General features: G+C 72.1%; 53 protein-coding genes (2 of these 53 only partly in view). 30 read left to right on the plus strand and 23 right to left on the minus strand.

The genetic code is table 11. From position 1 onward, the window contains the following. On the plus strand, window positions 1–744 hold the 3' end of the coding sequence (locus ACZ3HQ_RS20725) for an ABC transporter ATP-binding protein (RefSeq protein WP_467513538.1). 1,035 nt of this gene lie to the left of the window's left edge; 744 of the gene's 1,779 nt are visible here — the last part of the coding sequence; its start codon lies off the left edge, out of view; it ends in the stop codon at window positions 742–744. A gap of 43 nt (window positions 745–787) precedes the next feature. After that, entirely contained in the window at window positions 788–1,666 is an 879-nt protein-coding gene (gene mltG / locus ACZ3HQ_RS20730; protein WP_467512905.1) for an endolytic transglycosylase MltG, read from the plus strand. A gap of 39 nt (window positions 1,667–1,705) precedes the next feature. Here the strand turns inward: mltG and ACZ3HQ_RS20735 are convergent, their stop codons facing one another. From ACZ3HQ_RS20735 to ACZ3HQ_RS20755, 5 genes are all read right to left on the minus strand, one after another. Next, a complete protein-coding gene (locus ACZ3HQ_RS20735) occupies window positions 1,706–2,863 on the minus strand; it encodes an LLM class flavin-dependent oxidoreductase (RefSeq protein ID WP_467512906.1) in 1,158 nt (385 codons plus the stop codon). Between the two features lie 17 nt (window positions 2,864–2,880). Beyond that, window positions 2,881–3,894, minus strand: a complete 1,014-nt coding sequence (locus tag ACZ3HQ_RS20740) for an ABC transporter substrate-binding protein (RefSeq protein ID WP_467512908.1) — start codon at window positions 3,892–3,894, stop codon at window positions 2,881–2,883. 64 nt (window positions 3,895–3,958) lie between these two features. Then, window positions 3,959–4,714, minus strand: coding sequence for an ABC transporter ATP-binding protein (locus ACZ3HQ_RS20745; protein WP_467512909.1), 756 nt, complete (start codon window positions 4,712–4,714; stop codon window positions 3,959–3,961). Beyond that, window positions 4,687–5,556 carry an ABC transporter permease gene (locus tag ACZ3HQ_RS20750; protein ID WP_467512910.1) on the minus strand — a complete coding sequence of 290 codons (870 nt, stop codon included), beginning with the start codon at window positions 5,554–5,556 and terminating at the stop codon, window positions 4,687–4,689. Before ACZ3HQ_RS20750 ends, ACZ3HQ_RS20745 begins: the two co-directional genes overlap by 28 nt. A 143-nt stretch (window positions 5,557–5,699) precedes the next feature. Continuing rightward, complete coding sequence (locus tag ACZ3HQ_RS20755) at window positions 5,700–5,783, minus strand: putative leader peptide (protein WP_343235472.1); 84 nt, start codon at window positions 5,781–5,783, stop codon at window positions 5,700–5,702. Between the two features lie 122 nt (window positions 5,784–5,905). On the opposite strand from ACZ3HQ_RS20755, the gene ACZ3HQ_RS20760 reads away from it, so the two are divergent. From ACZ3HQ_RS20760 to ACZ3HQ_RS20795, 8 genes are all read left to right on the plus strand, one after another. Continuing rightward, on the plus strand, window positions 5,906–6,328 hold the full coding sequence (locus ACZ3HQ_RS20760) for a YjbQ family protein (protein ID WP_467512912.1): 423 nt from the start codon (window positions 5,906–5,908) through the stop codon (window positions 6,326–6,328). A gap of 18 nt (window positions 6,329–6,346) precedes the next feature. After that, window positions 6,347–6,424 carry a hypothetical protein gene (locus tag ACZ3HQ_RS20765; protein ID WP_467513540.1) on the plus strand — a complete coding sequence of 26 codons (78 nt, stop codon included), beginning with the start codon at window positions 6,347–6,349 and terminating at the stop codon, window positions 6,422–6,424. Window positions 6,425–6,958: 534 nt separating this feature from the next. Continuing rightward, window positions 6,959–8,056: an NAD(P)-dependent alcohol dehydrogenase gene (locus tag ACZ3HQ_RS20770; protein WP_467512913.1), complete on the plus strand. Its 1,098-nt coding sequence runs from the start codon at window positions 6,959–6,961 to the stop codon at window positions 8,054–8,056. Between the two features lie 59 nt (window positions 8,057–8,115). Further along, complete coding sequence (locus ACZ3HQ_RS20775) at window positions 8,116–8,307, plus strand: ferredoxin (protein ID WP_467512915.1); 192 nt, start codon at window positions 8,116–8,118, stop codon at window positions 8,305–8,307. Continuing rightward, a complete protein-coding gene (locus ACZ3HQ_RS20780) occupies window positions 8,304–9,524 on the plus strand; it encodes an NAD(P)/FAD-dependent oxidoreductase (protein ID WP_467512916.1) in 1,221 nt (406 codons plus the stop codon). The genes ACZ3HQ_RS20775 and ACZ3HQ_RS20780 overlap by 4 nt, the downstream gene beginning before the upstream one ends. After that, window positions 9,521–10,963, plus strand: a complete 1,443-nt coding sequence (locus tag ACZ3HQ_RS20785; RefSeq protein ID WP_467512918.1) for an aldehyde dehydrogenase — start codon at window positions 9,521–9,523, stop codon at window positions 10,961–10,963. The genes ACZ3HQ_RS20780 and ACZ3HQ_RS20785 overlap by 4 nt, the downstream gene beginning before the upstream one ends. Window positions 10,964–10,970: 7 nt before the next feature. Next, window positions 10,971–12,239, plus strand: a complete 1,269-nt coding sequence (locus ACZ3HQ_RS20790; protein WP_467512919.1) for a cytochrome P450 — start codon at window positions 10,971–10,973, stop codon at window positions 12,237–12,239. A 34-nt stretch (window positions 12,240–12,273) separates the two neighbouring features. Next, complete coding sequence (locus ACZ3HQ_RS20795; RefSeq protein WP_467512921.1) at window positions 12,274–13,095, plus strand: alpha/beta hydrolase; 822 nt, start codon at window positions 12,274–12,276, stop codon at window positions 13,093–13,095. Between the two features lie 39 nt (window positions 13,096–13,134). Here ACZ3HQ_RS20795 and ACZ3HQ_RS20800 read toward each other — a convergent pair whose 3' ends face one another. After that, window positions 13,135–14,103: an esterase/lipase family protein gene (locus ACZ3HQ_RS20800; RefSeq protein ID WP_467512923.1), complete on the minus strand. Its 969-nt coding sequence runs from the start codon at window positions 14,101–14,103 to the stop codon at window positions 13,135–13,137. Between the two features lie 143 nt (window positions 14,104–14,246). Here ACZ3HQ_RS20800 and ACZ3HQ_RS20805 point away from each other — a divergent pair, with 143 nt between their 5' ends. Next, the gene (locus ACZ3HQ_RS20805) at window positions 14,247–15,260 is read left to right on the plus strand and encodes an AraC family transcriptional regulator (RefSeq protein ID WP_467512925.1); all 1,014 of its coding nucleotides are present in this window, start codon (window positions 14,247–14,249) and stop codon (window positions 15,258–15,260) included. Between the two features lie 74 nt (window positions 15,261–15,334). On the opposite strand, the gene ACZ3HQ_RS20810 is transcribed toward ACZ3HQ_RS20805, so the two are convergent. Next, window positions 15,335–15,961, minus strand: coding sequence for a TetR/AcrR family transcriptional regulator (locus ACZ3HQ_RS20810; protein ID WP_467512927.1), 627 nt, complete (start codon window positions 15,959–15,961; stop codon window positions 15,335–15,337). Window positions 15,962–16,139: 178 nt separating this feature from the next. Here ACZ3HQ_RS20810 and ACZ3HQ_RS20815 point away from each other — a divergent pair, with 178 nt between their 5' ends. Continuing rightward, window positions 16,140–17,804: a class I adenylate-forming enzyme family protein gene (locus tag ACZ3HQ_RS20815; RefSeq protein ID WP_467512929.1), complete on the plus strand. Its 1,665-nt coding sequence runs from the start codon at window positions 16,140–16,142 to the stop codon at window positions 17,802–17,804. Between the two features lie 15 nt (window positions 17,805–17,819). On the opposite strand, the gene ACZ3HQ_RS20820 is transcribed toward ACZ3HQ_RS20815, so the two are convergent. Further along, a complete protein-coding gene (locus tag ACZ3HQ_RS20820) occupies window positions 17,820–18,437 on the minus strand; it encodes a TetR/AcrR family transcriptional regulator (RefSeq protein WP_467512931.1) in 618 nt (205 codons plus the stop codon). Window positions 18,438–18,636: 199 nt separating this feature from the next. Here ACZ3HQ_RS20820 and ACZ3HQ_RS20825 point away from each other — a divergent pair, with 199 nt between their 5' ends. Then, window positions 18,637–19,785 carry a CaiB/BaiF CoA transferase family protein gene (locus tag ACZ3HQ_RS20825; protein ID WP_467512932.1) on the plus strand — a complete coding sequence of 383 codons (1,149 nt, stop codon included), beginning with the start codon at window positions 18,637–18,639 and terminating at the stop codon, window positions 19,783–19,785. Then, the gene (locus tag ACZ3HQ_RS20830; protein ID WP_467512934.1) at window positions 19,782–20,651 is read left to right on the plus strand and encodes an HpcH/HpaI aldolase/citrate lyase family protein; all 870 of its coding nucleotides are present in this window, start codon (window positions 19,782–19,784) and stop codon (window positions 20,649–20,651) included. The genes ACZ3HQ_RS20825 and ACZ3HQ_RS20830 overlap by 4 nt, the downstream gene beginning before the upstream one ends. A 57-nt stretch (window positions 20,652–20,708) precedes the next feature. Here the strand turns inward: ACZ3HQ_RS20830 and ACZ3HQ_RS20835 are convergent, their stop codons facing one another. Then, a complete protein-coding gene (locus ACZ3HQ_RS20835) occupies window positions 20,709–21,548 on the minus strand; it encodes an SDR family oxidoreductase (protein ID WP_467512935.1) in 840 nt (279 codons plus the stop codon). A gap of 198 nt (window positions 21,549–21,746) precedes the next feature. On the opposite strand from ACZ3HQ_RS20835, the gene ACZ3HQ_RS20840 reads away from it, so the two are divergent. From ACZ3HQ_RS20840 to ACZ3HQ_RS20885, 10 genes are all read left to right on the plus strand, one after another. Further along, entirely contained in the window at window positions 21,747–22,535 is a 789-nt protein-coding gene (locus tag ACZ3HQ_RS20840; protein ID WP_467512937.1) for an SDR family NAD(P)-dependent oxidoreductase, read from the plus strand. 50 nt (window positions 22,536–22,585) lie between these two features. Beyond that, window positions 22,586–23,746, plus strand: coding sequence for a thiolase family protein (locus tag ACZ3HQ_RS20845; protein WP_467512938.1), 1,161 nt, complete (start codon window positions 22,586–22,588; stop codon window positions 23,744–23,746). A 58-nt stretch (window positions 23,747–23,804) separates the two neighbouring features. Next, on the plus strand, window positions 23,805–24,950 hold the full coding sequence (locus ACZ3HQ_RS20850; RefSeq protein WP_467512940.1) for an acyl-CoA dehydrogenase family protein: 1,146 nt from the start codon (window positions 23,805–23,807) through the stop codon (window positions 24,948–24,950). Next, the gene (locus ACZ3HQ_RS20855; RefSeq protein ID WP_467512942.1) at window positions 24,947–26,131 is read left to right on the plus strand and encodes an acyl-CoA dehydrogenase family protein; all 1,185 of its coding nucleotides are present in this window, start codon (window positions 24,947–24,949) and stop codon (window positions 26,129–26,131) included. The genes ACZ3HQ_RS20850 and ACZ3HQ_RS20855 overlap by 4 nt, the downstream gene beginning before the upstream one ends. Then, complete coding sequence (locus ACZ3HQ_RS20860) at window positions 26,128–26,514, plus strand: Zn-ribbon domain-containing OB-fold protein (RefSeq protein ID WP_467512944.1); 387 nt, start codon at window positions 26,128–26,130, stop codon at window positions 26,512–26,514. The genes ACZ3HQ_RS20855 and ACZ3HQ_RS20860 overlap by 4 nt, the downstream gene beginning before the upstream one ends. Beyond that, window positions 26,511–27,677, plus strand: coding sequence for a thiolase (locus ACZ3HQ_RS20865; protein ID WP_467512946.1), 1,167 nt, complete (start codon window positions 26,511–26,513; stop codon window positions 27,675–27,677). Before ACZ3HQ_RS20860 ends, ACZ3HQ_RS20865 begins: the two co-directional genes overlap by 4 nt. Then, window positions 27,674–28,603 carry an HTD2 family dehydratase gene (locus tag ACZ3HQ_RS20870; protein WP_467512948.1) on the plus strand — a complete coding sequence of 310 codons (930 nt, stop codon included), beginning with the start codon at window positions 27,674–27,676 and terminating at the stop codon, window positions 28,601–28,603. Before ACZ3HQ_RS20865 ends, ACZ3HQ_RS20870 begins: the two co-directional genes overlap by 4 nt. Beyond that, a complete protein-coding gene (locus ACZ3HQ_RS20875; RefSeq protein ID WP_467512950.1) occupies window positions 28,600–29,052 on the plus strand; it encodes a MaoC family dehydratase in 453 nt (150 codons plus the stop codon). Before ACZ3HQ_RS20870 ends, ACZ3HQ_RS20875 begins: the two co-directional genes overlap by 4 nt. A 34-nt stretch (window positions 29,053–29,086) precedes the next feature. Beyond that, the gene (gene fabG / locus ACZ3HQ_RS20880; RefSeq protein WP_467512952.1) at window positions 29,087–29,854 is read left to right on the plus strand and encodes a 3-oxoacyl-ACP reductase FabG; all 768 of its coding nucleotides are present in this window, start codon (window positions 29,087–29,089) and stop codon (window positions 29,852–29,854) included. A 129-nt stretch (window positions 29,855–29,983) separates the two neighbouring features. Continuing rightward, complete coding sequence (locus tag ACZ3HQ_RS20885; protein ID WP_467512953.1) at window positions 29,984–31,537, plus strand: long-chain-fatty-acid--CoA ligase; 1,554 nt, start codon at window positions 29,984–29,986, stop codon at window positions 31,535–31,537. Between the two features lie 25 nt (window positions 31,538–31,562). Here ACZ3HQ_RS20885 and ACZ3HQ_RS20890 read toward each other — a convergent pair whose 3' ends face one another. The 4 genes from ACZ3HQ_RS20890 to ACZ3HQ_RS20905 form a co-directional block, all read right to left on the minus strand. Beyond that, window positions 31,563–32,441, minus strand: coding sequence for an enoyl-CoA hydratase-related protein (locus ACZ3HQ_RS20890; protein WP_467512954.1), 879 nt, complete (start codon window positions 32,439–32,441; stop codon window positions 31,563–31,565). A gap of 138 nt (window positions 32,442–32,579) precedes the next feature. Beyond that, window positions 32,580–33,737: an acyl-CoA dehydrogenase family protein gene (locus tag ACZ3HQ_RS20895; protein ID WP_467512956.1), complete on the minus strand. Its 1,158-nt coding sequence runs from the start codon at window positions 33,735–33,737 to the stop codon at window positions 32,580–32,582. Between the two features lie 41 nt (window positions 33,738–33,778). Next, a complete protein-coding gene (locus ACZ3HQ_RS20900; RefSeq protein ID WP_467512957.1) occupies window positions 33,779–34,927 on the minus strand; it encodes a CaiB/BaiF CoA transferase family protein in 1,149 nt (382 codons plus the stop codon). Beyond that, the gene (locus ACZ3HQ_RS20905) at window positions 34,924–35,688 is read right to left on the minus strand and encodes a crotonase/enoyl-CoA hydratase family protein (RefSeq protein ID WP_467512958.1); all 765 of its coding nucleotides are present in this window, start codon (window positions 35,686–35,688) and stop codon (window positions 34,924–34,926) included. Before ACZ3HQ_RS20905 ends, ACZ3HQ_RS20900 begins: the two co-directional genes overlap by 4 nt. A 74-nt stretch (window positions 35,689–35,762) precedes the next feature. On the opposite strand from ACZ3HQ_RS20905, the gene ACZ3HQ_RS20910 reads away from it, so the two are divergent. Beyond that, window positions 35,763–37,040 carry an MmgE/PrpD family protein gene (locus ACZ3HQ_RS20910; protein WP_467512960.1) on the plus strand — a complete coding sequence of 426 codons (1,278 nt, stop codon included), beginning with the start codon at window positions 35,763–35,765 and terminating at the stop codon, window positions 37,038–37,040. Window positions 37,041–38,021: 981 nt separating this feature from the next. Next, entirely contained in the window at window positions 38,022–40,211 is a 2,190-nt protein-coding gene (locus ACZ3HQ_RS20915) for a serine/threonine-protein kinase (protein ID WP_467513542.1), read from the plus strand. 8 nt (window positions 40,212–40,219) lie between these two features. Here the strand turns inward: ACZ3HQ_RS20915 and ACZ3HQ_RS20920 are convergent, their stop codons facing one another. The 4 genes from ACZ3HQ_RS20920 to ACZ3HQ_RS20935 form a co-directional block, all read right to left on the minus strand. Then, window positions 40,220–41,425, minus strand: coding sequence for a metallophosphoesterase (locus ACZ3HQ_RS20920; RefSeq protein ID WP_467512961.1), 1,206 nt, complete (start codon window positions 41,423–41,425; stop codon window positions 40,220–40,222). 100 nt (window positions 41,426–41,525) lie between these two features. Beyond that, on the minus strand, window positions 41,526–42,335 hold the full coding sequence (locus ACZ3HQ_RS20925) for a M15 family metallopeptidase (RefSeq protein ID WP_467512962.1): 810 nt from the start codon (window positions 42,333–42,335) through the stop codon (window positions 41,526–41,528). Between the two features lie 53 nt (window positions 42,336–42,388). After that, window positions 42,389–43,129, minus strand: coding sequence for a class I SAM-dependent DNA methyltransferase (locus ACZ3HQ_RS20930; RefSeq protein ID WP_467512964.1), 741 nt, complete (start codon window positions 43,127–43,129; stop codon window positions 42,389–42,391). Window positions 43,130–43,224: 95 nt separating this feature from the next. Next, the gene (locus ACZ3HQ_RS20935) at window positions 43,225–43,617 is read right to left on the minus strand and encodes a DUF5997 family protein (RefSeq protein WP_467512965.1); all 393 of its coding nucleotides are present in this window, start codon (window positions 43,615–43,617) and stop codon (window positions 43,225–43,227) included. Between the two features lie 58 nt (window positions 43,618–43,675). On the opposite strand from ACZ3HQ_RS20935, the gene ACZ3HQ_RS20940 reads away from it, so the two are divergent. Beyond that, window positions 43,676–44,419: a LysR family substrate-binding domain-containing protein gene (locus ACZ3HQ_RS20940; protein WP_467512967.1), complete on the plus strand. Its 744-nt coding sequence runs from the start codon at window positions 43,676–43,678 to the stop codon at window positions 44,417–44,419. A 15-nt stretch (window positions 44,420–44,434) separates the two neighbouring features. On the opposite strand, the gene ACZ3HQ_RS20945 is transcribed toward ACZ3HQ_RS20940, so the two are convergent. Further along, entirely contained in the window at window positions 44,435–45,925 is a 1,491-nt protein-coding gene (locus tag ACZ3HQ_RS20945; protein WP_467512969.1) for an MFS transporter, read from the minus strand. 61 nt (window positions 45,926–45,986) lie between these two features. Beyond that, the gene (locus ACZ3HQ_RS20950; RefSeq protein ID WP_350906218.1) at window positions 45,987–46,466 is read right to left on the minus strand and encodes an Lrp/AsnC family transcriptional regulator; all 480 of its coding nucleotides are present in this window, start codon (window positions 46,464–46,466) and stop codon (window positions 45,987–45,989) included. Window positions 46,467–46,729: 263 nt separating this feature from the next. On the opposite strand from ACZ3HQ_RS20950, the gene ACZ3HQ_RS20955 reads away from it, so the two are divergent. Further along, entirely contained in the window at window positions 46,730–48,223 is a 1,494-nt protein-coding gene (locus tag ACZ3HQ_RS20955) for an FUSC family protein (protein WP_467512972.1), read from the plus strand. A 211-nt stretch (window positions 48,224–48,434) separates the two neighbouring features. On the opposite strand, the gene ACZ3HQ_RS20960 is transcribed toward ACZ3HQ_RS20955, so the two are convergent. Further along, the gene (locus tag ACZ3HQ_RS20960) at window positions 48,435–49,355 is read right to left on the minus strand and encodes a sirohydrochlorin chelatase (RefSeq protein WP_130335512.1); all 921 of its coding nucleotides are present in this window, start codon (window positions 49,353–49,355) and stop codon (window positions 48,435–48,437) included. Window positions 49,356–49,508: 153 nt separating this feature from the next. Then, the gene (locus ACZ3HQ_RS20965) at window positions 49,509–50,516 is read right to left on the minus strand and encodes an N-acetylglucosamine kinase (protein WP_467512973.1); all 1,008 of its coding nucleotides are present in this window, start codon (window positions 50,514–50,516) and stop codon (window positions 49,509–49,511) included. Window positions 50,517–50,640: 124 nt separating this feature from the next. Between ACZ3HQ_RS20965 and ACZ3HQ_RS20970 the strand changes: the two genes are divergently transcribed. Further along, the gene (locus tag ACZ3HQ_RS20970; RefSeq protein WP_467512975.1) at window positions 50,641–51,318 is read left to right on the plus strand and encodes a uracil-DNA glycosylase; all 678 of its coding nucleotides are present in this window, start codon (window positions 50,641–50,643) and stop codon (window positions 51,316–51,318) included. Window positions 51,319–51,401: 83 nt separating this feature from the next. Here ACZ3HQ_RS20970 and ACZ3HQ_RS20975 read toward each other — a convergent pair whose 3' ends face one another. Then, window positions 51,402–52,487, minus strand: coding sequence for a WD40/YVTN/BNR-like repeat-containing protein (locus tag ACZ3HQ_RS20975; protein ID WP_467512977.1), 1,086 nt, complete (start codon window positions 52,485–52,487; stop codon window positions 51,402–51,404). A gap of 182 nt (window positions 52,488–52,669) precedes the next feature. On the opposite strand from ACZ3HQ_RS20975, the gene ACZ3HQ_RS20980 reads away from it, so the two are divergent. Continuing rightward, complete coding sequence (locus tag ACZ3HQ_RS20980; RefSeq protein WP_467512979.1) at window positions 52,670–53,251, plus strand: Rv1733c family protein; 582 nt, start codon at window positions 52,670–52,672, stop codon at window positions 53,249–53,251. Between the two features lie 367 nt (window positions 53,252–53,618). On the opposite strand, the gene ACZ3HQ_RS20985 is transcribed toward ACZ3HQ_RS20980, so the two are convergent. Further along, a protein-coding gene (locus tag ACZ3HQ_RS20985) for a DNA alkylation response protein (RefSeq protein WP_467512981.1) crosses the window boundary here: on the minus strand, window positions 53,619–55,265 show its 3' portion. The gene runs 6 nt beyond the window's last position; only the last 1,647 of its 1,653 coding nucleotides appear in the window; its start codon lies off the right edge, out of view — the gene reads right to left on this strand; the stop codon is at window positions 53,619–53,621.

A 55,265-nucleotide genomic window follows, 5' to 3' on the forward strand; every position in this document is an offset into this window, starting at 1 on the left:
GACGACAAGAGCGGACCGGTCCTCGACGGCATCGACCTCACCGTGCCCGCCGGCGGGAGCCTCGCCGTGGTGGGGCCGACCGGTGCCGGAAAGTCGACGTTCGGCTGTCTGGTGCCCCGGCTGTACGACGTCACCGGAGGCCGCGTCACCGTGGACGGCGTGGACGTCCGTGACCTCGACTTCGACACCCTGGCCCGCGCGGTCGGTGTCGTCGCGCAGGAGACCTACCTCTTCCACGCCTCCGTCGCCGACAACCTCCGCTTCGCCAAGCCCGACGCCACCGACGACGAGCTGTACGCGGCGGCCCGCGCCGCCCAGATCCACGACCACATCACCGCCCTGCCGGACGGGTACGACACCGTCGTCGGCGAACGCGGACACCGGTTCTCCGGTGGGGAGAAGCAGCGCCTGGCCATCGCCCGCACCATCCTGCGCGACCCGCCCGTACTCATCCTCGACGAGGCGACCAGTGCCCTCGACACCCGGACCGAGGCGGCCGTCCAGCAAGCGATCGACGCCCTGTCGGCCGACCGGACGACCATCACCATCGCCCACCGGCTCTCGACCGTCCGGGACGCAGACCAGATAGCCGTCCTCGACTCCGGCCGGGTCGCCGAACTGGGCACGCACGACGAACTGCTGGACAGCGACGGCCGCTACGCGGCCCTGGTGCGCCGGGACGCTCAGCTCGAACCGGCCGACCGAATTGCCGTCATGACGGGCGATCAGAAACCGACAAGCTGAATATATGTCGGGTTTGCGGTCATATGCGTATTACCGTGCCCGCATGCAGACGAAGACTCGGTCACGGAGCATGATGCGACTGACCCGCCGGGGCAGACTCGCCCTCGTCGGGGTCGGCGCCGTCCTGGCCGGCACCGCCGTGGTGGTGCCGCTGAGCCTGGGAGGATTCGGGGACGACGAGCCCAGGACCCTGCTCATCCCGGAAGGCTGGCGCGCGAGCCAGATCTACGACGCGATCGACAAGGCGCTCACACTGCCGCCTGGCAGCGCCCAGAAGACCGTTGCCAAGGCGGGGCTCAAGCTGGAGTCCGCAGCGGAGGGAAACCCGGAGGGTTACCTCTTCCCGGCGACCTACACCCTCACCGACGACACCACCGCCGAGTCGCTGCTCCGGCAGATGGTCGAGACGGCCAACCGGCGGTTCAACGGCGCACCGGTCGCGGCGGGAGCGCAGCGGAACGCGATGAACGTCTACGAGGCGGTCACCGTTGCGAGCATCGTGCAGGCCGAGGCGGCCACCAAGAGCGACATGGGGAAGGTGGCCCGCGTCGTCTTCAACCGGCTGGAGCGCGGGATGCCGCTCCAGATGGACTCGACCCTCAACTACGCCCTGAAACGCAACACCATCCACACCAGCATCAACGACACCCGGATCGAGAGCCCGTACAACTCCTACCAGCGCATGGGGCTGCCGCCGACGCCGATCGACAACCCCGGCGAGGACGCGATGCGGGCGGTGGCCAACCCGCCGAAGGGGGACTGGCTGTACTTCGTCACCGTCAAGCCCGGCGACACACGCTTCACCGCCGACTACACCCAGCATCTGCGGAACGTGGCCGACTTCAACGCCCAGCAGAAGGCGGAGACCCGGTCCGGCACGCCGACCGGGAGCCACAGTCCGGTCACCCGGCCGCCCCAGTGAGCGGCCGGGGCGGCCAGGCGCGAGTGCGGCCCGCAGGGCTCAGCGGCCGCGGGCGACGAGTAGCGGGGCCGGGCGCCCGGTGACCCGGGACGCGGTGTCGGGGGACAGCAGCCCGCGGGCGGCCAGCTCGGGGATCACGCCCTCGCCGAACCAGTACGCCTCCTCCAGGTGCGGATATCCGGAGAGCACGAAATGTTCGACGCCGAGGGCGTGGTACTCCTCGATCCGGTCGGCGACCTCCGCGTGGCTGCCGACCAGGGCGGTGCCCGCGCCGCCCCGGACCAGGCCGACGCCTGCCCAGAGGTTGGGGTAGATCTCCAACTGGTCGCGGGAACCGCCGTGCAGCTCCAGCATCCGCCGTTGGCCGACGGACTCGCTGCGGCCCAGGGCGGCCTGGGCGGCGGCGATGGTGTCGGAGTCCAGGTCGTCGAGGAGCCGGTTCGCCGTGGACCACGCGTCGGCGGAGGAGTCGCGGGAGATGGTGTGCAGCCGGATGCCGAACCGGACCGTGCGCCCCTCCCGCTCGGCCAGTGACCGAATCCAGTCGGTCTTCTCCTTCACCTGGGCCGGCGGCTCGCCCCAGGTCAGGTACACGTCCGCATGGCGGGCGGCCACTGGACCGGCAGCCTGGGAGGAACCGCCGAAGAAGATCTCCGGCACCGGGTCCGGCGGGAGCGAGGTGAGGCCGCCGTCCACGTCGTAGTGGGCGCCGTGGAAGTCGTAGGGCTCGCCCTGCCAGACGCCGCGTACGACGGACAGGAACTCGTCGGTGCGTTCGTAGCGCCGGTCGTGGTCGAGGTGGTCGCCGAAGCGGCGCTGTTCGGCCGAGTCGCCGCCGGTGACGACGTTGAGCAGGAGCCGGCCGCGGGTCAGGCGCTGGTAGGTCGCGGCCATCTGGGCGGCCAGAGTGGGCGAGAGGAGGCCGGGACGGAAGGCGACCAGGAACTTCAGGCGTTCGGTGTGCTGGGCGAGGGCCACCGTGGTCAGCCAGGCGTCCTCGCACCGGGTGCCGGTCGGGGTGAGCACCGCCTCGAAGCCCAGTTGCTCGGCCGCCTTGGCTATCTGCGCCAGATACTCGATGTCGGGGGTACGCAGACCGCGGGTCTCGCGGCCGATGTTGGAGCCGTAGGCGTGCCGGTCGACGAGGGTGCGGCCGTCGCCGCCGGTCGGCAGGAACCAGTGGAGTCGTACGGTCATGAGGGGGGCCTCCCGTGTCAGTGCTTGGCCGGAGTGGTGGAGGGCGGCAGGTCGCCGTTGAAGCGGGGGTCCACGAAGTCGCCGAAGTCGACCTTCTTCGGGATGAGGTTCAGCTCGGTGAAGGCGTCGGCGATCCGCTGCTCGGAGGCGATCAGGGGCTTGTCCACGGCGACGGCGACACGCGTGGCGTTGGTACGGCGTACGGAGGCGAGCGCCACGTCGTACGGCAGACCGGTGTCCTTCGCCCACACCTTGGCCCACGCCTCCTGGTGGCCGTGCACCCAGTCCTGTGCGCGCCGCAGCCGGGCCAGGTAGTCCTTGACGGCGGCGGCCTTCTTGGAGTTCCGCAGCGCGGCGGGCGCGGCGACCTGGAAGGAGAGGCCGTTGGTGACACCGTCGCCGGTGGTGAGCACCCGGCCCTGCTTGCCCTGGAGGACCTGCGAGGTGTACGGGTCCCAGACCGCCCAGGCGTCGACCTTGCCGGAGTTGAACGCGGCGAGCGCGTCGGCCGGCTGGAGGTACTTGACCTTGATGTCCTTCAGACGGAGCCCGGCGGCTTCGAGGGAGGCGACCAGTTGGTAATGGGCGGAGGAGCCCTGGGCGACGGCCACGGACTTGCCCTTGAGCTGTTTCGGACTGGTCAGCTCGGAGTCGTTGCGGACCAGGATGGTGTCGCCCCGTGACGTGCCGTGCCAGGCGGCCACCACCGTGATCTTGGAGCCGGCGCCCGCCGCGAAGACGGGCGGGGTGTTGCCTACGCCACCGACGTCCACGGCCCCGGCGTTGACCGCCTCCAGCAGGGGTGGGCCGGAGGTGAAGGTCGACCACTTGATCCGGTAGTCCAGGTTCTTCAGCTCGCCGGCGGCCCGCAGGATGGCCTCGGAGCCGCCCTTCTGGTCGCCCACGGAGAGGGTGACGGAGCCCGAGCCGTCGGTGCGCGCGCCCGTGTCGGCGGCGGATTCCCCTCCGCAGGAGGTGAGCAGGAGGGTCAGGGGGAGGAGCAGCGCTGCGGGGACCAGGAGTCGTCGCATGAGGATTCCGTTCATGGTGCGAGGTCATGGTGCGGGGGTCATGGCGCGAGGAAACGGGGAAGGATCAGGCCGCCTCGGCCGCCGGTGTGACACCGAGGCGGGCCAGCAGATCGGCGCGGATCGCGGCGAAGCGAGGATCGGTGAGTTCACGGGGCCGGTCGAGTTCGACGCGCTGCTCGTGCGCGATGCGGCCGCCGTCCATCACCAGGACGCGGTCGGCGAGCAGTACGGCCTCCTCCACGTCGTGCGTGACCAGCAGGACCGCGCAGCCCCGGCGCTGCCACAACTCGCCCACCAGACGCTGGGCGGTGATACGGGTCAGCGCGTCCAGCGCGCCGAACGGCTCATCCAGCAGCAGGAGATCGGGCTCGCGGACCAGGGCACGCGCGAGGGAGACGCGCTGGGCCTCGCCGCCGGAGAGGGTCTTCGGCCAGGCGTTCAGCCGGTGGCCGAGCCCGACCTCCACCAACGCCCGTTCGGCCAGAGCGCGTTCGGGCTTGCCGGGCAGGCCCAGCAGGACGTTGCGCCACACCGGCTTCCACGGCATGAGCCGGGGTGCCTGGAAGGCGACCGCGCGGCGGCGGGGGACCAGTACCGTGCCGTCGATGTCCCGGTCGAGCCCGGCGAGCACCCGGAGCAGCGTGGACTTGCCGCAGCCGCTGCGGCCGAGCAGGGCGACGAACTCACCCGGCACGAGGTCGAGATGGAGGTCGTCGATGACGGCGCGGCCGTCGAAGGCACGGGTCAGTCCTTCGACATGGACGGCCTGCGCGACCCTCGTGGTCGCGGGGCTCAACGGCCCGTGAACGTCGGTCGCCATCGCAGCAACAGCCTTTCGAGGGAGCGGACGATGAAATCGGCGAGGAGGCCGAGGAAGGCGTAGACGATGAGGCAGACCACGATGACGTCGGTCCGCAGGAAGTCGCGGGCCTGGACCATCAGGAAGCCGATGCCGGAGTCGGCGTTGACCTGTTCGGCGAAGACCAGGGCGAGCCAGGCGATGCCGAGGGAGTAGCGCAGACCGGTGAGCGCGCCCGGCAGGGCCCCCGGCAGCACGACATGACGGACGAGGCCCCAGCGGGAGAGCCCCAATGACTCGCCCGCTTCGATGAGTTGGCTGTCGACGCCGCGAATGCCCGCGTAGACGTTCAGGTAGAGCGGGAAGGTCACGCCCAGCGTGATGATGGCGATCTTGGGGGTCTCGCCGATGCCGAACCAGATGATGAACAGCGGGATCAGGCCCACGAACGGCACGGTGCGCAGCATCTGCACCGGCGCGTCGATCACGTCCTCGCCGATGCGGAACAGCCCCGACATCAGGGCGAGTCCGGTGCCGACGACCGTGCCGAGGACCAGTCCGGCGGCGACGCGTCGCAGGGAGATGCCCATCGCGGAGGGCAGCGAACCGTCGGCTATCAGGTCACCGGCGACCTGGGTTATCCGTCCCGGTGAGGCGAGTACATCGGGTGCCAACGCGCCTGTGGTGCTGAGCACTTGCCACAGCACGAGGAGGGCGAGCGGGCCAGTGGTGCGGCGCAGCCAGCGGGGGAGCCGGGTGCGCCGGGAGGAGGCGGGAATGAGGCGTTGCAGAGTGGGGGAGGCGGGCAGCTCGGCTGCGCCCGCCGTGTCGGATGGATGCGGTGGGGCATGGCTGATGCTCATGGGTGCTCCACACGGTGGAGAGCGGGAACGAGGGTGCGCCCGTCGCCGCCACGGCGCCCTCGGCTCAGCGGAGGGTCACGTGCGGCGGGCGGGGAACGCGAGGCAGCCCGGAAGAAGGGCGGAGGTGGAACGGGAGAAAGGCGTCAGCGGCCGGGGCGACACGCGGCGGAGGCCACCCGCAGCAGGTCGATGTGACCGCGCGTGGTGAGCAGGGCTGAACGCGACATGCCGGTGAACGTAGCCAGGTGGGCGTTCGCCGGTCAACGGTGTCTCGGTCAGTGGACTTCCCGTCTCGGGGGACAGTCGTGCCGAAAGGCGTGAAACGCGAACGGTGGGTGAGGATGGAGACATGTCAGATGCCTTCACCACGCGCGTGATCGATGTCGCCACCGGGTCCCGTGAGCGGGTCGTGGACCTCACTCAGGAGTGCGAACACTTCCTGGGCGAGGTCGCGGCAGGCCGCGACGGCCTGCTCAACATCTTCGTCCCCCACGCGACCTGCGGCGTCGCCGTCATCGAGACGGGCGCCGGCAGCGACGACGACCTGCTGACCGCCCTGCACACCCTGCTCCCGGCCGACGACCGCTGGCAGCACCGCCACGGCAGCCCCGGCCACGGCCGCGACCACGTCCTCCCGGCGATCGTCCCGCCCCACGCCACGATCCCCGTGATCGGCGGCAGCCTCGAGCTGGGCACGTGGCAGTCGGTGTGCCTGGTCGACACCAACAAGGACAATGTCAACCGTCGGGTCCGGTTGAGCTTCTTCGGCTAGCGATTCGCTCGCCCCGAGTTGGTCCACGCGGTCCTGGACCACACCGGTGTCCGCTCGCGGCGGGTGCGGCCGCTTCCGGCGCGCGTCGTGGTGTAAGTCGCTGCGTCACCTGCTCTCTGTCCCGGCTGGCTCCGTGGCCGAGCACAACTGACGCCTGCTACGACGCGTTCGACTCCCTTCAGGCCGTGCAGAACGCCGGGCCCCGCTTCGTACTGCGCGAGACCCGCAAGTGACGCCCGGCTGTGCGCCACCCGCTGCCCGACGGCGCCCACCTCGCCGCGGTCCTGCCGCGCCGCCACCTGACAGTGCGAGCGGGTAGCGGATGGTGGGGTCGGTCGGGACGCGCCGGCCGACCGTCTCACCGAACAGCATGAAGATCCGGACACAGCGTCTTGACGCCCTGTTGGGCGATCCCTATGGTCCTCACTTAATGAACGTTCGATACATGACCCCGGCTCCGCAGGACGACGGGTCAACGAGGGCGAGCTGCTTGTCCAGGCTGCGTGTCCGTGCCGCCTCGTGCTGATGGGCGACCTATCGCGACTCCCGCCGGGAAGCCCGTCACAGGCAGGTTCCCCGACCGCTGACCGCCCCCTGTGACGACGACAGGCTCAACGAGGAGGAGAGTCCATGCGGATCAAGGCTGCGGTGCTGCGCGCGCCGGACGCCCCGTACCGGATCGAGGAGGTCGAGCTCGCGGAGCCGGGGCCCGGCGAGGTCCGGGTGCGGATCGTGGGCGCCGGACTGTGCCACACCGACCTGTTGCCGCGAGCGCCGGAGTTCATGGCCGGGCCGCCGATCATCCCCGGGCACGAAGGCTCCGGTGTGGTCGACATGGTGGGTTCGGGCGTGGAGGGGTTCGAGCCCGGTGATCACGTCGTGCTGTCCTACGACTCCTGCCGGTCCTGTGCGAACTGCCTGTCGTCGCACACCGCGTACTGCGACACGTTCTTCCCACGCAATCTGAGCGGGACCGGACTCGACGGTTCGAGCCCGGTCCACGACGGCGACGGGCAGCCGGTCGCCGCGCGCTGGTTCGGGCAGTCGTCCTTCGCCACCCACTCGCTGGTCGCGGCCCGCAACTTGGTGAAGGTGGACAGGGAACTGCCGCTGGAGCTGCTCGGCCCCCTCGGCTGTGGCATCCAGACGGGCGCCGGGTCTGTGATCCTCGCGCTCGGGGTGACCGCCGGTGCGAGCGTCATCGTGTTCGGCGCCGGGGGAGTGGGGTTGAGTGCCGTCATGGCGGCGAGGGTCGTCGGCGCGGCCACGATCATCGCCGTCGATGTCAATCCCGGTCGCCTCGAACTGGCCCGCGAGCTCGGCGCGACGCACACGCTCGACGGTGCGCAGGAGGACTTGTTGGCGAGGCTGCAGCAACTGACCGGAGGTGGCGCGCAGTTCAGCCTGGACACCACCGGCCTGCCCGCAGTGATCACGACCGCGATCCACGCGCTGCGGCCCACCGGAACCTGCGGACTCGTCGGGGTCCAGCAGGGCGACCTCGTACTCGGCCCGCGAGACCTGGCGGTCGGCCGCAACGTCATGGGGATTCTCGAGGGTGACGCGGTGCCCCAGGTGTTCATCCCCCGGCTGATCGAGTTGTGGCGGCAGGGCCGCTTCCCGTTCGAGAAGTTGATCAAGACGTTCCCGCTGGATCGGATCAACGAAGCCGAGCAGGCCACCTTGAAGGGCGAGGTCGTCAAGCCCGTCCTCATGCCCGCCCTCTGATTACCCGCGTTCTGCATGCCCGCGTTCTGATTACCCGCGTTCTGAGTGGAGCGTTCGCAATGAAGATCACTGTTGACTACGGCAAGTGCACCGGGCTGGGCATCTGCGAGTCCTTCGCACCGGAAGTTTTCGAAGTGGACGACAACGGAGACCTGGTGCTCCACACCGAGACCGTGCCGGAAGGGATGCTCGATGCGGTGCGGCAGGCCGTGGACGGCTGCCCGACCGAGGCGTTGAGGCTCGAGCGATGACGCGTCGTCTGGTGGTCGTCGGGGCGTCCTTGGCGGGGTTGCGTGCGGTCGAGGGTGCCCGCAAAGCGGGATTCGACGGTTCGGTCACGCTGGTCGGCGCCGAGGAGCATCTGCCCTATGACCGACCCCCGTTGTCCAAGGGGTTCCTGGACGGTGTCGCGGAGCCGCCTTTCTACCGCGGCGAGGACGTGCTGGTCGGCGAGTTGAACGTCGATCTGATGCTGGGCACCTCGGCGACCGGCCTCGATCCGCGGCAGCGCCTCGTGTACGCGGGTGGGCGGGAGATCCCGTACGACGGCCTGGTCATCGCCACCGGCGCGAGCGCGCGGCGCCTTCCGGGGGCCGGGCATCTCGCCGGGGTGCACACGCTGCGCACGCTCGACGACGCGTTCGCGGTCCGCGAGGCACTGGACGCCGGAGCCCGCACGGTGGTGGTCGGTGCCGGGTTCATCGGCTCGGAGGTCGCCTCCGCCGCACGCAAGCGCGGCCTGCCGGTCACCGTCGTGGAAGCCCAGCCGACCCCGCTCGTGCGTGCCGTCGGTGCGGCGATGGGGGAGGTCTGCTCGGCCCTGCACCGGGCGGGCGGCACGGACCTGCGGTGCGGTGTCGGCGTCGAGGCCCTCGAAGGGAACGGGCGCGTCGAACGCGTACGGCTGGCTGACGGGTCGGTGCTCGACGCGGACCTCGTGGTGGTCGGCACCGGCGCCGAACCGGCGACCGGGTGGCTGGAGGGATCGGGCCTCACCCTCGACAACGGGGTGGTCTGCGACGAGACGCTGGCCACGGGGGCGCCCGGCGTCTATGCCGCCGGTGATGTCGCCCGGTGGTTCAACCCCCTGTTCGGCCGCCACATGCGGCTGGAGCACTGGAGCAGCGCGGCGGAACAGGGCGCCGCCGCGGGAAGGGCCGCGGCGATCCCGGGTTCCGCCCAGCCGTACGAGACCGTGCCGTACTTCTGGTCCGACTGGTACGACACCCGGATTCAGTTCGTGGGCGTACCGGACGCCGAAGAGATCGAGGTCGTGCTCGGCGATGACGCGTCCGGTCGGTTCGTCGCTCTCTACCGCTCAGCCGACCGCCTGGTCGGCGCACTGGCGGTGAACAGGCAGCGGGAGGTCATGAAGTTCCGGGCCTTGATCGCGCGCCGGGCCGGTTGGGCCGAGGCGCTGGAGTTCGCCGCAGAGCGGCGCGAGCTGATCCACGGAGGAGTGCGATGAGGCACACATACGATTCCCTCTACCTGGGCGGGGAATGGCGCAGGCCCGCGAGCGGCAGGACGATCACGGTCGTCTCGCCCACCGACGAGCAGCAGCTCGCCACCGTCCCCCTCGCCGAGCCGGCCGATGTGGACGTCGCGGTAGCGGCGGCGGGGAGCGCCCTGCGCTCGCCCGACTGGGCCGGCCTCGCGCCGCAGCGGCGAGCCGAACTGCTCGAACGGTTCGCCGACGAGCTGGAGAAGAACGCCGCCGAGCGCGCGGCGCTGACCAGCGTCCAGAACGGCATGCCGATCGCCGTCGCCACCGCGTCCGAAGGCGCGGCTCCCGTGGGCCTGCTGCGCTACTACGCCGCCGTCGCCCGCGCCACCCCGATCGAGGAGCGCCGGCCCCGGATCGACGGCAGGGGCGAGACCGTCGTGCGGCGCGAGCCGGTCGGCGTGGTCGCCGCCGTCGTGCCGTGGAACTTCCCGCAGGCGCTCACCATGTTCAAGCTGGCTCCGGCGCTGGCCGCAGGCTGTGCAGTGGTGCTCAAGCCGGCACCGGAGACGACCATGGACGCGCTCGAACTCGCCTCGGCGGCCGAGCGCGCGGGCCTGCCTGCCGGCGTGCTCAACGTCGTCACCGGCGGTGCGGACATCGGCGCGTACCTGGTCGCCCACCCCGGGGTGCACAAGGTCGCCTTCACCGGCTCCACGGAGGCCGGGCGCCGCATCGGCGAGGTGTGCGGCCGGCTGATGCGCCCGGTGACACTCGAACTCGGCGGCAAGTCGGCGGCGATCGTGCTCGACGACGCCGATCTGGCGCGGACGGTGCAGGGGTTGGCCACGAGCTCGCTGCTCAACAACGGCCAGACCTGCTATCTGTCCACCCGGATCCTGGCCCCGCGTGCGCGTCACGACGAGGTCCTCGACGCGGTCGCGGGGTTGGCATCGTCGCTCACCGTGGGCGACCCGCTCGACCCCGCCACGCACGTCGGCCCGCTGGTCAGCCGGCGGCAGCGTGACCGCGTCGAGTCGTACATCGCGCTGGGCAAGGAGGGCGGTGCCACGCTGGCCGCCGGTGGCGGGCGCCCGGACCGCGACAAGGGATGGTTCGTGCAGCCCACGGTGTTCGGCGGCGTCAGCAACGAATCCCCGATCGCCCGGGAGGAGATCTTCGGCCCGGTGCTCGCGGTGATCCCCTACGACGGCCTGGACGAGGCGGTGGCCATCGCCAACGACTCCGACTACGGGCTCGGCGGCACCATCTGGACCTCGGACGAGGACAAGGGACTGGATGTCGCCCGGCGCGTCGAGACGGGCAGCGTGGGCGTGAACTTCTACGCGCTGGACATCGGCGCGCCCTTCGGCGGAGTGAAGAGCAGCGGCCTCGGCCGCGAACTCGGCCCGGAAGGGCTCGCCGCCTATTTCAGCCTCAAGTCCATCTACCTTCCGCGATAGAACGGCCATGACCGTGACCACGACCCACCAGCGTCCCTACGACGCGATCGACCTGTCCTCCGCGGCCTTCTGGTCCACCGACGCGGCAGACCGGGAGCGCAGCTTCGCGGTCCTTCGTGCGCATCGGCCGGTGTCCTGGCACCCGCCGGCCGAGTCCGGGCTGCTCGCCGATCCTGACGACCCGGGGTACTGGGCCGTCGTCCGCCACGCCGACATCGTGGAGGTGAGCAAGCGCAGCGACGTGTTCGTCTCCGGCCAGGGCGTGGCGTTCAGGAACGTTCCGCCGGAGTTCCAGGAGACCGCGCAGTCGTTCCTGGCCATGGACGCGCCCCGCCACACCCTGCTCCGCAAACTGGTGAGCGCCGCGTTCACGCCCAAGCAGGTCCGGCGCATCGAGGACCAGATCAAGGCCAACGCCAAGGACGTCGTGCGCGAGCTGGCCGCGGTCGGCAGTGGGGCCGACTTCGTGCGGCACTGCGCCTCCCGGCTGCCGATACGCACCCTTTCCGAGATGGTCGGCATCCCGGAGGCCCAGCGTGACGACGTGGCGCAGGCTGCCGAGGCCATGGTCTCGTACGGCGACCCGGCCTACACGAAGGGGCGCGATCCGCTGCGGGTCCTCGCCGAGGCGCAGACGCGCCTTCACCACGTCGCGGCCGCGCTGGCCGCCGAGCGTCGCGAGGACCCGCGCGAGGACCTGATGACCGCTCTTGTGCAGGCCGAGGTCGACGGCGAGCGGCTCACCGACCTGGAGATCGCCGCGTTCTTCGTGCTGCTGTCGGTGGCCGGCAACGACACCACCCGCCAGACCACCAGCCACGCGCTCAAGGCCCTGACCGACCACCCGGACCAGCGGGCCTGGCTGCTGGAGGACTTCGACGGCCGGATCGGCCGGGCGGTCGAGGAGTTCGTGCGCTGGGCGACGCCCGTGATGACCTTCCGCCGGACGGCCGTCGCGGACTTCGAGCTCGGAGGGCGCCGAATTCGGGCCGGGGAGAAGGTGGTCATGTTCTACTCCTCGGGCAACCGCGACTCCGAGGTGTTCACCGCCCCGGGTGCTTTCGACCTGAGCCGCGATTCCAACCCGCACGTCGGCTTCGGCGGCGGTGGCGCCCACTTCTGCCTCGGCAACCAGGTGGCGAAGACACAGCTTCGAGCCGTCTTCCGTGAGCTGCTGCACCAGCTCCCCGACATCAAGGCCGGCGAACCGGAGTACCTGGCGGGCAACTTCATCCACGGCGTACGGGCCATGCCCTGCCACTTCACCGCGGCCTGAACGGCTCCGATCAGCGCGAGCAGGGAGTACCTCCATGGAAGAGAACATCAAGCTGGACGGAACCCAGGGGGCGATCGCCGCGCGCGTCACCCGGCACCCCGTCGCCGCGTACATCGCGGTCATCGCGCACGGATACGGCGAGCACGGCGGCCGCTACGGCCACGTGGTCCGGCGCCTGCACGCACAGGGGGCGACGACGGTCGTACCCGATCACCTCGGGCACGGTCTCTCGGACGGCGCGCGGGCGCTGATCGAGCGGATCGACGATCCGGTCGCCGATCTGCACACTGTGATCCGCTGGGCGGCCGACACCCAGCCCGGACTGCCCGTCGTCCTGGTGGGGCACTCCATGGGCGGTGTGATCGCCACCCGATACGCCCAGACACATCCGGGTGAGCTGGCGGCGCTGGCGCTGTCCGGCCCCGCCGTCGGCGGCAACCCGGTCTTCGAGGCGCTGCTGGAGTTGGACGATCCGCTGCCCGACGTGCCCATCGACCCGGCCACGCTGTCCCGGGACCCGTCGGTAGGACCGGCTTACGCCGACGACCCGCTGGTCTGGCACGGCCCCTTCAAGCGGCCCACGGTGGCCGCCCTGTTCGACGCCGTAGCGGCCATTGCCCAGGGTCCGCGCTTCGGCACCCTGCCCGTGCTGTGGATGCACGGCGAGGCGGACGCGCTCGCCCCCTTGGCCGTCACCCGCGAGGCGCTGGAGCGCATACGCGGCGATCGCTTCCAGGAGCGGGTCTATCCGGGCGCGGCGCACGAGATCTTCAATGAGACGAACAAGGAGGAGGTCCTGGACGACCTCCTCACCTTCCTCGGCGAAGCTCTCGGTGTCCCGCGTCGGAACGCCTGAGACGGGCGGGGCGCCACACGGGGGCCCCGCCCGTCGGACTCAACCGGTCACCGCATAACTGCGCAGGGCCGGCTCATGAGGCGTGTAGGGAACCGTGACGAACGCGCTCAGGCCGGCGATACCGGTGGCCAGCAAGGAGGTTCGGCCGATCGGGTCGATGCCCGGATAGTCGCCTCGCAGGCACACGCCCCTGCCGATGCGGTCCTTGTCGGCCGGGCCGGGGTGCGTGAGCGCGTCGGTGACCAGTTCGTAGGTGACAGCGTCGGAGAGGATGCCGATATGGCCGACGGGGCGCAGCGGACATACGTCCTGGACCATCACGTTGGTGGCGCCCGGGAGGATGGTCGAGGCCGGCGCCGGGTAGACGAGCTCGTCGGACCAGGTGCCGATCGAGGTGATGGAGACGGCGGGGTCGACGGGGTGGCGGCGCATCGCCGTCATCCAGTCCGATCCGCGCGCCAGTTGATGCGCGACATCCGGGCATGTCCCGAGTACGCACAGGCCGTTCGCGAATCCCGTGCCGTCCATCGGCCCGGCCAGGCCGATCATGTCGTCGACGCGGGTGGCCAGGTCGGGCCAGAAGCGCAGCGCCCAGACCGGCAGGACGGCCCCCTGGCTGTGCCCGATGACCGCGACCCTGCGCCCGCTCACCTCGTTGGCATGGCGGATCGCGTGGACGACGTATTCCACCGAGGTCTGCATATCGACCCCGGCGCGCTGCGGAAGCGCGATCGTACACACCGGATGACCCTGCGCGGCAAGCACCCGCTGATAGCCCCAACTCCAGCTCTCGACGGGGTTGGTGAACGTGCCGTGCACCAGCACGACGGGGGTCGTGGCGGCACTGGCGAGGTCGGCGGAGCAGCTCACCGCCTGCTCCAGGGTGGCGGTGGGCGTCTGCAGGGCTGGACCCGGCTCGGCTGCGGCGGCCGGGGACACCATGCCGGCGATCACGGCCGCCAGAAGGGCGGCCGTGGTGCTGATGAGTCGGGTGAACGGGAATCTCATGCGCGGCCCCTGACGGTCGAGGGATGAGCGAGAGCCATGAACGGCCGTGAGCGTACGAATGGTTTCCGGGAGGTTTCCATGACGTGTCGGGCCACGTCGGTGACAGTTGCGGCCACGGCCGCCGCAGTCGGGGTGAGTGGCCGATGAACGGGCCGGAGGGCGTCCGAGGCGCGGCCGGCGCGCGGATTCTGCTCGCGTTCGCCCGGTCACGCGGCATCGACATCAGTGCGTGCCTGCACGGCACCGGTCTCGACGCCGGGGTGCTGACGGGCGACGCGGAGGAGATCTCCTCCTGGCAGGAACTGCAACTGATACGCAACGCCGTCGCGGCCCTCCCGTCCGTCGAAGGGCTCGGGCTGCAGCTAGGCCGGCGCTACCATCTGGCCGCGTGCGGCACCGCCGGGCTCGCGCTGATCAGCGCAGCGGACGTCCACGCGGGCCTCGCGTTCATCGTGCGGTTCCGTCGGCTGTTCCACGGCCTGTGCCGTGCGCTGCCCGAGGAATCCGGCGTGCGTCTCGAGGTCAGCCGGATACCGGCCGACCTGCGGGAGTTCCTGATCGAGCGCGACCTGGCTCTGATGATGAACGCCGTCACCGACTCGGGGGCGCCCCCTGATCTCGTACAGCGGATCGAGCTGACGCGCGGCGAGCCGGCAGATCCCGAGGTTTTCCGCAGCGCGCTGGGATGCGAGGTGCACTTCGGTCGCCCGGCCGATCGTCTCGTCTTCGACCCCGCGGCGATGCGGGTCCCGCTGCGCCAGTCGGACCCGTCGACGTTCCGGTACTGCGTGCGAGAGTGCCAGGAACGTCTGGAGCGCCGCCGCGAGTGTGACGGGCCGGCCGGGCAGGTGCGCAACCTGCTCCTGGCCAGACCCGCCGCGATGCCCGGGCTCGCGCAGGTGGCCGCCGAGATGCTGACGACTCCCCGGACGCTGCGCCGCCGGCTTGCCGAGGCCGGGACCTCCTACCGCGAACTGCTCGGCGAGTCACGGGTCTTCCTGGCGAAGGAGATGCTGGAGTCGAGCCGGCTGACCGTCGAGGCGATCGGCGAGCGGCTCGGGTACTCCGAGTACGCCGCCTTCAACCGGGCCTTCAAAAGCCGGACCGGCGTCACGCCGCACGTCTACCGGCAGCGAGCGCTCCTGCCACGGCGCTGACCATCGTGGAATACGGGTTCCGCAGCCACGCGCGGTCGGCTGAACGGGCCTTCAAACCGGCCGGTACCGCCGCGTCACCGCCGGACGGGCCTGCGCGGACTGCGGGGCCGGTACTCCACGATGGTCAGCGCGAGGGAGACATAGCGCTCGACGAGGTCGTCCTCGGAGAGCTCACGCCCCGGCCGGTACCACTGGGCCACGGCGTTGCACATGGCGATGACCGCACGACGGGCATCATCAGGGTAGGGCGTGAGGAAGGTCCCCTCCGTCACCCCGCGCTCTATGACCTCACGGAACTGCTGGGTACCTCGTGCCTCGTTCTTCCGGTAACGCTGCAGGTGCTCCGGTTCGAGGCTTCGCTCCTCGGTCAGCAGGACGCTGCTCTTGACCGGGTGGGTGGCGCGGTATCGGATCGTGGCCGCGACGAGGGCTTCAAGCTGCGCCGCCGGGTCCTCTCCTGCCTGCTCCAGGGCTTCTTCGCAGGTGTTGAAGTAGGTGTCGTGCGCGTCGTCCAGGATGGCTACGAGCAGCTCTTGCTTGCTCTTGTAGTAGTAGTACAGCGCCGACAGGCTGACACCGGCACGCTGTGCGATGTCCCGGATCGAGGTCGCACCGTAGCCTCTCTCGGCGAACTCCTCGCGGGCCGCCTCGATGATGGCCGTATAACCTGCTGGTCGCGTGCGCAACAGTTCTCCGATCACTGGCGGCGGACCGGGATCGTCCCGAGGTGGCCGAACGTTCGAACAGTAGTCAAATGATAGCGCCGTGCCCGTCGCCCCCTGGCGCAGAGCGTCACTAACCTCGTAACCTTTCGATCATTCGATCAGTTTGCTGCCTTCGGGACGTTCACGCCCGCGGGCCCGGGCAAGGAGTGATCACATGGCGGCAGCGTGGCCCCAGGGCCTGCCGACCTCCCTGCGGTATCCGGACGTCGGCATCGGCGCGGTCCCGGCCGGAGCCGCCCGGCGCTTCGGCGACCGCGCGGCCTTCGTCGACGGCGAACAGGCGCTGACTTACCGGCAGTTGTACGAGCAGTCGCTCCGGTTCGCCGCCGGGCTGCGGGAACGCGGCGTGCGCGAGGGTGAGACCGTCGCGCTGCTGCTGACGAACAGCCTGGCCTTTCCCGTCGCCTACTACGGAGCGGTCCTGGCGGGAGCGGTGGTCTGCCCGCTCAACCCGGCGCAGCCGGCCGCGGTGCTGCGCGAGCAGCTTCAAGACGTACGGGCGATCGCAGTCGTCGCCGACTCCGCCTGCCCCGCCGCCCTGGAGGAGGCCGACGCTCCCACGGTCGCACTGACGGTGCTCGTGCCCGCGCACGGGCACCGGCCGGCACCCGCCTCGGGCCTGGCGTCCTTCGACGAACTGCTCGGCCGAGAACCTGCCGTGCCGTCGCGACGCCACGGAGAAGCCGTCGCCCACCTGACCTTCACCGGCGGCACCACTGGACGCTCCAAGGCGGTCCGAGTCCTGCACCGCAACCTCGTCGCGAACGTCCTGCAGGCAGCCTGCTGGCGCTCGGGCGCCGTCCCCGAGCTCGACGCCGAGGGCGGACTCGGACTCGGCGTCGTCGCGGAGGCGGCGAGCGTCCACAGCGTGGAGCCGGGACGGGGTCTGAGCGTCGCCGTGGCACCGTTCTTCCACGCCATGGGAATGATCTCGCTCAGCGTCTCGGTGCTGCAGGGTACGACGGTGGTGCTCGGCGGCCGCTTCGAGCCGGACCGGTTCCTCGACCTGGTCGCCCGTCACCGGGCCACCGCCGTCGTGGGCTCGCCGCCCATGTTCCGTGCGCTGCTCGCAGTCCCCGGGGCGGGGCATCGCGACCTCTCGACGGTGCGTCTGGTCAACTCCGGTGCCGCACCCATCGACCGGGTGACCCTGGAGGGCCTGCGTGTCCTGTTCCCGGCCGCCCAGGTGACCGAGGGCTACGGCCTGACCGAGGCCACCATGGGGCTGACTCTCGGGCCGGTCGGCCCGACCGAACCCGCGCCGCCGTTCGGCACGGTCGGGCTGCCCGTCTTCGACACCGAGGTCGAGATCCGGGACCTCGGCGACGGTGTCACGGTGCTCGGCCCCGACCAGGTGGGCGAGGTGTGGGCCCGTGGCCCGCAGATCACCGACGGCTACCACGGTCACCCGGACCTGACCCGGCAGCAGTTCCGCGACGGCTGGCTGCGCACCGGGGACCTCGGGCGTCTCGACGAAGCCGGCTACCTCTTCCTGGAGGGCCGGGCGAAGGACATGCTCATCTACAAGGGCTACAACGTCTATCCGCAGCACCTGGAGGAGATCCTGTGCGCGCACCCCGCGGTGGCGCAGGCATCCGTGGTCGGTGTGCCGGCCGAGGGGGTCGGCGAGATCCCCGTCGCCTACGTCGTCCCGCGTCCCGGTGTCGCGGTCGACGAGGACGCGCTGCGGGCCCACGTCTCCGAGCGGGTCGTGCCCTACGCCCGGCTGCGTGGTCTGCGGGTGGTGGGCGAACTGCCCGTCTCTCCCGCGGGCAAGATCCTCAAGAACCGGCTGCGGGACCAGTGGACCACCCGGTGACCTCACCTCGGGCGGTCAGCCGGAGGACTTCGGCCTCGCGGTGCGGCGCGCGGCGCGGGGCCGGTACTCGACCAGGGTGAGCGCCAGGGCGACGTAGCGCTCGGCGAGGTCGTCCAGGGTCAGCGGCCCGTCCGCTCGATACCACTGGCCGATCGCGTTGCACATCGCGATGATGGCGCGTCGCGCGTCCTCGGGATAAGGGGTGTTGAACAGACCCTGGGCGACGCCGTCCTCGACGATCGCCTGGAACAGCCGGGTGCTCTCCCCCAGCCGGCGCTGGTAGCGCTCCTGGTTCCCCGGCTCCAGGCTGCGCTCCTCGCTCAACGTGATCGCGCTCTTGACCGGGTGCTCCGCACGGAACCGCACCGTGGCGGTGACCAGCGCCTCCAGGCGCTCGGCAGGATCGTCGCCCGCCTCGGCGAGTGCCTCCTGGCAGGCCGTGAAGAACGCGTCCACTCCTTCGTCGAGGATCGCCATCAACAGAGCCTGCTTGCCGGGGTAGTAGTGGTACAGCGCCGACATGCTCATGCCCGCGCGCTGGGCGATGTCCCGGATCGACACGGCCGCGTAGCCGCGCTCGACGATCTCCGCGCGCGCGGCTTCGATGATGGTCTTGTGGCGAGAGGGGCGCATCGGTGGATCATCCTCGGTCGGCGTTGGCGCGATCGCTGCCTGCGACTCCGATCATAGGTAGGGCCGTGCCGCGCGGGTGGACACCGCGCCCCGGGCAGCATAACTTAACGAATGTTCGAAAATGATGAGGTTGTCTCTGCCGCGCCCGCGGAAGGTCGAAGGGGCCGCGGCCGTCATCCGCACTCACAGGAGCTGAACCGTGCTGCCACTCGACGGAGTCACCGTCGTCTCCCTGGAGCAGGCCGTGGCCGCTCCCTTCGCCACCCGCCAGCTCGCCGATCTCGGCGCCCGCGTCATCAAGGTCGAGCGCCCCGGCGGCGACTTCGCCCGAGACTACGACCGTGCGGCCAAGGGCCTGTCCGCCTACTTCGTGTGGTGCAACCGCGGCAAGGAGTCCGTCGTTCTGGACCTCAAGGCCGATGCCGACCGCGCACTGTTCGACCGGCTCCTGGACCAGGCCGACGTGTTCGTGCAGAACCTCGCTCCGGGCGCGGCCGAACGCCTCGGGCTCGGCGCGGAGGCGCTGCGCGCCCGTCGGCCGCGTCTGGTCGTGGCCGGCATCTCGGGATACGGGGACCGTGGGCCCTACCGCGACAAGAAGGCATTCGATCTGCTCGTCCAGTGCGAGACGGGCCTGGTCTCACTGACCGGCACACCGCAGCAGCCGGCTCGGGCGGGCGCCTCCATGGCCGACATCGCCGCCGGGATGTACGCGTTCAGCGGCGTTCTCGCCGCTCTGTACGAGCGTGAGCGCACCGGTCAGGGCAGCGCCTTCGACGTGGCGATGCTGGACGCCCTGGGGGAGTGGCTGGGGCAACCCTTCTACACCGCCCTCTACGGCGATGCTCCGCTCACCCGAAGCGGGGCACGCCATCCGTCGATCTCGCCCTACGGCCACTACACGGCCGGTGACGGAGGGCAGGTGTTCCTGTCCGTGCAGAGCGACCGCGACTGGGTCGCCCTGTGCGAGCAGGTCCTGGAGCGGCCCGACCTGATCCGCGACCCGCGCTTCGCCGACAACCCCACCAGGTTCGCCCACGACGCCGAGCTCACCGCCGTCCTGGAAGAGCACTTCTCCCGGCTGACCACCGAACAGGCGCTGGAGCGGCTGGAGGCCGCCGGTATCGCCAACGCGAGGCTGCGCACCATGGCCGAGTTCATCGACCACCCCCAGTTGGCCGCCCGGGACCGGTGGCGCAGTGTGGACACCCCCGTCGGCCCACTGCGCGGGCTGCTGCCTCCCGTCACCTTCCGCGACCGCGACGCGGCCATGGGGGCGGTGCCGGCGCTCGGCGAGCATACGGCGGCGATCCGCGCCGAGTTCGCAGCCGGGCAGGGGGAGGAGTGACGCCGACGACGCGCCTGCGCTCCATGCTGTCCGTCCCCGGGAACCGCGAGCGCTTCCTCGACAAGGCGGCCGACAGCCCGGCCGACGCGCTGCTGCTGGATCTGGAGGACTCCGTCCCCGACACGGAGAAGTCCGCCGCCCGCGTCCTGGTGGCGAGCCGCGTCCCCGAACTCGCGCGTACCGGCCGTCAGGTCTGGGTCCGGCCCAACGCCCTCGACAGCGGCTTGCTGGAGGACGACCTCGATGCCGTCGTCCGAGCCGGACTCGACGGCGTGCACCTTCCCAAGGCCGACAGCCCGGACGTCCTGCTCACCGTCGACCACTACCTGACCCTGCTGGAGCGCCAACGCGGCCTGCCCTCCGGCCGCGTCCGGCTCATGGCCTGGATCGAGTCTCCGGCCGCGCTCACCCGGGTCGAGGAGATCTGCGCCGCCACACCGCGCCTGGCGGGCGTCGCGCTCGGGGCGGAGGACTACACCGCCGCGCTCGGCGTCCAGCGCACGAGAAAGGCCGAGGAGTTGGCCCACCCGCGGGCCCGGATCGCCACCGCGGCCGCGGCGGCCGGGATCGGCGCCATGGACGGACCCGAGGCCGACTACCGCGACCTGGAGCTGTTCACGGCCCAGGCGCGGTGGGCGCGCACCCTCGGCTTCCACGGCAAGTTCTGCATCCACCCCGACCAGGTCCCGCTGGCGAACGAGGCATTCACCGCGGGCGCGGCCGAGCGGGAGTGGTCCCGGCGCGTCGTGGACGCCTTCGAGGAGGGGGAGCGCGGCGGACTCGGCTCCGTGGGCCTGGACGGCGTCATGGTCGACCGCCCGGTCTACCTGCGCGCCCTCGCCGCCCTCGGGCTGCCGGTGCGGTGACACGACGGGCGCGGCGCCCTGACGGTTCCCCGTCCGGGCGCCGCGCCCGCCGCGTGATCAGTCCAGGAAGATGTCCACGGCCAGCGGCTCGGAACCGGCGGGATCGGCCCGGTAGCGAGCGAAGTCGGTGACGCCGGCCTCGCGGAGCACCTCCTCGTCCACGAAGGTGTTCCCGGTGCAGTCGGCAGCCGGTCTGGTGAGCACCTCCCAGGCGGCGTCGGCCATGATCTGCGGCGTCCGGCTGACCCGGCGCACAGCCTCCTCCCCGCGCGTCAGCGCGCTCGCCGCGGTGGCGACGACCGTGCGCGGCCACAGGCAGTTGGCCGCCAGGGAGGTGCCACGGTGTTCCTCGGCGACACCGAGGGTGATCATCGTCATCGCGAACTTGCTGACGGTGTACGGGGCGTGTGCGCGCAGCCAGCGCCGGTCGGCGGAGAGCGGCGGCGACAGGGTGAGCACGTGCGCGTCGCCGGAGCGCAGCAGGTGCGGAAGCGCGTGCGAGGTCAGCGTGAACGTGCCTCGCGCGTTGACGTCCATCATCAGGTCGTAGCGCTTGAGCGGGAGTTCGCCCGGGTTCTGCAGGGTGATCGCGGACGCGTTGTTGACCAGCACGTCGATGCCGCCGAACCGCTCCACCGCGGCGGCGACGGCCGCGCGGACGTGATGCTCGTCGCGGACGTCGCCGACGTGGGCCAGCACCTGGCCGCCCGCGTCGCGGATCGCCTGCGCGGCGGTGTGGATCGTGCCGGGAAGGCGTGGGTCGGGGGTGTCGGTCTTGGCGAGCAGCACGATGTTCGCGCCGTCGGCGGCGGCGCGCAGGGCGATGGCGAGGCCGATGCCCCGGCTGCCGCCGGACATCAGCACGGTGCGCCCTTTCAGGGAGCGAGGGGTCGACATGACGAGAGCCTTCCGGGGAGGGGCACGGGGACCTTGAGGAGGGGGGCCGGGGTGAAACACCTCACGCCGCGGCGAAGCGCCGACGACCTGGACAGCCTTGTCAGCCGAGCGTAACTTATCGATCGTTCGAATAGATTGAGTCGGCGGCCACATCCCGGCCGTGTCGACCGTCTCGTTCTGGAACAGGGAGCCGACAGCATGCAGATCAGCGGAGCCTCAGCCATCGTCACCGGGGGAGCCTCCGGGCTGGGCCGGGCCACCGCCGCGCGACTGGTCGCGGACGGCGCCCACGTCGTCCTGCTCGACCTGCCGACCTCCGCGGGAGAGGAGACCGCGAAGGAACTCGCCGCCCAGGCTCCCGAGGGCACCGGCGTCCAGGTCCGCTTCGTGGCCGGCGACGTGCGCAGCGAGGAGGACGCCGCCCACGCGGTCGCCACCGCGGCCGCACTCGGGCCGCTGCGCGTGACGGTCAACTGTGCGGGGCTCGGCAAGGCCGGCCGTACCGTGGCCCGCGACGGCTCGGCCTATCCGCTGGAGGACTTCCGCCGCGTCGTCGAGATCAACCTGATCGGCAGCTTCAACGTGCTGCGCCTGGCCGCCGCCGAGATGGCCCGCAACGAGCCGGTCGACGGACAGCGCGGCGTCATCGTCAACACCGCCTCGGTCGCCGCCTTCGACGGCCAGATCGGCCAGTGCGCCTACTCCGCGTCCAAGGGCGGCCTCGTCGGCATGACCCTCCCCATCGCCCGCGACCTCGCCGGCATCGGCGTCCGCGTGCTGACCATCGCCCCGGGCCTCTTCGACACCCCCTTGCTCGGGCGCCTCCCGCAGGAGGCCCGCGACTCGCTCGGCAAGCAGGTCCCGCACCCGGCCCGGCTCGGCCGTCCGTCCGAGTACGCCGGGCTCGTCGCCGCGATCGTCGCCAACGACTACCTGAACGGCGAGGTCATCCGTCTGGACGGCGCGATCCGGATGGCGCCCAAGTAGCCCGTCGGCAGGACACCGGCACCGACCACTCTTCGAAGGAGCAGCCCCTCATGCGTGACGCAGTGATCGTCGACGCCGTGCGCACCCCGGTCGGGAAGGGCAAGCCCGGCGGCGCCCTCTCCTCGATCCATCCCACCGACCTGTCCGCCCACATCCTCAGGGCGCTGGCCAGCCGCAACGCGCTCGACCCGGCCACCGTCGACGACGTCGTGTGGGGCTGCGTCTCCCAGGTCGGCGAGCAGGCCGGCAGCATCGGCCGCTACTCCGTCCTCGCCGCCGGCTGGCCCGAGCACGTACCGGGTCTGACCGTCGACCGCCAGTGCGGCTCCTCGCAGCAGGCCGTCCACCAGGTCGCCGCCGCCGTCATCGCGGGCCAGTACGACATCGCCGTCGCCGGCGGCGTGGAGTCGATGAGCCGGGTCCCGATGGGCGCGACCCGCGCCGGCGGAGCGTTCGGCGAGCCCTACGGTCCGCTCGTCGCCGCCCGTTACGACAACTACCGCTTCAACCAGGGCATCGGCGCCGAGATGATCGCCGCCGAGTTCGGACTGAGCCGCACCGACCTGGACCAGCACGCCCTCGACTCCCATGCCCGCGCCGCCCACGCGATCGACGAGGGCCGCTTCAAGGGCCAGATCGCCCCGGTCACCCGCGACGACGGCACGATCGCCGACACGGACGAGGGCGTCCGCCGCGGCGGCACTCTGGAGCAACTCGGGGCGCTGAAGACGCCGTTCAAGGAGGACGGCGTCATCTCGGCGGGCAACGCCTCCCAGATCTCCGACGGCGCCGCCGCACTGCTCATCACGACCAGCGAGATCGCCGCCGCCAACGGCTGGGCCCCGATCGCCCGCTTCCACACCGGGGTGGTCACCGGCGTCGACCCGATCACCATGCTCAAGGGCCCGATCCCCGCCACCGAGAAGGCGCTCAAGCGCGCGGGGCTGACGATCGACCAGATCGGCGCTTTCGAGATCAACGAGGCCTTCGCCTCCGTCTCGCTCGGCTGGCAGCGCGCCACCGGCGCCGACTACGAGCGCCTCAACCCCAACGGCGGCGCGATGGCGCTCGGCCACCCCCTCGGAGGCTCGGGCGCCCGCCTCATGACCACCCTCGTCCACCACATGCGCGACCAGGGCATCCGCTACGGCCTGCAGGCCATGTGCGAGGGCGGTGGGATGGCCAACGCCACCGTTCTCGAACTGATCTGACGGACGCTTCCCCCCCACCCGCGACCGACCGCCACCCAGCCCACCCGGAGAAAGGCCCATGGAAGCAGCCGAGTTCAAGGACGTGCTCGACGCCGTCCGCCGCTTCGTGCGCGAGTACGTCGTCCCGCGCGAGGACGAGATACAGCAGACCGACGCGATCCCGCCTGACATCCGGCGCAAGGCCGTCGACATGGGCCTGTTCGGGTACACCCTCCCCGAGGAGTTCGGCGGCCTCGGGGCCACCCTCACCGAGGACGTGCGACTGGCCTTCGAGTTCGGCTGGACCACGCCCGCGTTCCGCTCCATGTTCGGCACCAACAACGGCATCGCCGGCAAGGTGCTGGTCAGCGCGGGCACCGAGGAGCAGCAGCAGGAGTGGCTGCCGCGCCTGGTCGCCGGCCAGGTGGCGTCCTTCGCGCTCACCGAGGCCGAGGCCGGCTCCGACCCCTCGGGCCTGACCACCCGGGCCGTCCGCGACGGCGACGGCTGGGTGATCGACGGCGCCAAGCGGTTCATCACCAATGCGCCGCTGGCGGACCTGTTCGTCGTCTTCGCCCGGACCGGCGCGGAGTCCCGAGGCGCGAAGGGGATCTCCGTCTTCCTGGTCGACGCGAAGCTGTCCGGCGTGACCGTCGGCCCCAAGGACCACAAGATGGGCCAGGCCGGCGCCTGGACCGCCGAGGTCTTCTTCGACCAGGTGAGGGTCGAGGCGAGCGCGCTCGTCGGCGGACGCGAAGGCGCCGGGTTCTCCGAGGCCATGAAGTCCCTGGTCCGCGGGCGGGTCCACATCGCCGCGCTGTGCGTGGGCATGGCCCAGCGCCTGCTGGCCGAATCCGTCGCCCACGCGCGGACCAACCGCCAGGGCGGCACCCCGATCGGCGAGTTCCAGCTCGTCCAGGCCATGCTCGCGGAGATGCAGACCGGCCTGTACGCCGGACGCGCCATGGTCCTGGAGGCCGCCCGCGCCTACGACAGCGGCGAGGACCGCAAGGTCGGGCCGTCCGCCGCCAAGCTCTTCTGCTCCGAGATGGTCGGCCGCGCCGCCGACCTGGCCGTGCAGATCCACGGCGGCATGGGCTACATGCGCGAGGTCCCCGTCGAGCGCATGTACCGCGACGCCCGCCTCTTCCGTATCTACGAGGGCACCAGCGAGATCCAGAAGCTGATCATCGGCCGGTCCCTGATCAAGGACGGTGTCCGATGAGCATGACCGAAATCCCCGTCAGCGCCCGCCTGTCCGACGACGAGCGAGAGATCGTCGAGGTCGTCGCCGACTTCGTCGATCGCGAGGTCCGGCCCGTGGCCCAGGAGTTGGAGCACGCCAACGCCTACCCCGAGCGACTGATCGAGCAGATGAAAAGGCTCGGTGTGTTCGGCCTGCTCGCCCCGGCCGAACACGGCGGCGTCGACGTCTCCACCGGCTGCTTCGCCCTGGTGGCCCAGGAACTGGCCCGCGGCTGGATGTCCCTGTCCGGTGCCATGGGCGGCCACTCGGTGGTCACCTACCTGATCCGCACCTTCGGCACCCCCGAGCAGCGGGCCGCCTACCTGCCCCGCCTCGCGACCGGGGAACTGCGCGCCACCATGGCCCTGACCGAGCCCGGCGGCGGCTCCGACCTCCAGGCCATGCGTACCAAGGCGGTCCTGGCCGACGGCGGTTGGACCATCGACGGCACCAAGACCTGGATCACCAACTCCCGCCGCGCCGGGCTCATCGCCCTGCTGTGCCGCACCGAGCCGAGACAGAACAAGGGCTACTCCATCCTGCTGGTCGAGCAGGACGCCGGCTACCAGGTCTCCAAGGACCTGCCCAAGCTCGGCTACAAGGGCGTCGAGAGCTGCGAGGTCGTCTTCGACCAGGTCCGCGTCCCCGAGACCGCCGTTCTCGGCGGCGCCTCCGGTCTGGGCTTCGCGCAGATGATGCGCGGCCTGGAGATCGGCCGCATCCAGGTCGCCTCCCGCGCCCTGGGCGTCGCCCAGGCCGCCCTGGACGACGCCACCCGCTACGCCCAGGAGCGTCACACCTTCGGGCAGCCGATCTGGCAGCACCAGGCCATCGGCGGCTACCTGGCCGACGGCGCCACCAAGCTCCGGGCCGCCCGCCTGCTCACCCTCGACGCCGCCGCGCGCGTCGACGCGGGGGAGCGCGCCGACATGGAGGCCGGGATGGCGAAGCTGTTCGCCTCCGAGGTCTGCATGGAGATCGCCCTCAACGCGGTGCGCATCCACGGCGGTTACGGCTACTCGACCGAGTTCGACGTCGAGCGCTACTTCCGCGACGCCCCCCTGATGATCGTCGGGGAGGGCACCAACGAGATCCAGCGCAACGTCATCGCCAAGCAGCACATCGCCCGCAACCCCGCCGACGGCAGGGGTCGCCGATGACCGCCCCCGCCCTTGGCTACGCCGACGGCCTCGCGGCGGGCGAACTGCGCTTCCAGCAGTGCGCCGACTGCGACCGCCCCGTCTTCCACCCCCGCGTGCTGTGCCCCGTCTGCGGCGGCGAGAAGCTCACCTGGCACACCAGCGCCGGGCGCGGCACCGTCTACGCCACCACCGTCCTGCACGCCCGCGGCCGCGAACCGTACAACGTCGCGCTCGTCGACCTCGACGAGGGCTTCCGGATGATGACCCGCGTCGAGGGCGTCGCGCCCGAGCGCGTCGCCATCGGGGCCCGGGTCCGCCTGACGGTCGTCCAGGAGGACGGAGCGCCGCTCGCCGTCTTCCACCCCGAGTACGCCGACAGCGATGAGGAGACCGGCCGATGACCGACCGCAGCCTGCGCGGCAGGTCGGCCGTCGTCGGCGTCGCCGAGTCCGACCTCGGGCAGGTCGCCCCGGGGCTCACCCACTTCGACCTGATCGGCCAGGCCGCCACCCGGGCCCTGAAGGACGCCGGCGTCGCCAAGTCCGAGATCGACGGCTTCTTCTGCGCCTCCTCCTACCTGCCCTTCGCGACCCTGGACGTCGCCGAGTACCTCGGCATCCGCCCCCGCTACAGCGACTCCTCCAACATGGGCGGCTCCTCGTTCGTCTCCCACCTGCTGCACGCCGCCGCCGCCATCGAGGCCGGCCTGTGCACGACCGCGCTCATCGCCTACGGCTCCACCCAGCGCTCCGACGGCGGACGCCTCGTCTCGCCGACCAAGCTCCTGCCATGGGAAGAGGCCTACAAACCGCGCTACCCCGTCTCCATGTACGCGCTCGCGGCCTCCCGTCACATGCACGAGTACGGCACCATCCGCGAGCAGCTCGCCGAGGTCGCCGTCGCCGCGCGTGCCTGGGCGCAGCTCAACCCCGCCGCGTTCACCTACGGCCGCGGCCCGCTGACGGTGGAGGAGGTCCTCTCCTCGCGGATGATCAGCCACCCGCTCACCTCGAAGGACTGCTGTCTGGTCACCGACGGTGGCGGATCGGTGATCCTCACCAGCGCCGAGCGGGCCCGCGAGCTGCGAGGCGACCCCGCGTACCTGCTGGGCGCGGGCGAGGCGCACTGGCACCGCTCGATGTCGCAGATGCCCGACCTCACCACCACCGCGGCGGTCGAATCCGGCGGCCGGGCGTTCGAGATGGCCGGGCTCAAGCCCGCCGACGTGGACGTGGTCCAGCTCTACGACGCGTTCACGGTCAACCCGATCCTGTTCCTGGAGGACCTCGGGTTCTGCGCCAAGGGCGACGGTGGCGCGTTCGTCTCCGGCGGGCGGATCGCCCCCGGCGGCGAACTTCCGGTCAACACCAACGGCGGCGGCCTGGCCTACTGCCACCCGGGCATGTACGGGATCTTCCTCGTCATCGAGGCGGTCCGGCAACTGCGCGGCGAGGCGGGCGCGCGCCAGCAGCGTGACGTCCAGGTCGCGCTCGTCAACGGAAACGGCGGCGTACTGTCCAGCCAGGCCACCGCACTGCTCGGCACCGCGCAGGCCCTCGGATGAGCGCCCTGGACCCGCGCGAGCAGCCCCCCGCCCTCTTCGCCGACCTCGCCGAGCACTGGCGACCGGAACCGGTCGAGGTGACCGGCCTCGTCACCAGCGCGCCTGTGCCGGCCCTCGCGGGCCTGTTCGACCAGGAGCCGCCCGCCGGCGCGGTCGGCGATCCGCTGCCGCCGCTGTGGCACTGGCTCTACCTGCTCGACCAGCCCGCCCAGGCCGAGCTCGGCGAGGACGGCCACCCCCGCGACGGTCTCTTCGTGCCGCCGCTTCCCGAGCGACGTCGCATGTTCGGCGGCGGACGCCTGGAGTTCCGCGCGCCGATCCGCGTCGGGGACCGGCTCACCCGCCGCTCGGAGGTGACCCGGGTCCGTGTCACCCGAGGCGGCAGCGGCTGGCTGCTGCTGGTGACGGTCCGCCACACCTACACGGTCGACGAACAGATCCGCACGGTCGAGGAGCAGGACCTCGTGTACAAGCAGGCCGACATCTACAAGCAGGCCGACGCACCCGCCCGTCCTGCCGTCGCGGCAGAGACCGAGGCACCCGCTCCCGAGCCGGCGGCCCAGCCGTGGAGCTTCACGCTCGCGCCCGAACCGACGCTGCTGTTCCGGTTCAGCGCGCTCACCTACAACGCCCACCGCATCCACTACGACCGCGACTACACCACCCGCGTCGAGGGCTACCCCGGCCTCGTGGTCCACGGCCCGCTGCTCGCGCTCTCCCTGCTGGAGGTGGTGCGCCGCTTCGCTTCCCACCGGTCCGTCGCCTCGTTCAGCTACCGGCTGCGCAGCCCCCAGTTCGCGCCCGCCCCCGTACTCGTCGCGGGCACCCCGCACGACGACACCGTCCAACTGCAGGCCGGTACGCCGGGACGTGCACCCGGCTGCAGCGGCTCGGTCGTCTTCGCATCCAGGGAAGGAAGACCGTGAGGACCTTCGGCTCGCCCGCCGAACTCGCCTCCGCCGTCGGCACCACGATCGGGACCGGCGAGTGGACCGAGATCGACCAGAAGCGGGTCGATCTGTTCGCCGACGCCACCGGCGACCACCAGTGGATCCACGTCGACGTCGAGCGTGCCGCGGACGGACCCTTCGGCGCGACCATCGCCCACGGCTACCTCACCCTGTCGCTGATCCCGGCGCTCACCCGCGACGTCTACCGCGTCGAGGGCGTCCGGATGGGCGTCAACTACGGCCTGAACAAGGTGCGTTTCCCCTCGCCCGTGCGGGTCGGCGCCCGGACCCGGCCGACCGTCGCCGTCACCGCGGCCGAGGAGGTCGCGGGCGGCTTCCAGATCACCACCACCGTGACCATCGAGATCGAGGGCTCGGCCAAACCCGCCTGCGTCGCCGAGACCGTCGTACGCCTCTACGCCTGAACACCTCCCCCTCGTAGCCCGTCTGGAGTCTCCCGTGTCCGACAGCAGCACTTCCCCGCGCGTCGCCATCGTCACCGGAGCCGCGCGCGGCATCGGCGCCGCCACCGCGCGGCGTCTGGCCGGCGACGGCTTCGCGGTCGCCGTACTCGACCTGGACGCCGACGCCTGCGCCGAAACCGTCGCCGCGATCGAGAAGGACGGTGGCCGCGCCGTCGCCCTCTCCGTGGACGTCGCCGACGCGGGCAAGGTCGCCGCCGCCGTCGACGGCGTGGTAGCCGAGCTCGGCGCCCCGACCGTGCTGGTCAACAACGCCGGGATCACCCGCGACAACCTCCTTTTCAAGATGACCGAGCAGGACTGGGACGCCGTCCTCGGAGTCCATCTGCGCGGCGCCTTCCTGATGAGCCGCGAGGTGCAGAAGAACATGACCGCCGCCAAGTGGGGACGCATCGTCAACCTCTCCTCCACCGCGGCCCTCGGCAACCGCGGGCAGGCCAACTACTCCGCCGCCAAGGCCGGCATGCAGGGCTTCACCAAGACCCTCGCCATCGAACTCGGCCCGTTCGGTGTCACCGTCAACGCCATCGCGCCCGGATTCATCGTCACGGAGATGACCGCCGCCACCGCCGAGCGTGTCGGCCTCTCCTTCGAGGACTTCAAGAAGGCAGCCGCCGAGCGCGCCGCCACCCGCAGCGTCGGGGCGCCGGAGGACATCGCCGCCGCCGTCTCCTACTTCGTGCGCGGCGAGGCCCGGTTCGTCACCGGACAGGTCCTCTACGTCGCCGGCGGCCCGCGCGGCTGACACCGCGCGGTCACCGGACCCGTCATGGGTCCGCGCACGCGCGCCGGGCGCACCGCACGTGGGTGCGCCCGGCGCGCGGGATCACCCGCTCAGCCGCTCCTCCCCGCCCACGACGAACGAGGGAGCCCCATGGGCCGCCACCTTCCCGAAATGGTCCGCCTGCACGCCCGTGAGCGCGGACACCGCCCCGCCCTCAGCACCGAGGGACGCGTCCTCGACTACGCCGAGCTCGACAGCCGCACCAACCGCCTGGCCCGCGCGCTGCTGGGCGCGGCACCGGCCGGGGCCCGTATCGGCTCTCTGCTCACCGCCCGCCCCGAATCCGCCGAGTTGCTGATCGCCGCCGCCAAGTCCGGCCAGGTCGCGGTGCCGCTCAACTGGCGCCTGGCCGCCCCCGAACTGGCCGCCGTCGCAAGGGACGCACAGCTCAAGGTCCTGGTGACCGAACCCCGGTTCCTGCCGCTGGCACGGCAGGTGCGCGACGCGATGCCGGAGCTCGTCCTGGTCGCCGTCGGCGAGGCCCCCGGGGAGCACATCGACGCTGCCGCAGACCTGCTCGACTACGAGACCTGGCTCGTTCAGGCACCCGACGACGACCCGGGCCACGGCACCGACCCGGAGGCGGTCTTCCTGCAGCTCTACACCTCCGGTACCACCGGCGTGCCCAAGGGTGTGCTGGTCAGCCACGGCAGCTTCTGGACCTCGGCGGACATCAGCGCCGTCCACGGCTGGGACGAGGAGTCGGTCACGATCAACTGCCTGCCGATGTTTCATGTGGCGGGCACGGGCTGGCTGGGCTCGGCCCTGAGCGCCGGCGCCCACACGAGGATGCTCGCGGAGTTCCGCCCGCCCGCTCTGGCCGAACTGATGGAGAGCCTCGGGGTGACCCACGCCTTCTTCGTCCCGGCGATGCTCCAGATGATGACCGGGCTGCCCGACATCCACGACCGCGACTTCTCCCGTATGAAGACCGTCGTCTATGGCGCCTCCCCGATCACCCCGCCCCAACTGCGGCGGGCCATGGCGGTGTTCGGCTGCGACTTCGTGCAGAGGTACGGCCTGACCGAGACCGCCGGCTCCATCACCTTCCTGCGGCCCGAGGAGCACGACCCGGACGGGCCGCGCCGGCACCTGCTGCGGTCGGCCGGCCGTGCGATGCCGGGCGTCTACCTGGTCATCGCCGACCCGGCCACGGGCGAGCCGCTCCCGCCGCGCGAGGTGGGGGAGATCCGGACCCGCTCACGGCACAACACGACCGGCTACTGGAACCGGCCCGAGGAGAGTGCCGCGCTTCTCGACGCGCAGGGCTGGCTGCACACGGGTGACGCGGGCTACCTCGACGAGGACGGCTTCCTCTACATCACCGACCGGATCAAGGACGTGATCATCACGGGTGGCGAGAACGTCTACCCGATCGAGGTCGAGTCCGTCCTCGCCGAGCACCCGGCCGTGGCCGACGTGGCCGTGATCGGCCTGCCGCACGACAAATGGGGCGAGCAGGTCACCGCGGTCGTCGTGCGGCGGCAGGGGGTTCCCGCGCCGACGGAGGAGCAACTGATCGACTTCACCAGGGGGAAGATCGCCTCCTACAAGAAGCCGCGCCGCGTCGTCTTCGCCGACGAGCTTCCCCACACGCCCAGCGGCAAGATCCTCAAGAGGGATCTGCGCTCCGCGCTGTCCTGATCGCCTGCGGGTGCCGCCTTCGGCGTCAGTCCCGCCAGGGCAGGTAGTCGGGCAGGTCGTGCGGCACCTGGCCGGGGAAGTCGGGCTCGCGTCGCTCGAAGAACGAGCGCACGCCTTCCCCCGCGTCCTTGCCCCGCACCAGGTCGAAGACCAGGCGCGAGTCGAGTCGGTGGACCTGCTCGGGCGACTCGGCGAAGGCCATCCGCAGTACGAGCTGCCGGGTGATCGCCACCGCGACGGGCGCCGTGCGAGAGACCAGCTCCGCTGCCAGGGCGTAGGCGGCGTCCAGGAGTCGCTCCGGCTCGTGGAGGCTGTGGACCAGCCCCGAGGCCAGCGCCTCATCGGCGCTGACGGTGCGTCCGGAGACCAGCCAGTCCATCGCGCGGCCCATCCCCACCAGGCGTGGCAGGAACCAGGCGGAGCCCCCCTCGGCCACGATGCCGCGCCGCGTGAAGGGGAAGCCGAACTTGGTGCCATGGGCGGCCAGCCGGTAGTCGCACGGCAGCAACATCGTCGAGCCGACCCCGACCGCCGCGCCTCGCACGGCGGCGATGACCGGCTTGTCGAGCGCGAACAGTTCCCGGGTGACGCGGCCGGCCGGCTCCTGATAGGTGCCGTTCGCGACGGCGGACAGGGTCTCCTCGTCCGTGTCGGTGCGGAAACCTCTGCCCTGGCCCGGCCCGCCGCCCAGGTCGGCGCCGACACAGAACACGTCCCCGGCACCCGTCAGCACCACGACGCGCACCTCGGCGTCGGCGTTCGCGAGGCGCAGGGCGTGCGCGAGCTCGTCGGCCATCTGTCGGGTGTAACCGTTGCGGGCGGCGGGCCGGTTCAGTGTGAGCGTCGCGATCCGGTCGGCCACGGAATAGGCGATCTGCGCGTAGGGCGGGGCGGTCTCGGACACCTGGGGCTCCTCGTCGAGGGCAGGGGCATGCGGCGGGCGGACGATGCACACGCGGCGGCAGCCGTGGCTGCGCGCCTCTTCAAACTGAACGAACGATCGAAAAGTTACCTGACTCGTGTCTGGTTGCCTGACTCGTGTCTACAGGCCGAGGTCCTTCGCGATGATCGTTTTCATCACCTCGCTCGTGCCGCCGTAGATCCGCGAGACCCGGGTGTCGGCGTACAGGCGGGCGATCGGATACTCGGTGATGTAGCCGTATCCGCCGTGCAACTGCAGGCACTTGTCGATGATCCGGCCCGCGGTCTCGGTGCAGAAGAGCTTTGCCTTGGCGGCGTCGGCGATGGCCAACTGCCCGGCGTCGTGCAGCTCCAGCGCCCGGTCGACCAGGACCTGCGCCGCCTCCAGCTCCGCGGCGCACTCGGCCAGCACGAACTTGGTGTTCTGAAAGGAGGCCACCGGTTTACCGAAGACCGTGCGCTGCTTCACGTAGTCGGTCGCGAACCGGACCGCGGCGGCCGCGGCCGCGGTCACACCGATGGCGATGGTCAGGCGCTCGCGCGCCAGGTTGTGCGACAGGTAGGAGAAGCCCTCGCCCTCCTCACCGAGGAGGTTCTCCACCGGCACCTTGACGTCGGTGAAGGACAGCTCGGCCGTGTCGGAGGTCTTCAGGCCGATCTTCTGCAGCTCGCGGCCCACCTCGAAGCCGGGCGACGCCGACTCCACGCACAGGATCGACAGCCCGGCCCGCCGGTCCTCCGGGGTGGCCGGCGAGGTGCGGCACACCACCAGCACCAGGTCGGCCAGCGCCCCGCCGGTGATGAAGGTCTTCGCGCCGTTGAGCACGTAGTGGCTGCCGCCCGAGGACAGTTCCGCGCGGGTCGTCATGCCAGCGAGGTCCGAACCGGTGCCCGGCTCGGTCATCGCGATGGCCGTCATGATGTCCCCGCTGGCGAAACCGGGGAGCCAGCGGCGCCGCTGTTCCTCGTTCGCGTAGCTCATCAGGTACGGGAGGATCAGGTTGGCGTGGACGGAGTAGTTGCCGAAGGACACGGCCGCGCGGGCCAGCTCCTCCATCACCACGGCCTGGAACTTGTAGCTGGTCTCGCCGGCCCCGCCGAACTCCTCGGGCACCTCGATGCCCAGCACGCCGAGATCGCCGAGCCTGCGGTAGAAGTCGCGCGGAGGGTGGCCGAGCTGCTCCCACTCGTGGAAAACCGGGACGACCTCCTTCTCGATGAAGTCCCGGACGGTAGCCCGGAATGCCTCGTGGTCCTCGTTGTAGACGGTGCGCAGCACGGCGTCCTCACATTCGTCGGTCGTCGGGGGAGGGTCGGGGGTCAGGCCAGGACGCCGAGACGGATGAGTGCGTCGACGTCGTCATCGTGGAAGCCGTGGCGAAGCAGCGTCGCGCGGGTGTCGGCGCCGATCAGCGGCGCGGCCTTCGGCGTCGCCAGGGGAGTTCGGCTGTAGCGGGGCGCGGGTGCGGGCTGGACCGAGCCGTCGATGTCGGTGGTGTAGGTGCGCCGGGCCTGGTTGTGCGGATGGTCCGGTGCCTCCGTGAGCGACAGCACCGGGGTGACACAGGCGCCCTGACCGTCGAAGGCATGGGCCCACTCGTCGCGGGTCCGGGTGGCGAACGTGGCCTCCAATCGCTTGCGCATGGCGGGCCACGCGCACCTGTCGTGCTGCTCGCTGAAGTCCGGGTCCTCGGCGAGTCCGAGGCCCCGCAGCAGCGCGGCGTAGAACTGGGGCTCGATCGCGCCGACGGCGACGTGCCGGTCGTCGGCGCACCGGTACACGCCGTAGAACGGTGCGCCGCCGTCGAGCAGGTTGACGCCGGGGCGGTCCTGCCAGCGGCCCTGGCCGAGGAACCCGTAGGTCATGGCGAGCAGGAGTGCCGAGCCGTCCGTCATCGCGGCGTCGACGACCTGGCCGGCTCCGGTCGCCCGTGCGTGCACCAGAGCGCCGAGGACGCCCAGCGCCAGCAGCATGCCGCCGCCGCCGAAGTCGCCGACGAGATTGACCGGCGGCACCGGGTCGCCCCCTGCCGGGCCGACGGCGTGCAGGGCTCCGCTCAGGGCGATGTAGTTGATGTCGTGTCCGGGTTCCCGGGCCAGCGGTCCGTCCTGACCCCAGCCGGTCATCCGGCCGTACACCAGTGCTGGGTTGATCGAGTGGAAGTCCTGTGGCCCGAGCCCCAGGCGCTCGGTGACCCCGGGGCGGAACCCCTCGATCACCGCGTCGACGCTTTTCGCGAGGGCGAGGACAGTGGCCGCCCCTTGCGGGTTCTTCAGGTCCACCGCGATCGAGCTCCGGTTGCGGTGCAGCGTGGGGTGGCGGGTCACCGACCCCGCGTCGGCAGGCCGGTCGACGCGGATCACCTCGGCGCCCAGATCACCGAGCAGCATCCCGCAGAACGGGGCCGGCCCGATGCCGCCGAGCTCCAGAACGCGGACGCCGGACAGGGGACCGCGTGCCGTGCTCATCGCCCGGTCCAGCGGGCCCGGCGCTTCTCGGCGAAGGCGCGAGCGCCTTCCGTCGCGTCCTCGGACGCGAACACCGTTTCGGCGATGGCCCGTTGGCGGTCCCAGACCTCCTCGGACGGCCAGGAGGCGGCCTCGGCGACGATCCGCTTGGTCGCCCGGACGGCGAGCGGCCCGTTGGCGGCGATGGAGTCGGCCAGCGCGCGGGCTCCGGCCAGCGCGTCGCCGGTGCCGGTGAGACGGTTGACCAGGCCCAACTCGTGGGCCCGCGGAGCGCCGAGGAACTCGCCGGTCAGCGCGTACTCGAGCGCCACCTGGTAAGGGATCCGCTGTGGCAGTCGCAACAGCCCTCCCGCTGCTGCCACCAGGCCCCGCTTGACCTCGGGGATGCCGAAGCGAGCGGTGCCGGCGGCGACGACGAGGTCACAGGCGAGCGCGATCTCGCAGCCGCCGGCCAGCGCGTGGCCCTCGACCGCGGCGATCAGCGGCTTGGACGGCGGCGCCTGGGTCAGCCCGACCAGGCCCCGGCCGGGAATGCTCGGGCTCTCGCCGCGCAGGAACGCCTTGAGGTCCATGCCCGAGCAGAAGGTGCCGCCCGCGCCCGTGATGATCCCGACGACGAGGTCGTCGCGGGCCTCCAACTCGTCGAGGGCGGCAGCGACGCCGAGCGCCACCTCCCGGTCGAGAGCGTTGCGTGCCTCCGGCCGGTTGATCGTGATCACCGCGACGCCGCCGGTGAAGTCCGTCAGAACCGCATCGGACATGAGGGCTCCAAGTTCCAAAGAATTCGAACGATCGTTAAGTTACGATGTGGCGTGCCGCTCTGTCCAGAAGGGCGATGTCGCCGGCGCTCGACGGGCAATTACTTGTCGAGCGCTCGAACGGAATCCGGGAGTCCGCCGTGCCCTATCTCGCCGAAGAGCTTGCCGCCTGGGCCCATGGGCTCCAGCCGGGGCCTGCCGACCTGGCACTGGCCGAACGCCAACTGAAGGACACGCTCGCCGTCACGCTGGCCGCGCGTTCGCAGCCGATGGCCACTCTGGCCGCGGGGCTGCCCGACGCGGCCCGGTGGGCGGCCGTCGGCCACGTCCTGGACTTCGACGACCTGCACCTTCCCTCCACGACGCACATCAGCGTCGTCTGCGTCCCCGCCGTCCTTGCCACCGGCGGCGACGCCCGCGCGTATCTGGCGGCAGCGGGTGTCATGGCCCGGCTGGGCACGGCGCTCGGCTGGAACCACTACGCGGCGGGCTGGCACGCCACCTGCACCGCCGGCGCCCCCGCCGCCGCCATCGGGGCCGGGCTGGCGCTCGGGCTGGATACGGACGGCCTCACCCGAGCCCTGTGTCTGGCCCTCCCGGCCGCAGGAGGCGTCCAGCGGGCCTTCGGCACCGACACCAAATCCCTGCAGGTCGGGTTCGCCGCCGAGGCAGGTGTCCGGGCCGCACGCCTCGCGGCCGCGGGGGCGCAGGCCGACCCGTCCGCGCTGGACGCCTGGTTGGTGCTCGTGGGAGGTGATCCCACGGCTCTGGCGGCGCTGCTGCGCGAGCCCGGCCCAGAAGCCGTTCCCGGCGGGCTCGCGGTGAAGATCTTCCCCTGCTGCTACGCCATGCAGCGGCCCATCGGCGCCGTGCGGCGACTGCTCACCGAGGGTGCGCCCGATCCGGAGGACATCGCGTCCGTCACGGTCCACACGCCCGCGGCCGCAGTCCACCCACTGATCCACCACGAGCCGACCACCGGGCTCCAGGGCAAGTTCAGCCTGGAGTACGCCGTCGCCACCGCTCTGCTCGACGGGCACCCCGGGTTCGCGTCCTTCACCGACGACAGCGTCCGGCGCGCGCAGGCTCAGCGCCTGACACGACTCGTCCGGACCGATACCCAGGCAGGCGGCAGCGGTCTGCTCGTCGGCGAGACGACGGTCACCCTCACACTGGCCGACGGGACGGAGCGGCGGGCGACCCTCGCGGTTCCACCGGGAGCACCGGAACTGCCGCCCACGGGCGATGAGTTCGCCGCCAAGCTGGCCGACTGCGGCGCCGACGTTCCCGCGCTGCTCGACGGAATCGACTGGCCCGGCGCCGCCGCACTGCTGCGCGAGACCCTGCCGGGCTGACAGCCGACGATCGTCGGCGGCTCCCGCGGAGGCAGCCGACGCAGATGGTGCCGCCTTCCTCCCCCATCACAGGTGCACAGGCAGGGAACTGAGCGAAGTGCGGTTGATCGGCGGCAGTTCAGCCGGCGCGCTCGCGGTGGGTGTCGCGGCGGTCTTCCTCGTACGACGCCGAGGGGCGACCGGGGTGTGCCCCGCCTCTCCAAGCGCACGTTCGTCACCGCGGCGGCGGGCGCGCTGCTAGTGAGCTGTGGCGGCCACGACGGGGCATCCGCCGCTCGCTCCGGCGGCACGCATCTGACACCCCCGGCCCTCCGCAGATCCGTCCAAGACGTCGGCCACGCAACGCCGTTCGGTCGCGGTGCGACTGCGGATTCCCGGTATCGGCGTCGACACCCCCGATCATGCGGCTCGGGCCGGCGCAGGACGGCACCGTGCGGCTGCCGCGCGAACACCTCGCACCTCCGCCCGGCCGGTACGCGGAGATCCGCCGTGGCGCGGCCCGGCGCCGCATGCTGCGCACCGCAGTCGTGGCCGCTGCGGGCTGCGCGGTCGCCGCCCTGCTCGCCGTACCCTTCCTGCGCGGCGCGTCGCAGGGCCCCGTCCCCCGGGGGTCCCCCTCGCTCCGCTCCCGGCGGGCAGCTCCACGGCCCCGCCGACCCGGACCGAGCCGGTTCCCGGGAGTCCGCGCCCCGACGCCCGCTCCTCGGCCAGTACGTCGGCACGGCCGGCAGCCACGGCCTCGCCGTTCGCCGTTCCTTCGGCCACCCCTGCGGAGCGCCGGCCGGCGCCCCCGCCCCGCGCTCCCCGTCGACGGCGCCGACGCGCTCCGGAGCCGCGACGTCCGCCGGGAGTTGGGCAACACGAACCGTCAGGTCCAGCCACCCGTGTCGCCGTGCCCGACTGCCGTGCGGTTAGCTTGGGCGGGTCAGGTGGGCAGGTCCTGGGGCAGAGGTGCACGTGGAGAGCGGGAAGTCGGGAGCGGTGTCGCTGCGCGCGGGTGATCCGGCCGAGATCGGCGGTTATCCCCTGGAGGCGCGGCTCGGCTCGGGAGGCATGGGCACGGTCTACCTGGCCCGTACGGCTTCGGGGCGGGCGGTCGCCGTCAAGCTGATCCACCGCCACTTCGCGGAGGACGACGAGTTCCGGACCCGCTTCCGGCAGGAGGTGGCGGCCGCGCGGCGGGTGAGCGGTGCGTTCACCGCCGCCGTGGTCGACGCCGATCCCGAGGCCGAGCAGCCGTGGATGGCGACGGCCTACATCGAAGGGCGCACGCTCGCCCAGCACTGCGCGGCAGAGGGCCCACTGAGCGGGGCGAAGCTGCGGAACCTCGCCATCGGGCTGGCGGAGGCGCTGCGCGACATCCACCGGGCCGGTGTCGTCCACCGCGACCTGAAGCCCTCCAACGTCGTCCTCTCGCCCGAGGGTCCGCGCGTCATCGACTTCGGCATCTCGCGTGCCGCGGACCAGGAGACGCTCACGATGACCGGGCGGATCATCGGCACGCCGCCGTTCATGTCGCCGGAGCAGTTGCAGTCACCGCGCCACGTGGGGCCCCGGTCGGACGTCTTCTCGCTGGGCACCCTGCTGGTGTACGCGGCGACGGGCAGCGGGCCCTTCGGGGCCGACAGCCCTTACCTGATGGCGTATCAGGTGGTGCACGAGGAGCCGTCGCTCGGGGCCGTGCCGGAGGCGCTGCGCGCGGTCGTCGAGCCCTGCCTGGCCAAGGAGCCGGGGGAGCGCCCCTCTTCGGACGAACTCCTCGTGCTGCTGCGGAACCTGCCGGTCGACCTCGGCGGGACCGAGGCGGACGGAATCGGCTCGGGGCGGCCCGGTGACATGGTCACCCAGCACCTCGCCCTGACGCCGGACACCCCTGCCGGTCCCGCCGTGACAAGCAGTCGCCGTCTGCGATGGCGGCCCGCGCTCGCGGCCGCCGTCGCGGTGGCGGCGATCGGCGGGGCCGTCGCCGCGCTGGACGCGGTCCGCTCCGGGAGCGACGGCGACCAGGGCAAGGCCGTCGTGGCAGCGGGAGCCCCCCTTCCGGACGGTTTCAAGCCCTGGCGCGGGGTCGTGCTGGGCGGCCGCGAGGACATCCCGGACGAACTGCGCTGTGTCGCGCGCGGCGACGCGGTGTACTGCGGTGGCGGTGGTGTCGTCGCTGCCCGTCTGCGGGTCCGCGACGGCTCGCGGGTGTGGACGGTGAAGAGTCCGGGTGTCCCCGCCCAGGGCATGCACCTGGTGGGCGCGACGGACGACACGGTCCTCGGCTACCGCATCGCCGCGCAGGACGACCCCAAGTCCCCTCTCACCGAGGTGGTGGCCGTCGACGCCAGGACGGGCCGGGAGCTGTGGTCCGCGCCGTCAGGCGCGCAGTCGCAGGCCGTCACCGGCCGGACCCGGGACGCCGTCGTGGTCGGCTCCGCCGTCGTGATGGTCGACGGCGCCAACTCCCGCTTGGAGGCCCGGAGCGCGCACAGCGGTGCGGTCCTGTGGGCGACGCCGTTCCCCGCCGGCGCGCAGTGCGCTCCCGTCCCGGCCGGCCCGCGGCTCTTCGCGATGTGCGCGACGGACGAGGAGGTCAATGCCGTGGCGGTGCTCCACCCCACCCTGTACGAGGTCGACCGGGCCTCGGGCAGGCTGGGCGGCCCCATCGCGGTCGACGGGCCCGCCGTGCCGATGGACGTCGCGGGCGGCAGGCTCGTACTCCTCCGGGAGCGCTTGGACGGAGTCGCGTGGGACGGGTACGACGGGGTGGCGCGGGTCGACCCGGCCTCGCGCAAGGTCACGTACTCCCGGCTGGCCAGGACGTACGCGGGGACACCGGGCATGGCGGACGGCACCGTCTATGTGAGCGGGCAGACCGGCCTGGTCACGGCCATCGATCCCTCGACCGGCCGGAGCCGGTGGTCGCGTCAGACGGACGTGGAGGGCGCGTCGGGTCCGGTGGCGGGCGGCGGGGCGCTGTACTTCAGCTCGGCCACCGGCCGGGTCGTCGCCCTGTCGCCGCGCGACGGCACGCCCCTGTGGACGACGGGGCCGCAGGCCGATGGCCTGACCGGTGAACAGGGGGCGAGTCCGCGCGTCATCGTCGCGGGACGTGCGCTGATCGGGGCCGCGGCGCACAACACGCTCTTCGCCTTCGACACGCGGAAGCCGCCGAAAACCGGCTGACCCCCGCCCTAGGACGCCGAGCGGAGTACGAGCAACGTGATCTCGCTCGGGGCGAAGACCCGGAACGGCGGCCCCCAGAAGCCCGTTCCCCTGCTGGTGTAGAGCAGGGTGCGGGGGCCGTGGTGGGTGAGGCCGGCGAGGGCGGGCTGGTCCAGGCGGACCAGGTGGTGGAAGGGCCAGATCTGGCCGCCGTGGGTGTGGCCGGAAAGCTGGAGGTCGATGCCGTGGGCCGCCGCGCGGTCGATGAACTTGGGCTGGTGGGCGAGGAGAAGGACGGGAAGGCCGGGATCGGCGCCGTCGAGGGCGTCGGCGAGGTTCGCGCGGTGGCCCGGCAGGCCGGAGGACTCGGCCGTCACGTCGTCCACGCCCGCCACCACGAGGGTGTCACCGCCGCGCTCCAGCAGCACATGGCGGTTGCGCAGCGGCTCCCAGCCCAGCTCGTCCATCAGGTCGACCCAGCCCTGGGCCTCGCTGTAGTACTCGTGGTTGCCGGTGACGTAGACGCGGGCCCGAGTCGCCTCCACGGTGCCCAGCGGGGCGGCCTGCGCGCGGCGGCGTTCGGCCGTGCCGTCCGCGATGTCGCCGGTGTGGCAGACCAGGTCGGCCTCCAGGGTGTTCACCGTCTCGCAGACCCGTTCCGACCAGCGGGCGCGGTCGAGCGGGCCGTAGTGGGTGTCGGTGATCAGGACGACCCGGGTGCCGTCCAACCCGGCGCCCAGGCGCGGGAGTTCCACGTCGAGCCGGCGTACGCGCGGCACGCGCCGGGCCTCGGTGTACCCCCAGGCGAGCAGCGCGGCGGTCACCCCGAGGACGGCCCAGGTGACGATGCGCGCCCGGTCCTGTCCGTCACCCACCCCGGCCACGGTCAGGGCGAGCCGCAGCAGGATGCCGAGCAGGACGGACCAGACGAACAGCACCCACGCGCTCCCCAGCAGCGTGTCCCCGATGATCGCCGCCCAGTCCTGCTGGCGTCGGCCGTGGCCGCGCGCCATCGCCAGCGGCATGCCGATCAGCCCGAGGACGAACAGCGCGGTGCCGGTCAGCGTCACCGGGAGCGGCCAGCGCTGGCCGGTGTACAGAAGCACCCCGCACGGCACGGCCCACAGCAGGACCGGGGCGACCAGGGGGAGGTAGCGCATCAGGCGTTGCAGTCGGCCGCGCGGCGCCTCGTGCGCGTCACCGGCGGTGGACGGGGTGCTGCTGGTCTCGGTCACGCTTCCCCTTCACTGAAGTCTCCCGTGGAGCCCATTGTCCGCCGCCGCGAAACGGGCCGCGCTCCGGGGCTCGGTCGGTCCGTTTCGCGGCGGCGGAGGGTCAGCGTTTGGCCGACAGCGACTTCCAGGCCACCGGGAAGTCGAAGTACGTGTTCGGGTACGGCTCCGGCCGGTAGGTGTAGTGCCACCACTCCTCGGCCAGGTTCACGAAGCCGAGCTTCTCCAGAGTGCCCTTCAACAGCAGCCGGTTGGCCCGCTGTTGGCCCTGGATGCGCGGGTTGAGGGTGTGGGCGAGCGGGTCGAAGCAGTCGAAGCCGGTGCCCATGTCCAGGGAGTTGTCGGGGAAACGCTGCTGCTGGGGGGCGTAACAGGGGACGAGGGGCCGGCCGGGAGTGTACGGGCGGGTCGGCCGCGCCGGAAGCCGGACGACCGTCAGGTCCATGGTCGAGCCCCGGCTGTGGCCCGACTTCTCCGCGATGTAGCCGTCGGCGAAGAGCCGGGTCTTGTCGACCTTCGGGTAGAACTCGGCCTTCATGGTCTCGTCGTCCAGATCCTCGGCCCAGCGGACGAAGTGGTCGACGGCGCGCTGCGGCCGGTAACAGTCGTACACCTTCAGGCTGTAACCGTGGCGCAGGAGTTGGCGCTGTGCCTGGTGCAGGGCCTCGGCGGCCGGGCGGGTGAGGATGCAGACCGGCTGCCGGTAGCCGTCGATGCGCTCGCCGACGAAGTTGTGCCGGGTGAAGTAGCGCATCTCCTGGATGATCGTCGGGTCCACCGTGCTCAGGGCCACGAAGTCCTTCGGCGCCTTGTGTTCGGGCGTGGCACGGGCCGTGGCGGAGGCGGCGGTGACGGTCAGCAGGGCGGCTACGGCGGTGATGACACCGCGTGCGGCGCGGGAGAGTCGTGTCATGCCTCCTGCGTCTATCAGGAGTGGACCACGGTGGGGAAGTACCGGTGGCCCGATCAGAGCGGCTTGCGCCAGACCGAGATGTGGTTGGTCGAGGCGTCCGTGAACGGGGTCCCGGACCAGTCCGCCACCCGTCGCTCCAGGTCCAGGCCGGCGATGCGCGCCATCAGGTCCAGCTCGGCCGGCCAGGCGTAGCGGTGGCGGGACGCGCCGCGGCGGTACCGGCCGTCCTCGCCGTCCTGTGTGAGGTGGTGCGAGACGAGGATCTGGTCCACCAGGTCGAAGGTGTCGAAGCCGATGTGGTGCGCCGACACATCGAACGGCACCGCCACCTGTGTGGGCGGAAGCAGCCGCAGCGGAGGCACCCCCAGCTCGATGACGAACCGGCCACCGGGCGCCAGATGCCGGGCGGCGTTACGGAAGCACTCCACCTGCTCGTCCTGTGTGAGCAGATTGGAGATCGTGTTGTAGACGAGGTAGACCAGGCTGAACTCGCCCGGCACGACCGTCGTGGCCATGTCCCCCAGCGTGACCGGCAGGGTCTCCTCGTCCACCTTTCGGCGCAGCACCGCCGCCATGTGCGCGGAGTACTCGATCCCCGCCACCGGCACCCCCCGCTCGCGCAACGGCACCGCCACCCGCCCCGTCCCGACGGCGAACTCCAGCGCCCGCCCCTCCCCGGCAAGCCCGGCGAGGAAATCGAGGGTCGGCCCGAGCACCGCCGCCGAGGACATCTCCGTCTCCTCGGCGTCGTAGCGCTCGGCACTGGCACGGTCCCACAGCTCGCTGCTCGTCACGGGCGGCCACTCTGCCGGGGCGGCGGGGGATTGTCGACGCAATAAAACGACGCGGCCGCACCCGGGGGCGCGGCCGCGTCGTCGGTGTGGGAGCGTCAGCTCTCCTTGGCTTCCTTCTTCTCCTGCAGCTTCTTGATGCGCGCGGCCTCCTTGCGGACCTCGGCCTGGGTGGCGCGCTCCTTCTCCAGCCACTCGGGGCTCTCCTCACGGAGGTCCTCGATCTGCGCGGTGGTCAGGGGCTCGGTGACGCCGCCGCGGGCCAGGCCCGCGATGGAGACGCCGAGGCGGGCCGCGACCACCGGGCGGGGATGGGGACCGTTCTGACGCAGCTCGCGCAGCCACTCGGGCGGGTTCGTCTGGAGCTCGTTCAGCTCGGCGCGCGAGACCACACCCTCCTGGAAGGCGGCGGGCGTGGCGGGGAGGTACACACCCAGCTTCTTCGCCGCGGTGGCGGGCTTCATCGTCTGGGGGCTCTGCTGCGAACTCATGAGGTCAAGGGTATCGGCCGTGTGCGTGGCAGCCGACCACGGCCGGTAGCCTGGCCTGGTGACAGGCTCGGAAGAATCACCGTCGTTCCGGCTCGCGTACGTCCCCGGAGTGACGCCCGCCAAATGGGTGCGGATCTGGAACGAGCGCCTGCCCGGCACCCCCCTCGTCCTCACCCAGGTCCCCGCCGCCGAGGCGGACGCCCTGCTGCGCGCGGGGGAGGCGGACGCGGGCTTCGTACGGCTGCCCGTCGACCGCGACTTCTTCAGCGCGATCCCGCTGTACACCGAGGACACGGTGGTCGTCGTCCCCAAGGACCACGTGATCACCGCGGCCGAGGAGGTCACGCTCGCCGACCTCGCCGACGAGGTGCTCTTCCACCCGCTGGACGACGTCTTCGACTGGGACGCCCCGCCCGGCGAACCCGGCTTCGAGCGGCCCGCCACCACCCCGGACGCCCTGGAGTTGGTCGCGGCCAACGTCGGCCTGCTGATCGTCCCGCAGTCGCTGGCGCGCCTCTACCACCGCAAGGACCTCACCTACCGCACGGTCGTCGACGCCCCGCAGTCCCAGATCGCCCTGGCCTGGCCCGAGGAGGCCACCACCGACCGGGTGGACGACTTCATCGGCATCGTCCGCGGCCGCACCGTCAACAGCACCCGCGGCCGCGCGACGCCCCCGGCGGCCAAGCAGGAGAAGAAGAAGCCCGCACAGGGCGCCGCCCGGCAGAAGGGCGGCAAGCCCACCGGGCGGCCCGTGCGCGGGCGCTCCGGCGGCCGTCCGGGGAAGCCGCGCCGCAAGTAGCCGCAGGCCGGGCGCTCACGCCTTCGACGGCGTGCGTTCCACCGGCTCCGGCGCCGGGCCCCCACCCATCGGCGGCTCCGGGTGCGCCTGGCGTTCCCGCAGGTCGGCGATGGCCAGCACGAGCGCGACCAGGATGATCCCGACCGCCGTGAGCAGGCCCAGTTGCAGCGCCCGGGTGGAGGTGCCGTGGTTGGCCAGGTGGGCGAAGTACACCGCGCCCACGGCCGCGATACCGGCCGCCGAGCCGATGCGCTGGGCCGTCACCAGGATGCCGCCCGCCGCCCCGGCCCGGCGTACGGGGACGCGGGTCAGGGTCAGCGTGGTGTTGGGGGAGATCGTCACCCCGGAACCCACCCCCGCGAGCAGCAGCGGCAGCGCCGCCGCCCACGCCGCGCCGGGCCCCTGGACGAGCTGGACGGCGCCGATCACGGCGAGCAGGCCCACCGCCACCCCGACCAGCCCGACGACCACCAGTTTCCGCCCGTGCCGCACCACCAGCCGACCGCCCAGCGCCGCCCCGGCCGCCGAACCGATGGCGAACGGCAGCGAGGCCAGCCCCGCCGCGAGCGCCCCGTAGCCGAGGCCGTTCTGCAAGTACAGCGTGTACACGAAGAACACCGTGGTGAAGCCGCCGAAGTACACCAGGTTCAGCAGCACGCCCAGGGTGAAGGAGCGCAGGGAGAACAGCTCCAGGTCGACCAGCGGATCGTTTCCGCGCCGGCCCTGGCGCCGCTCCCACTGCCAGAACGCCGCCAGCAGCAGCGCGGCCACCGGCATCAGGGCCCACTTCGCGCGGCCCGTCCACTGCTGCTCCTGCACCAGGGGCAGCATCAGCGCCAGCATGCCCGCGCCGAGCAGCAGGACGCCCGTCAGGTCCGCGCCCTCGCGCCGCTTCTCCGCGACCGGGGTGCGCGGCAGCAACCGCAGGGCCGCGCAGAACGCGGCCACGCCGATGGGCAGGTTGACGTAGAACACCCAGCGCCAGCCGTCGTCGACGCCGAACGCCTGGATCAGCAGGCCGCCCGCCGGGGGGCCGACCGCCGTGGAGATCCCGACCACGCTGCCCAGCATGCCGAACGCGCGCGCCCGCTCGGCGCCCTGGAACATCTGCTGGATCAGCCCCGTCGTCTGCGGCGCCACGATGCCCGAGGCCGCGCCCTGCACCAGCCGGAACACCACCAGCCAGCCGGAACTGGGCGCCAGCCCGCACGCCACCGAGGCGAGGGTGAACAGCGCGAGCCCGAACAGGAACGCCGCCCGCCGCCCGCGCACGTCACCGAGCCGGCCCGCCGGGACCAGGGCGAGGCCGAAGGTGAGCGCGTAGCCCGACACCACCCAGGACACGTCGGCCGCGTCGGCGCCGAGGCCGCGTTCCATCGAGGGCAGCGCGACGTTCACGATCGAGCTGTCGAGCAGCGTCATGAAGCCCGCCACGAGACAGACCGCGAGCGCCTGCCACCGCCGTCGGTCACCGGCGGCGGCAGGGCGGGTCTGGACTGTAGTCATGGACTCACGCTATGCAGCGGCGATCACCTCCGCACCACGGGCAACCGGCCCGCGCGGCCGGTCAGGGCCTGGCCGCCGACCGGCCCACCGACTCCACCAGGGGCAGCAGCCGGTACGGCACCCGCTCCCGCAGGGCCACCTCGGTCCGGGTGCGCACCACACCGGGCACGCTGATCAGCTTCTGGATCACGTCCTCCAGATGGGCGTTGTCCCGGCCCACCACGCGCGCCAGCAGGTCCCCGCCGCCGGTGGTGGAGAACGCCTCGACGATCTCCGGAACGGCCGCCAGCGCCTCCCCGACGTCGTCCATGTGGCCCTGCGTGACCTCGATGTGCACGAACGCCAGCACGGGGTGGCCGAGGGCGGCGGGGGAGAGGGAGGGGCCGGTGCCCGTGATCACGCCGTCCCGCTCCATCCGGTCCAGCCGGGCCTGGAGGGTGCCCCGGGCGATGCCGAGGAGACGGGCGTACTCGCGCACGCTGGTGCGCGGCTGCTCCAGCAGCAGGCGCAGGATGCGGGTGTCCAGCTCGTCCACGGCCATCGCGTTCCGGCCTCCTCGCGGTTCTTCGACCAGCGGTGACTGTACCAATGGCTCAGTGTCTCCCCGTGGGCACATGCCGTGCGACCTGGTCCGTTGGTCCGTGGGACCACTGTCGTGGCTCGGCCTCCCTGGACCAATGGCCCAGTGAAAAAGGAGACAGTTGAGCCAAACGGACCTGAGGTGCTGTCATAGGGGTGTCGATGGCGCTGCGGATTCCGCGGCGCCTTTTTCGTGCGAACGGCCACCAGGGGAGCGGACGAGCAGTGCTGAAGAAGGTGTTCATGGCGCCGGACCCGGGGCGGGTGCGGCTGCGCTTCGCCGCGCGGGCCGTGCTCGGGATCGGGCTGGCCGTCGTCGTGTGCGGGCTCGCGGGGCAGTCCTTGACCGGCATGGTCGCGGGCGGGCTCGCCGCGCTGCTCGCCCTGTTCACCGTCGCCGACGCCACCGTGCGCGGGCAGGGCGTCACCACGGCGCTTCTCCCCGGAGTCGGCGTCCTGGTGCTGGCCGTCGCCGCCGAGCTGCACGCCTACCCGGTCGCGCGTGACCTCGCGTTTCTCACGGTCGTCGGCGCGGGCGTGTACGCGCGCCGGTGGGGGCCGCGCGGGCACAGCCTCGGGGTGTTCGCCTTCATGATGTTCTTCGTCGGGCAGTTCCTGCACGTCACCCCGGCGCAACTGCCCGAGCGGTACGCCGCCGTCCTGCTGTCCGTGCTCACCGCCGCCGCGGTGCGCTTCGGGGTCTGGTGCTACGAGCGTGGGCTCCCCGTACCCACGGCGCCCGTCCCTCCGGCGGGCACCGGGCTGGCCCGCGTGACCACCCGGCAGGCCGCGCAGGCGGTCGCCGGCGCCGGATTCGCGCTGGTCCTCGGGCAGGTGCTCTCCGGGCAGCGCTGGTACTGGGCCGTCGGCGCGACCTGGTGGGTCTTCGTCAACACCGCCTCGCGCGGGGAGACGCTGGTACGGGGGTTCCGGCGCGTTCTCGGGACGGTGCTCGGGATCGGGCTCGGGCTGCTGGTGGCGCTGCCGGTGGACGGTGCGGTCGTACCGTCCGTGGTGCTGGTCGCGGTCGCGGTGTTCGGGATCTTCTACTCCGCCGCCGTTTCCTACACCTGGATGATGCTCTGGGTGACTCTGCTGGCCGAGGTGCTCTACGGGCTGCTCGGGGTGCTCACGCCCGCGCTGCTGGCGCTGCGGGTGGCCGAGACGGCGGTCGGGGCGGTGGGGGCGATGCTGGCTGTGCTGTTCGTGCTGCCGGTGACCACGCACGCCACCACCGATGCGTGGATTCAGCGGGCGTTGCGGTGCGTGCACGCGTGCACCGCTGAGGCCGCGGCTCGGCTCGCGGGGTCGGCCACGGCTGATCCCGGTCCGCTCGTGGCCGAGCTGGAGCAGTTGCTCGGGCGGGTGCGGATGTCTGTCGCGCCGCTGGTGCATCCGTTGAATCCGCTGGTGGGGCGGAAGAGGCGGGCTCGGCGGGTGCTGATGCTTCTGGACGAGTGTGCGCGGGAGGTTCGGGGGCTGGTTGCCGTCGCGGCTGATCCCGAGGCTTCTCATGACGCTCGGCTGGCGGCTGCCTGCTGGCGTGTGGAGGCGGCGGCGGAGGCGCTCACGGAGGGTCGCTCCGAGCCCTTGCACCGGCCCGGTGAGGCTCCGGTGGAGCCGGCGCTGGTTCATATGCATGGGCTGGAGCGCGCCCTGGCTGATCTGGCGGAGCCGTTGCGGGGGGCGGAGGGGGCGGGGCGGCTGGTGGGGGCCTGAGGGTGCGGGTGTGTGGGGGCTTGTCGCGCAGTTCCCCGCGCCCCTGGGTGGGCTTGGGCGGGGCTTGCTGAGTAGTGCTGGTGCGCTGTGGCTAAGTGCGCGGTTCCCCGCGCCCCTGGGTTGGTAGGACTCAGGCTTGCCGGGAAGTGGACGTAGCGCGAAGGGCCCGCTCCGGGGTTGCCGGGGCGGGCCCTTCTTTGTGCGGGGGCCGTCAGAAGGCCGGGGCGCCCTGGGGCTGCTGGGCGATGCCCAGGGAGGCCGTGTACTTGGCGAGGGCCAGCTTGCCGATGGCCGGGTAGGCGCCGAGGGCCTCGGAGGTGGCGCAGTCGACCTCGGCGGCGGCCGCCGTCAGCAGCGCGGTGTCGATCTCCGGGCCGATCAGGTACGGCGCGAGCGCGAGCTGCTGGGAACCCGAGGCGCGGAGCTGCTCGGCGATGGAGGCGATGGAGCCCTCCTGGTCGAGCGCCGCGGCCATCACCGGCACGGCGAGGCGCGCGGCGAGCAGCATGCCGGTGATGCCGGCGGCCTGCACGGCCTCCTCGCCGCCCACGGACGCCAGGATGATGCCGTCGGCCGCGGTCGCCACCGTGAAGAGGCGGGCGCGGTCGGCACGGGCGAGGCCCGCCTCCGACAGCCGCACGTGCAGCCCCTCCGCGAGCAGCGGGTGCGGGCCGAGGACATCGGTCAGCTCGGCGGCGACCCGGCTGTCCATCACGGCCTGGCGGGTCTGCCGCAGCAGAGCGTTGTCGGGACCGGCCAGCAGCGGCACGACCACGGCCACCGGGCCGTCCGGCGCCTTGGCGTCGGAACCGGCGGCGACGGCCTGCTCGTGGCGGGCAGTGCGCTCCTCGGCGGCGCGCGCCAGGATGGCGCTCAGGGTCGGGAATTCGTCGTCGTCCCCGTCCAGGTAACCGATCCGCGCGTCGAGGCCGGGCAGCTCGGAGCGGGCGATGCTCACGACCTCCTCGGCGAGGCTGCGCGTGGCGGCGCTGGGCGCACCGGGCACCGCGAGGACGAACGCGGGCGCGTCCTCGGGAGCCACCAGCGGCTCCGGACGGCGGTGCCGTCCGGGCTGGCGGGGTCGCGGCATTCGTACTGGCAGGCCGGACTCGGGTCCAGTGGGGGAGCTCATGGCGCCGCATGTTACTGGTTTCCCGAGCGCCCCTGTTCGGGGAGGGTGCAGGTGAGCGGTATCCGTCCGGTTTTGTCGGATGAGTTGCGTACATGGGGTGGCCGATCCGGTCCCCTATTGGGTAGTTGAGGGCCCGGTGGGGCGGATTTCCCTTTATGTCGCTCTCTTGTGGGCGCCGCTCACATACAGCAGGTGCGGGTCCTCGGGCCATACGGCGTCCCCCGTCGCCAGCGCGACGGCGAGCCGGACGCAGCCGTGCAGGGGATCGCCCTCGGCCAGGGTCTGCCGGGCATGCGGTATCTGTCGGGTCAACTCCTCGTGGAGAAAGGTGAGGAGGGGGTCGGCCAAGTTCAACAGGCCACCGGTGCAGGCCACTTCGGGCATGCCGGACGCCGGACACGCGGCGGCGACCGACTCGGCCATGTGCCGGGCGGCGGTGCGCAGGATGCCGGTGGCGACGGGGTCGTCCGGGGCGCAGGCGGCGACGTCCGGGGCGAAGGCGGCGAGCAGGGCCGCGCGATCGGGCCGGGGATAGATCAGGCCCGGCAGCTCCGGAGGCTCCCCGAACCGTTCCCGCGCGCGTTCCAGCAGCGGTACGGAGCCGCCCGCGCGGCCGTCGTACGCCCGTAGCGCCGCCTCCAGACCGGCCCGTCCGATCCAGGCGCCGCCGCCGCAGTCGCCCAGCAGGTGCCCCCAGCCGTCCGCCCGGCGCCAGGTGGTCAGGTCGGTACCGATGGCGATCAGGCCGGTGCCGGCCGCGAGTACGGCACCCGGACGTGGTCCGAGGGCACCGATGTACGCGGTGACGGCGTCGGCGGCGAGGGCCACGGTGCGCACGCCCAGCGTGCCGGTCAGCGCCTTTGGCAGTTCGGCGCGGAGGGCGTCGCCGAGGGTGGCGAGGCCGGCGGCGCCGATCACGGCGGTGGTCAGGTCGTCCACCTCGGCTTCGACGGCGAGGGTGCGGGCCAACGGGAGTACCAGCTCCAGCAGATGGGCCGGGTCGATGCCGCGTTCCCCGGTGCGTACCGGCCCGGCGGACCTGCCCTCGGCGGGTGCCGCTCCGCCGTACGCGCCCACGGCCACACGCAGGCCCGAGCCCCCCGAGTCGACCGCGAGGAAGCCGGAGTTGGGTGGGTGGGCGGTGCTGCCGTCCGGGAACAACGGGATTCCCCTTTCTCGCCGGAGCGCGTGCGACGGAGGCAGGGTAGCGGGGGAGAGGGGGTGCGCGGAGGTCGGTCCACAGCCGTTCGGGTGATGTCGGTGGTGGCCAGTAGAGTGACTTGACGTGGCACGACGACCGTTGAACGAACTTGTAGAGGCCGGCTGGGCGAAGGCCCTTGACCCGGTGGCCGACCGCATCACGGCCATGGGCGACTTCCTGCGTGCCGAGGTGGCGGCGGGGCGGACCTATCTGCCGTCCGGGGCGAACGTCCTGCGGGCCTTCCAGCAGCCCTTCGACGATGTGCGGGTGCTGATCGTGGGTCAGGACCCGTATCCGACACCCGGCATGGCGATCGGGCTGAGCTTCGCCGTGGCGCCGGAGGTGCGGTCGCTGCCGGGCAGTCTGGAGAACATATACCGGGAGCTGAACACCGACCTGGGCCTGCCCCGGCCCTCCAACGGTGATCTGACTCCGTGGACCGCCCAGGGTGTCCTGCTGCTCAACAGGGCCCTCACCACCGCGCCCCGCAAGCCCGGCGCCCATCGCGGCAAGGGCTGGGAAGAGGTCACCGAGCAGGCCATCCGTGCCCTTGCCGCCCGCGGCAAGCCCCTGGTCTCCATCCTCTGGGGCCGCGACGCCCGCAACCTCCGCCCCCTCCTGGGCGACTACCCGGCCATCGAGTCCGCCCACCCCTCACCCATGTCCGCCGACCGCGGCTTCTTCGGCTCCCGCCCGTTCAGCCGGGCGAACGAGCTGCTGAACAGCCAGGGCGCGGAGCCGGTGGACTGGCGCCTGCCGTAGGGCACCGCGAGGTGGGCCGGCGTACCCGCGCCGGCCCACCGGGCTCGCTCACGCCTGACCTCCGTCCGCAGCGGACGCGCCCCTCACCCCACCACCGCCGCCCGCACGCACAGCACATCCGGCAGGTGTGACGCCAACTGCTGCCATGTGTCCCCGTCGTCCGCGGAGGCGAACACCTCGCCGTTGCGGTTGCCGAAGTAGACGCCCGCCGGGTCCGCGTCGTCGGTGCAGAGGGCGTCGCGGAGGACGGTGCCGTAGTGGTCGTCCTGGGGGAGGCCCCGCGAGAGGGGTTCCCAGCTCTTGCCGGCGTCGGGGGTGCGGTAGACGCGGCAGCGGTGGTCGGCGGGGACACGGTCGCTGTCGGCGTTGATGGGGAAGACGTAGGCCGTGCCGCCCCGGTGCGGGTGGGCGGCGACGGCGAAGCCGAAGGTCGAGGGCAGGCCCTCGCCGATGTCGGTCCAGTGGGCGCCCGCGTCGTCACTGCGGTAGACGCCCCAGTGGTTCTGGAGGTACAGGCGGTCCGGGTCGTCCGCGTCCCGGGTGACCTTGTGCACGCACTGGCCGAACTCCGGGTCGGGATCGGGGAGGAACACCGCGGACACCCCGGAGTTCGACGGCGTCCAGCTCTCGCCGCCGTCCGTCGTGCGGAACACACCGGCCGTGGAGACCGCCACCGTCACCGCGCGCGGGTCGCGGGCGTCGGTCAGTACGGTGTGCAGTCCCTCCCCGCCGCCGCCCGGCACCCACTGCGAGCGGGTCGGATGCTCCCAGAGCGGGCGCACCAGCTCGAAGCTCTCGCCCCGGTCCTCGGAGCGGTACAGCGCCGCCGGTTCGGTACCCGCGTACACGACGTCCGGCTCGGCGGCGGCCGGGTGCAGTTGCCAGACCCGCTCCAGCGAGGCTCCCGTGTCCTTGGGGAACTTGACGGCGGGTCGGGCCGGCTCGGACCAGGTGCGGCCCAGGTCGTCGGAGTGGAACACCGACGGGCCCCAGTGCGAGCTGTCGCCGCTGGCCAGTAGCCGGGGGGTGGCGCCGCGTGTGTCGATGGCGACCGCGTAGACCGCTTGGGCGTTGAAGCGGGGGCCGTCGTCGAACTCCCAGACGCCTTCGCGTCGTCGGCCGATGAACAGGCCCTTGCGGGTTCCCACGGCGAGCAGTACCTCGGTCATGACGACCACCTCCGGGACTTCGTTGTCCACTGTGCGTCCACTGTGCCGCGTCGGCGGACGCGGCATTTTCCGACTCCGCCCAGTCTGCACCCCACCACTGACAGTGACCCTGAGCAACGGGCGCCGGGCGTCCGTATCGGAGGGTGGTCCGGTCTTACGGTGCGCTCGGGAGGAGGCTGGCCTTGAGGACGTTCCGCGGTCCGCGTCGGTGGCTCTGGCGATGGCGGAGGAATCCGCTGCGGCGCCGTGCCGACGTGGTGGAGGGGTGGGTACTGGCGGGCGCCTGGCTGCTGACCCTGCTGGCCGGGACGGTCGCGGGACTCGTCACCGCGCGGGCGGTCGAGCACGACCTCGCCCACGACCGGGCCGCCTCGCACCCGATGGTCGCCTACGTCGTCGCGCACGCTCCCGGCCGCTCCGGCGCCCGCAGCTCCACCGGCGAACGCGTCTGGGCGCGGGTCCGCTGGACCGCAGCCGACGGCTCACCCCGCACCGGACAGGTCCGCGTCACGCCGGGCGCGGCAACGGGCGCCCCGGTAGCCATCTGGACCGACGGTCACGATCGCCTCGCCAACCGCCCCGCCACCCCCACCGAGGCCACCGTCCGTGCCGCCTTCATCGGCACCCTGACCGGCACCGCGGCGGCCGCCGCCCCCTACGCCGCCGGCCGCCTCGTCCTCACCCACCTGGAACGCCACCGCCTGTCCCTCTGGGCCACGGAGTGGTCCCGCCTGGGCCCCCAATGGGACCGCAAGACAGGCTGACACCCCACCCACCCAAGCAGCACCCACCTCCGGCCGGCAGCGCCCACCTCGGTCGCTCAGCTCCAGGCCCAGGCACGGCCGGCCCGGCAAGACAGCACCCGACCAGGCCGGGGCACCCGGCCGCAGGCAAAGCAGCACCCCTCCCCGGCAGGCAACGCCTCGGCCCGGCAGGCAACGCCTCGACCTGGCAGGTAGGGCCCAGCCCAGCCGTGCAGTGCCATCCCAGCCACGCAGCGCTCGCCCCAGTCGTGGGGCGCCGCCCCCGCAACCCACCCATGCGGCGCCCGGCCCAGTCGGACACCCCTCACCCCAGGCAGACCTGCGCGCCCCGGCAACGCAAGCACCCGCCCCGGCGAACTGCGCGCGCTCAGGCCGGCAGCGCCCGCTCCAAGATCGCACCCAGGTCGGCCCCCGAAGGCAGCGTTCCGAAGGAGTGGCCCCAGTCGCCCCCCAGCCGCGTCGCGCAGAAAGCGTCCGCCGCCGGCGTCGGAGCATGGCGGACCAACAGCGACGCCTGAAGGGCCAGGGCCATCCGTTCCACCACTCGCCGCGCGCTCACCTGGTCCGCCTCCGCCAGTTCCCGCTTCAGCGATGTCACCGTCGCGTCCAGGTGCGCGTTCGCGCCGCGCGCGAGAGTCAGCTCGGCGAAGAACGACTCCGCGCTCCTGGGGGACCGGCCCAACGCCCGGAGGACGTCGAGGGCGTTGACGTTGCCGGAGCCCTCCCAGATGGAGAGGAGGGGGGCCTCGCGGTAGTGGCGGGGCATGCCGGAGTCCTCGACGTAGCCGTTGCCGCCGAGGCATTCGAGGGCCTCGGCGGTGAAGGCGGGGCCGCGCTTGGTGACCCAGTACTTGCCGACGGCGGTGGCGATGCGGCGGAACGCCCGCTCGCCCTCGTCGCCGCGTACCGCCCGGTCCGCCGCGCCCGCGAGCCGGAGGGTCAGGGCCGTTGCCGCCTCGGACTCCAGCGCCAGGTCCGCGAGGACGTTCCGCATCAGGGGCTGGTCGAGCAGGCGGGCGCCGAAGGCGCTGCGGTGGCGGGCGTGGTGGCCCGCCTCGACCAGGGTCTTGCGCATCAGGGTCGCCGAGGACATCACACAGTCCAGCCGGGTGCAGTTGACCATCTCGATGATGGTCTTCACCCCACGCCCCTCCGGCCCGACCAGCCACGCCACCGTACGGTCGAACTCCGGCTCGGAGGACGCGTTGGAGCGGTTGCCGAGCTTGTCCTTGAGGCGCTGGATGCGGAAGGTGTTGCGGGTGCCGTCCGGCAGGACTCGCGGCACCAGGAAGCAGGAGAGCCCGCCCGGAGCCTGCGCCAGCACCAGGAACACGTCGCACATCGGCGCCGAGGTGAACCACTTGTGCCCGCGCAGCGTGTACACGCCGGGCTCGTCCGTCGGCGTGGCCGCGGTGGTGTTGGTGCGGACGTCGGAGCCGCCCTGCTTCTCGGTCATGCCCATCCCGGCGAGCAGCCCCCGCTTCTCGGTGGGCACCCGCAGCCCCGGCTCGTACTCCCGGCTGGTGAGCAGGGGTTCGTACACCTTGGCCAGCTCCGGCTGGGCGCGCAGGGCCGGGACGGCGGCGTACGTCATCGAGGTCGGGCAGCCGTGTCCCGCCTCGGTGTGGCCCCAGACCAGGCCGCCCGCCGTTCGTGCCACGTGCGCGCCGGGACGGTCCTGTGCCCAGGGCGTGCCCGCCAGGCCCTCGGCGACGGCGGTGCGCATCAGGTGGTGCCAGCTCGGGTGGAACTCGACCTCGTCGACGCGGTTGCCGTACCGGTCGTGGGTGCGCAGCTCCGGCTCGTGCCGGTTGGCCAGCTCGCCCCACTCCTGCGCCTCGGCCCCGCCCGCCCGCAGCCCGAGCCGCCGGACGTCCTCCTCGGCCCACCCGGCCCCCTCCCGGCGCAGCCCCTCCAGCAGGGCGGCGTCGGCGGACGCGTCGTAGGGAGCCAGTGGCGGCGGCTGGTTGGTGACGTCGTGGGTGGCGAACGGCGGCGACTGCTCGGGCATCGG

Source organism: Streptomyces sp. NPDC018263, assembly GCF_055562575.1.

Bases quoted from the DNA above. Each gene is read 5' to 3' on its own strand.
- mltG (WP_467512905.1), top strand. From the start codon at position 788: ATGCAGACGAAGACTCGGTCACGGAGCATGATGCGACTGACCCGCCGG.
- ACZ3HQ_RS20735 (WP_467512906.1), bottom strand. From the start codon at position 2,863: ATGACCGTACGACTCCACTGGTTCCTGCCGACCGGCGGCGACGGCCGC.
- ACZ3HQ_RS20740 (WP_467512908.1), bottom strand. From the start codon at position 3,894: ATGCGACGACTCCTGGTCCCCGCAGCGCTGCTCCTCCCCCTGACCCTC.
- ACZ3HQ_RS20745 (WP_467512909.1), bottom strand. From the start codon at position 4,714: ATGGCGACCGACGTTCACGGGCCGTTGAGCCCCGCGACCACGAGGGTC.
- ACZ3HQ_RS20750 (WP_467512910.1), bottom strand. From the start codon at position 5,556: ATGAGCATCAGCCATGCCCCACCGCATCCATCCGACACGGCGGGCGCA.
- ACZ3HQ_RS20755 (WP_343235472.1), bottom strand. From the start codon at position 5,783: ATGTCGCGTTCAGCCCTGCTCACCACGCGCGGTCACATCGACCTGCTG.
- ACZ3HQ_RS20760 (WP_467512912.1), top strand. From the start codon at position 5,906: ATGTCAGATGCCTTCACCACGCGCGTGATCGATGTCGCCACCGGGTCC.
- ACZ3HQ_RS20770 (WP_467512913.1), top strand. From the start codon at position 6,959: ATGCGGATCAAGGCTGCGGTGCTGCGCGCGCCGGACGCCCCGTACCGG.
- ACZ3HQ_RS20775 (WP_467512915.1), top strand. From the start codon at position 8,116: ATGAAGATCACTGTTGACTACGGCAAGTGCACCGGGCTGGGCATCTGC.
- ACZ3HQ_RS20780 (WP_467512916.1), top strand. From the start codon at position 8,304: ATGACGCGTCGTCTGGTGGTCGTCGGGGCGTCCTTGGCGGGGTTGCGT.
- ACZ3HQ_RS20785 (WP_467512918.1), top strand. From the start codon at position 9,521: ATGAGGCACACATACGATTCCCTCTACCTGGGCGGGGAATGGCGCAGG.
- ACZ3HQ_RS20790 (WP_467512919.1), top strand. From the start codon at position 10,971: ATGACCGTGACCACGACCCACCAGCGTCCCTACGACGCGATCGACCTG.
- ACZ3HQ_RS20795 (WP_467512921.1), top strand. From the start codon at position 12,274: ATGGAAGAGAACATCAAGCTGGACGGAACCCAGGGGGCGATCGCCGCG.
- ACZ3HQ_RS20800 (WP_467512923.1), bottom strand. From the start codon at position 14,103: ATGAGATTCCCGTTCACCCGACTCATCAGCACCACGGCCGCCCTTCTG.
- ACZ3HQ_RS20805 (WP_467512925.1), top strand. From the start codon at position 14,247: ATGAACGGGCCGGAGGGCGTCCGAGGCGCGGCCGGCGCGCGGATTCTG.
- ACZ3HQ_RS20815 (WP_467512929.1), top strand. From the start codon at position 16,140: ATGGCGGCAGCGTGGCCCCAGGGCCTGCCGACCTCCCTGCGGTATCCG.
- ACZ3HQ_RS20820 (WP_467512931.1), bottom strand. From the start codon at position 18,437: ATGCGCCCCTCTCGCCACAAGACCATCATCGAAGCCGCGCGCGCGGAG.
- ACZ3HQ_RS20835 (WP_467512935.1), bottom strand. From the start codon at position 21,548: ATGTCGACCCCTCGCTCCCTGAAAGGGCGCACCGTGCTGATGTCCGGC.
- ACZ3HQ_RS20840 (WP_467512937.1), top strand. From the start codon at position 21,747: ATGCAGATCAGCGGAGCCTCAGCCATCGTCACCGGGGGAGCCTCCGGG.
- ACZ3HQ_RS20845 (WP_467512938.1), top strand. From the start codon at position 22,586: ATGCGTGACGCAGTGATCGTCGACGCCGTGCGCACCCCGGTCGGGAAG.
- ACZ3HQ_RS20850 (WP_467512940.1), top strand. From the start codon at position 23,805: ATGGAAGCAGCCGAGTTCAAGGACGTGCTCGACGCCGTCCGCCGCTTC.
- ACZ3HQ_RS20855 (WP_467512942.1), top strand. From the start codon at position 24,947: ATGAGCATGACCGAAATCCCCGTCAGCGCCCGCCTGTCCGACGACGAG.
- ACZ3HQ_RS20860 (WP_467512944.1), top strand. From the start codon at position 26,128: ATGACCGCCCCCGCCCTTGGCTACGCCGACGGCCTCGCGGCGGGCGAA.
- ACZ3HQ_RS20865 (WP_467512946.1), top strand. From the start codon at position 26,511: ATGACCGACCGCAGCCTGCGCGGCAGGTCGGCCGTCGTCGGCGTCGCC.
- ACZ3HQ_RS20870 (WP_467512948.1), top strand. From the start codon at position 27,674: ATGAGCGCCCTGGACCCGCGCGAGCAGCCCCCCGCCCTCTTCGCCGAC.
- ACZ3HQ_RS20885 (WP_467512953.1), top strand. From the start codon at position 29,984: ATGGGCCGCCACCTTCCCGAAATGGTCCGCCTGCACGCCCGTGAGCGC.
- ACZ3HQ_RS20900 (WP_467512957.1), bottom strand. From the start codon at position 34,927: ATGAGCACGGCACGCGGTCCCCTGTCCGGCGTCCGCGTTCTGGAGCTC.
- ACZ3HQ_RS20905 (WP_467512958.1), bottom strand. From the start codon at position 35,688: ATGTCCGATGCGGTTCTGACGGACTTCACCGGCGGCGTCGCGGTGATC.
- ACZ3HQ_RS20910 (WP_467512960.1), top strand. From the start codon at position 35,763: ATGTCGCCGGCGCTCGACGGGCAATTACTTGTCGAGCGCTCGAACGGA.
- ACZ3HQ_RS20925 (WP_467512962.1), bottom strand. From the start codon at position 42,335: ATGACACGACTCTCCCGCGCCGCACGCGGTGTCATCACCGCCGTAGCC.
- ACZ3HQ_RS20935 (WP_467512965.1), bottom strand. From the start codon at position 43,617: ATGAGTTCGCAGCAGAGCCCCCAGACGATGAAGCCCGCCACCGCGGCG.
- ACZ3HQ_RS20945 (WP_467512969.1), bottom strand. From the start codon at position 45,925: ATGACTACAGTCCAGACCCGCCCTGCCGCCGCCGGTGACCGACGGCGG.
- ACZ3HQ_RS20950 (WP_350906218.1), bottom strand. From the start codon at position 46,466: ATGGCCGTGGACGAGCTGGACACCCGCATCCTGCGCCTGCTGCTGGAG.
- ACZ3HQ_RS20960 (WP_130335512.1), bottom strand. From the start codon at position 49,355: ATGAGCTCCCCCACTGGACCCGAGTCCGGCCTGCCAGTACGAATGCCG.
- ACZ3HQ_RS20975 (WP_467512977.1), bottom strand. From the start codon at position 52,487: ATGACCGAGGTACTGCTCGCCGTGGGAACCCGCAAGGGCCTGTTCATC.